The organism is Niallia sp. FSL M8-0099, assembly GCF_038006945.1.
Classification (GTDB): domain Bacteria; phylum Bacillota; class Bacilli; order Bacillales; family Cytobacillaceae; genus Niallia; species Niallia circulans.
Genome location: NZ_JBBOWF010000002.1, coordinates 1 through 57,671 on the forward strand (window position 1 = coordinate 1; position 57,671 = coordinate 57,671).

General features: G+C 35.7%; 52 protein-coding genes, 1 riboswitch and 3 other annotated features (1 of these 56 running past the window's edge). Of the genes, 7 read left to right on the top strand and 45 right to left on the bottom strand.

The genetic code is table 11. The features are described 5' to 3' along the window. Nucleotides 1-128 precede the first annotated feature (128 nt). Nucleotides 129-638 (bottom strand): metallophosphoesterase family protein, encoded by a 510-nt coding sequence (locus tag NSQ92_RS14945; RefSeq protein WP_047943551.1) that lies wholly within the window; start codon nt 636-638, stop codon nt 129-131. A 6-nt stretch (nt 639-644) separates the two neighbouring features. Next, entirely contained in the window at nt 645-1,250 is a 606-nt protein-coding gene (locus NSQ92_RS14950) for an XTP/dITP diphosphatase (protein ID WP_047943550.1), read from the bottom strand. 337 nt (nt 1,251-1,587) lie between these two features. Between NSQ92_RS14950 and NSQ92_RS14955 the strand changes: the two genes are divergently transcribed. Further along, nucleotides 1,588-2,367, top strand: coding sequence for an alpha/beta fold hydrolase (locus NSQ92_RS14955; protein WP_047943549.1), 780 nt, complete (start codon nt 1,588-1,590; stop codon nt 2,365-2,367). A 103-nt stretch (nt 2,368-2,470) separates the two neighbouring features. Here NSQ92_RS14955 and NSQ92_RS14960 read toward each other — a convergent pair whose 3' ends face one another. The 4 genes from NSQ92_RS14960 to gerE form a co-directional block, all read right to left on the bottom strand. After that, complete coding sequence (locus NSQ92_RS14960; RefSeq protein WP_047943548.1) at nt 2,471-3,538, bottom strand: GerMN domain-containing protein; 1,068 nt, start codon at nt 3,536-3,538, stop codon at nt 2,471-2,473. A 174-nt stretch (nt 3,539-3,712) separates the two neighbouring features. Next, on the bottom strand, nt 3,713-4,510 hold the full coding sequence (gene racE / locus NSQ92_RS14965) for a glutamate racemase (protein ID WP_047943547.1): 798 nt from the start codon (nt 4,508-4,510) through the stop codon (nt 3,713-3,715). A gap of 9 nt (nt 4,511-4,519) precedes the next feature. After that, the gene (locus NSQ92_RS14970) at nt 4,520-4,978 is read right to left on the bottom strand and encodes a MarR family winged helix-turn-helix transcriptional regulator (protein WP_047943546.1); all 459 of its coding nucleotides are present in this window, start codon (nt 4,976-4,978) and stop codon (nt 4,520-4,522) included. A 248-nt stretch (nt 4,979-5,226) separates the two neighbouring features. Continuing rightward, a complete protein-coding gene (gene gerE / locus NSQ92_RS14975) occupies nt 5,227-5,451 on the bottom strand; it encodes a spore germination transcription factor GerE (RefSeq protein ID WP_016201768.1) in 225 nt (74 codons plus the stop codon). A gap of 345 nt (nt 5,452-5,796) precedes the next feature. Between gerE and NSQ92_RS14980 the strand changes: the two genes are divergently transcribed. Beyond that, entirely contained in the window at nt 5,797-6,945 is a 1,149-nt protein-coding gene (locus tag NSQ92_RS14980; protein ID WP_341152925.1) for a hypothetical protein, read from the top strand. 35 nt (nt 6,946-6,980) lie between these two features. Here the strand turns inward: NSQ92_RS14980 and sdhB are convergent, their stop codons facing one another. From sdhB to NSQ92_RS14995, 3 genes are read right to left on the bottom strand one after another with little or no spacing between them, the layout of a single operon-like run. Further along, the gene (gene sdhB / locus NSQ92_RS14985; protein WP_047941933.1) at nt 6,981-7,739 is read right to left on the bottom strand and encodes a succinate dehydrogenase iron-sulfur subunit; all 759 of its coding nucleotides are present in this window, start codon (nt 7,737-7,739) and stop codon (nt 6,981-6,983) included. A 1-nt stretch (nt 7,740) separates the two neighbouring features. Further along, nucleotides 7,741-9,504, bottom strand: coding sequence for a succinate dehydrogenase flavoprotein subunit (gene sdhA / locus NSQ92_RS14990; RefSeq protein ID WP_047941932.1), 1,764 nt, complete (start codon nt 9,502-9,504; stop codon nt 7,741-7,743). A 47-nt stretch (nt 9,505-9,551) separates the two neighbouring features. Then, a complete protein-coding gene (locus NSQ92_RS14995; RefSeq protein WP_047941930.1) occupies nt 9,552-10,160 on the bottom strand; it encodes a succinate dehydrogenase cytochrome b558 subunit in 609 nt (202 codons plus the stop codon). Nucleotides 10,161-10,747: 587 nt separating this feature from the next. Between NSQ92_RS14995 and NSQ92_RS15000 the strand changes: the two genes are divergently transcribed. Continuing rightward, on the top strand, nt 10,748-11,209 hold the full coding sequence (locus NSQ92_RS15000) for a YslB family protein (RefSeq protein WP_047941929.1): 462 nt from the start codon (nt 10,748-10,750) through the stop codon (nt 11,207-11,209). A gap of 76 nt (nt 11,210-11,285) precedes the next feature. Here NSQ92_RS15000 and NSQ92_RS15005 read toward each other — a convergent pair whose 3' ends face one another. From NSQ92_RS15005 to NSQ92_RS15095, 19 genes are all read right to left on the bottom strand, one after another. Continuing rightward, entirely contained in the window at nt 11,286-12,515 is a 1,230-nt protein-coding gene (locus NSQ92_RS15005; RefSeq protein ID WP_095323190.1) for an aspartate kinase, read from the bottom strand. 169 nt (nt 12,516-12,684) lie between these two features. Continuing rightward, a riboswitch (Lysine riboswitch) is annotated at nt 12,685-12,867 on the bottom strand. 60 nt (nt 12,868-12,927) lie between these two features. Next, on the bottom strand, nt 12,928-14,700 hold the full coding sequence (gene uvrC, locus NSQ92_RS15010) for an excinuclease ABC subunit UvrC (RefSeq protein WP_095323189.1): 1,773 nt from the start codon (nt 14,698-14,700) through the stop codon (nt 12,928-12,930). Between the two features lie 302 nt (nt 14,701-15,002). Then, complete coding sequence (gene trxA, locus NSQ92_RS15015) at nt 15,003-15,317, bottom strand: thioredoxin (protein ID WP_047941926.1); 315 nt, start codon at nt 15,315-15,317, stop codon at nt 15,003-15,005. Between the two features lie 131 nt (nt 15,318-15,448). Further along, on the bottom strand, nt 15,449-16,408 hold the full coding sequence (locus NSQ92_RS15020; protein WP_047941924.1) for an electron transfer flavoprotein subunit alpha/FixB family protein: 960 nt from the start codon (nt 16,406-16,408) through the stop codon (nt 15,449-15,451). 13 nt (nt 16,409-16,421) lie between these two features. Then, nucleotides 16,422-17,180, bottom strand: a complete 759-nt coding sequence (locus tag NSQ92_RS15025) for an electron transfer flavoprotein subunit beta/FixA family protein (RefSeq protein WP_141232338.1) — start codon at nt 17,178-17,180, stop codon at nt 16,422-16,424. After that, nucleotides 17,161-18,843: a long-chain-fatty-acid--CoA ligase gene (locus NSQ92_RS15030; protein WP_047941923.1), complete on the bottom strand. Its 1,683-nt coding sequence runs from the start codon at nt 18,841-18,843 to the stop codon at nt 17,161-17,163. The genes NSQ92_RS15025 and NSQ92_RS15030 overlap by 20 nt, the downstream gene beginning before the upstream one ends. A gap of 224 nt (nt 18,844-19,067) precedes the next feature. Then, the gene (locus tag NSQ92_RS15035) at nt 19,068-19,475 is read right to left on the bottom strand and encodes a DUF350 domain-containing protein (RefSeq protein WP_047941922.1); all 408 of its coding nucleotides are present in this window, start codon (nt 19,473-19,475) and stop codon (nt 19,068-19,070) included. Nucleotides 19,476-19,513: 38 nt separating this feature from the next. After that, complete coding sequence (locus NSQ92_RS15040; protein ID WP_047941921.1) at nt 19,514-21,865, bottom strand: endonuclease MutS2; 2,352 nt, start codon at nt 21,863-21,865, stop codon at nt 19,514-19,516. Nucleotides 21,866-22,053: 188 nt separating this feature from the next. Continuing rightward, the gene (gene polX, locus NSQ92_RS15045; RefSeq protein WP_047941919.1) at nt 22,054-23,769 is read right to left on the bottom strand and encodes a DNA polymerase/3'-5' exonuclease PolX; all 1,716 of its coding nucleotides are present in this window, start codon (nt 23,767-23,769) and stop codon (nt 22,054-22,056) included. Between the two features lie 148 nt (nt 23,770-23,917). Then, nucleotides 23,918-24,460 (bottom strand): CvpA family protein, encoded by a 543-nt coding sequence (locus NSQ92_RS15050; protein WP_047942150.1) that lies wholly within the window; start codon nt 24,458-24,460, stop codon nt 23,918-23,920. 8 nt (nt 24,461-24,468) lie between these two features. Then, the gene (gene zapA / locus NSQ92_RS15055; protein WP_047941918.1) at nt 24,469-24,732 is read right to left on the bottom strand and encodes a cell division protein ZapA; all 264 of its coding nucleotides are present in this window, start codon (nt 24,730-24,732) and stop codon (nt 24,469-24,471) included. A 463-nt stretch (nt 24,733-25,195) separates the two neighbouring features. Further along, entirely contained in the window at nt 25,196-26,155 is a 960-nt protein-coding gene (locus NSQ92_RS15060; RefSeq protein WP_095258059.1) for an ROK family protein, read from the bottom strand. Between the two features lie 69 nt (nt 26,156-26,224). After that, nucleotides 26,225-27,241, bottom strand: coding sequence for a LacI family DNA-binding transcriptional regulator (locus NSQ92_RS15065; RefSeq protein WP_047941916.1), 1,017 nt, complete (start codon nt 27,239-27,241; stop codon nt 26,225-26,227). A gap of 93 nt (nt 27,242-27,334) precedes the next feature. Continuing rightward, a complete protein-coding gene (locus NSQ92_RS15070) occupies nt 27,335-28,183 on the bottom strand; it encodes a carbohydrate ABC transporter permease (protein WP_047941915.1) in 849 nt (282 codons plus the stop codon). Beyond that, nucleotides 28,180-29,163, bottom strand: a complete 984-nt coding sequence (locus tag NSQ92_RS15075; protein WP_217275553.1) for a carbohydrate ABC transporter permease — start codon at nt 29,161-29,163, stop codon at nt 28,180-28,182. Before NSQ92_RS15075 ends, NSQ92_RS15070 begins: the two co-directional genes overlap by 4 nt. 234 nt (nt 29,164-29,397) lie before the next feature. Next, the gene (locus NSQ92_RS15080) at nt 29,398-30,678 is read right to left on the bottom strand and encodes an ABC transporter substrate-binding protein (protein ID WP_095258095.1); all 1,281 of its coding nucleotides are present in this window, start codon (nt 30,676-30,678) and stop codon (nt 29,398-29,400) included. Nucleotides 30,679-31,365: 687 nt separating this feature from the next. After that, nucleotides 31,366-33,780, bottom strand: coding sequence for a phenylalanine--tRNA ligase subunit beta (pheT, locus tag NSQ92_RS15085; RefSeq protein ID WP_341152926.1), 2,415 nt, complete (start codon nt 33,778-33,780; stop codon nt 31,366-31,368). A gap of 16 nt (nt 33,781-33,796) precedes the next feature. Beyond that, nucleotides 33,797-34,837: a phenylalanine--tRNA ligase subunit alpha gene (pheS, locus tag NSQ92_RS15090; protein WP_061798697.1), complete on the bottom strand. Its 1,041-nt coding sequence runs from the start codon at nt 34,835-34,837 to the stop codon at nt 33,797-33,799. A 65-nt stretch (nt 34,838-34,902) separates the two neighbouring features. Continuing rightward, nucleotides 34,903-35,154, bottom strand: a binding site (T-box leader). 80 nt (nt 35,155-35,234) lie between these two features. Further along, nucleotides 35,235-35,981 (bottom strand): TrmH family RNA methyltransferase, encoded by a 747-nt coding sequence (locus NSQ92_RS15095; protein ID WP_095258057.1) that lies wholly within the window; start codon nt 35,979-35,981, stop codon nt 35,235-35,237. Between the two features lie 185 nt (nt 35,982-36,166). Between NSQ92_RS15095 and sspI the strand changes: the two genes are divergently transcribed. Continuing rightward, nucleotides 36,167-36,373, top strand: a complete 207-nt coding sequence (sspI, locus tag NSQ92_RS15100) for a small acid-soluble spore protein SspI (RefSeq protein ID WP_047941909.1) — start codon at nt 36,167-36,169, stop codon at nt 36,371-36,373. A 224-nt stretch (nt 36,374-36,597) separates the two neighbouring features. On the opposite strand, the gene xylB is transcribed toward sspI, so the two are convergent. Further along, the gene (xylB, locus tag NSQ92_RS15105) at nt 36,598-38,097 is read right to left on the bottom strand and encodes a xylulokinase (RefSeq protein ID WP_047941908.1); all 1,500 of its coding nucleotides are present in this window, start codon (nt 38,095-38,097) and stop codon (nt 36,598-36,600) included. 182 nt (nt 38,098-38,279) lie between these two features. After that, on the bottom strand, nt 38,280-39,587 hold the full coding sequence (gene xylA / locus NSQ92_RS15110; RefSeq protein ID WP_047941906.1) for a xylose isomerase: 1,308 nt from the start codon (nt 39,585-39,587) through the stop codon (nt 38,280-38,282). A 275-nt stretch (nt 39,588-39,862) separates the two neighbouring features. Between xylA and NSQ92_RS15115 the strand changes: the two genes are divergently transcribed. Then, nucleotides 39,863-41,023 (top strand): ROK family protein, encoded by a 1,161-nt coding sequence (locus tag NSQ92_RS15115; RefSeq protein WP_095258056.1) that lies wholly within the window; start codon nt 39,863-39,865, stop codon nt 41,021-41,023. A gap of 276 nt (nt 41,024-41,299) precedes the next feature. Then, nucleotides 41,300-42,412, top strand: coding sequence for an AI-2E family transporter (locus NSQ92_RS15120; protein ID WP_047941903.1), 1,113 nt, complete (start codon nt 41,300-41,302; stop codon nt 42,410-42,412). Nucleotides 42,413-42,503: 91 nt separating this feature from the next. Here NSQ92_RS15120 and NSQ92_RS15125 read toward each other — a convergent pair whose 3' ends face one another. Further along, complete coding sequence (locus NSQ92_RS15125) at nt 42,504-43,589, bottom strand: M42 family metallopeptidase (RefSeq protein ID WP_047941902.1); 1,086 nt, start codon at nt 43,587-43,589, stop codon at nt 42,504-42,506. A 281-nt stretch (nt 43,590-43,870) separates the two neighbouring features. On the opposite strand from NSQ92_RS15125, the gene NSQ92_RS15130 reads away from it, so the two are divergent. Then, entirely contained in the window at nt 43,871-44,224 is a 354-nt protein-coding gene (locus NSQ92_RS15130) for a hypothetical protein (RefSeq protein ID WP_047941901.1), read from the top strand. 130 nt (nt 44,225-44,354) lie between these two features. Here NSQ92_RS15130 and NSQ92_RS15135 read toward each other — a convergent pair whose 3' ends face one another. The 14 genes from NSQ92_RS15135 to polA form a co-directional block, all read right to left on the bottom strand. After that, the gene (locus NSQ92_RS15135) at nt 44,355-44,930 is read right to left on the bottom strand and encodes a TVP38/TMEM64 family protein (protein WP_047941900.1); all 576 of its coding nucleotides are present in this window, start codon (nt 44,928-44,930) and stop codon (nt 44,355-44,357) included. Between the two features lie 68 nt (nt 44,931-44,998). Further along, on the bottom strand, nt 44,999-45,265 hold the full coding sequence (locus NSQ92_RS15140; protein WP_082138309.1) for a DUF1294 domain-containing protein: 267 nt from the start codon (nt 45,263-45,265) through the stop codon (nt 44,999-45,001). A 67-nt stretch (nt 45,266-45,332) separates the two neighbouring features. Next, complete coding sequence (gene rplT / locus NSQ92_RS15145) at nt 45,333-45,689, bottom strand: 50S ribosomal protein L20 (protein WP_031534824.1); 357 nt, start codon at nt 45,687-45,689, stop codon at nt 45,333-45,335. A 26-nt stretch (nt 45,690-45,715) separates the two neighbouring features. After that, on the bottom strand, nt 45,716-45,916 hold the full coding sequence (rpmI, locus tag NSQ92_RS15150) for a 50S ribosomal protein L35 (protein ID WP_016201803.1): 201 nt from the start codon (nt 45,914-45,916) through the stop codon (nt 45,716-45,718). A 15-nt stretch (nt 45,917-45,931) separates the two neighbouring features. Then, on the bottom strand, nt 45,932-46,435 hold the full coding sequence (infC, locus tag NSQ92_RS15155; RefSeq protein ID WP_016201804.1) for a translation initiation factor IF-3: 504 nt from the start codon (nt 46,433-46,435) through the stop codon (nt 45,932-45,934). Between the two features lie 150 nt (nt 46,436-46,585). Next, nucleotides 46,586-46,723: a sequence feature (ribosomal protein L20 leader region), on the bottom strand. 187 nt (nt 46,724-46,910) lie between these two features. Further along, entirely contained in the window at nt 46,911-48,848 is a 1,938-nt protein-coding gene (thrS, locus tag NSQ92_RS15160; RefSeq protein ID WP_047941898.1) for a threonine--tRNA ligase, read from the bottom strand. An 82-nt stretch (nt 48,849-48,930) separates the two neighbouring features. Next, nucleotides 48,931-49,171, bottom strand: a binding site (T-box leader). Between the two features lie 71 nt (nt 49,172-49,242). Then, nucleotides 49,243-50,088 (bottom strand): sporulation protein YtxC, encoded by an 846-nt coding sequence (ytxC, locus tag NSQ92_RS15165; RefSeq protein ID WP_047941897.1) that lies wholly within the window; start codon nt 50,086-50,088, stop codon nt 49,243-49,245. A gap of 516 nt (nt 50,089-50,604) precedes the next feature. Next, on the bottom strand, nt 50,605-51,534 hold the full coding sequence (dnaI, locus tag NSQ92_RS15170; protein WP_047941895.1) for a primosomal protein DnaI: 930 nt from the start codon (nt 51,532-51,534) through the stop codon (nt 50,605-50,607). Nucleotides 51,535-51,555: 21 nt separating this feature from the next. Then, nucleotides 51,556-52,962, bottom strand: coding sequence for a replication initiation and membrane attachment family protein (locus tag NSQ92_RS15175; RefSeq protein WP_047941893.1), 1,407 nt, complete (start codon nt 52,960-52,962; stop codon nt 51,556-51,558). A gap of 105 nt (nt 52,963-53,067) precedes the next feature. Continuing rightward, nucleotides 53,068-53,523 (bottom strand): transcriptional regulator NrdR, encoded by a 456-nt coding sequence (gene nrdR / locus NSQ92_RS15180; protein WP_047941891.1) that lies wholly within the window; start codon nt 53,521-53,523, stop codon nt 53,068-53,070. Between the two features lie 112 nt (nt 53,524-53,635). Next, nucleotides 53,636-54,241: a dephospho-CoA kinase gene (gene coaE / locus NSQ92_RS15185; protein ID WP_047941890.1), complete on the bottom strand. Its 606-nt coding sequence runs from the start codon at nt 54,239-54,241 to the stop codon at nt 53,636-53,638. A gap of 146 nt (nt 54,242-54,387) precedes the next feature. Further along, complete coding sequence (ytaF, locus tag NSQ92_RS15190) at nt 54,388-55,023, bottom strand: sporulation membrane protein YtaF (RefSeq protein ID WP_047941889.1); 636 nt, start codon at nt 55,021-55,023, stop codon at nt 54,388-54,390. 78 nt (nt 55,024-55,101) lie between these two features. After that, nucleotides 55,102-55,929, bottom strand: coding sequence for a DNA-formamidopyrimidine glycosylase (gene mutM, locus NSQ92_RS15195; RefSeq protein WP_047941888.1), 828 nt, complete (start codon nt 55,927-55,929; stop codon nt 55,102-55,104). Nucleotides 55,930-56,055: 126 nt separating this feature from the next. Next, on the bottom strand, nt 56,056-57,671 hold the 3' portion of the coding sequence (polA, locus tag NSQ92_RS15200; protein WP_053215650.1) for a DNA polymerase I. 1,009 nt of this gene lie beyond the right edge of the window; only the last 1,616 of its 2,625 coding nucleotides appear in the window; the start codon falls outside the window, past its right edge — the gene reads right to left on this strand; the stop codon is at nt 56,056-56,058.

The window sequence follows — 57,671 nt, forward strand, 5'->3', positions numbered from 1 at the left end:
CTATGTATTTATTCGGTCCTTATGAGGACAATAGTTATTATATGATTATAGCAACATAAAGTCAATAGTTTAGTGAAGCTTTTTTTCCTAATGAGGAATTTTTTTCTTCCTCATTAGGAAAAAGCCGACTAAAAAGGAAATTCACTTGTTAATTCTGGTAGCAATCCACTATAAAAATCATAAACTTCCGTTACAAATCGGTCCATTTCAATAGTTAAAATAACATATGTTTGTTCTTTTCTTCCTCTAGGCAGTCTTAAACTACCGGGATTAATGAAAAGAACATCATCAACTACTTCCATCCCCAAGAAATGAGAATGGCCGAAACAGGCAATATTTGCTCCCACTTCCTTTGCCTTATACAGCAAGTTATTAAGGGAGGATTTGACGCCATATAGATGTCCATGTGTTAAAAAAATCTTTTTGTCTGCAATTTCTTGAGTGGTCTCTGTTGGAAATTTGTCTTCATAATCACAGTTACCTTGAACAGTAATATATCCCTTCATCACTTCTTCACTTGCTGATAGTTCAGAATCTCCACAATGCAGAAATAACTCGACATCTTCTTCATGTCTTTTTTTTAAAGTACCTAACTCGGATACCAATCCATGACTGTCACTTACAATCAAAATTTTCATCCAGTTCTATTTCCCTTCTTTAAAAACAGTCGGAAGCTGTTCTTTTAGTTTTTTCAATGCGTTTGCACGATGACTAATTTTATTTTTCTTCTCAGGCGGCAATTCCGCCATTGCCTTTTCTTCTGCTTCTACATAAAAGATTGGATCATAGCCAAATCCATATTCTCCTCTTCTTTCCTCCAGAATAACCCCTTCACAAGTTCCAGTAAATGTTAAGGAGTCTTCATTTGGAATCGCAACTGCTAATGTACAACAAAAACGAGCAGTTCGTTTTTCTAATGGTACACCCTCTAATTCATGCAAAACCTTGTCCATATTATCTTGATCATTCTTTTGTTCTCCTGCGTAACGTGCGGAGTATACTCCTGGTCTCCCGTTTAATGCATCAATAACAAGACCAGAATCATCTGAAATAACGACACGATTTAGCAGCTTAGAAATCGTTTCTGCTTTAAGGAGAGCATTTTCTTCAAATGTTGTTCCTGTCTCTTCTACATCTTGGACATCTGGGAAATCTAATAGTGTTTTTACTTCATAGCCAAGTGGTGAAAACATTTGTACAAATTCTTTTGCTTTGCCTGTATTCTTAGTTGCAATAATAATTTCTTTCATTGTAAAACTCCTTTAGTCTCTATTTGTTATTTTCTTATGTTGAACTATGTAAATTATGTACTTTCTTATAGTTTACTACGCTTAAAATCATCCGTCTAATATCAGTATATACCCTTTCTTTCTTATTTCCAAAGGCAGTTTTGTGAAGTTTATGCGATGATATCCATTCGCTCACCTACAGAAAGCAAACCATTATTCCTAGAATCACTTATCACTAAATAAAAATAACACCTTCAAATAAAATTGTTATTTCATTTGAACGAAACAATTTCACCCTTAGAACGTATTTATTATAACAAGCCAATTTATACCACTAATCAAAGAAAAGAGGTAAAACATGTCTTTACACTATCAGGAATATGGTGATAAAAGTGCTCCACTGATGCTATTTATACATGGTGGTGGAGTAAGTGATTGGATGTGGGATAAGCAAATTCAATACTTCACTCATTATCACTGTGTTGTTCCCCTCTTACCTGAACATGGATTGAATAATGATAAAGTTAAATTTACTATAAAAGGGAGTGCAGAAGCATTAATTAAATTAGTGGAAGATAAAGCCAGAGGAAAGAAAGTAATCTTAATTGGATTTTCTTTAGGTTCTCAAGTCATTGTGGAAATGATCAGTATGAAACCAGATATAATGAATCTTGCCATAATCAATAGCGCTTCAGTTAGACCGATTTTATGGGCAAAGAAAATAATAAAACCTACTATTGCATTAACCTACCCATTAATTCAAAATAAAACCTTTTCCAAACTGCAAGCCAGTACACTATATATCAGCGATGACTATTTTGAAAAATATTATGAAGAAAGTTGTCAAATAAGTTCTGATACCCTTGTTCGAGTATTGGAAGAAAATATGTCCTTTCAACTCCCTAAAAATTTTGCAGAGGCCACTGGAAAAATATTGGTTACGGTTGGTGAAAAGGAAAAAGCCATGATGAAAAAATCCGCAAAAGATATTGTGGAGGCAAATTCGAATGGAATCGGCGTGATTATCCCTAATATTGGCCATGGAGTATCTTTCGCTATGCCTGATTTTTTTAATCATATGGTCGAAACGTGGATTCAAAAAGGTGTTTTACCAAATGAATGTAAAGTGATAAGGTAATATTTATTATTTGCTAAGGAAAGTTTTTGTCTCCTAAAAAATAACGCTCATACGAAGAAGGGGATAAGAATATAACCATTCTCATCCCCTTTACCCATTAATATTAGAAGCTACCAGTATTTACATTTTCTGGACGAGTCACTGGTTTAGTTAAGCTTTCCCCTTCTGCGTTCACTAAATCTGCTTCTCCATTCACAGTAACAGCAACACTTTCAATGCCTTCTTGCTCTGTTAAGGATAATACTAATGAATTTAATACTTCATCAGCCAGTACCTTTTCTTCTCCATTTAAGCCACTAGAATATATATTCTCGTTAAAGTTTAACGTAACCTTGCCATCTTCTACAATTGGATCATCCAACAGCTTTACGTCATTAGGTAATAAACTTGTTAGTGCTGCTGCTCCGCCCATACCAGGTCCTTCTATTAGCTCTCCTACTGCAGCAGCGACATTATTTTCTTCGCCATTGCTAATACGCTTCGTTACTGGCACATAATAATAGGAGTCCAACTCTCCGCCAATATAATAAACAGTCAATGGTCTTGTGTTTGTAATGTCTGTGACATCATCTGTATTAATGTTGATGCCATCAGCTCTTGTTAATGCACCTTGAATTGGCGTTTTATTTACAGGCATCTCTGTCAGCTCATGACCATTTAACGAAAGTTTCACACTATCGATGGAATCAAATTGTGTCAATGTCCATGTAATGGATTGCAGGATTTTCTCTTCATCTTTAGCCTCGTATTCTTTGAATTCCTTAGAAAAATCTACAGTAGCCACTTTATCTTTATCTACATTAATACTTATTTTTGTATCTTGAGGAATTACTGCTTGGAAATCATTTGGCAGCAATTCAGAAACTTTCCCACCCTTAACTAAATATTCTAGGCTTTCTTTTGCAATCGAATTCGTTTTTGGCAGGTTTAAAGTTTGAGGAACAACATACCCGTTTTTATCCATTAAGTATAATTCAACTGGCATTGAATCCTCTTTCGCAACTTCACCTGTCGTTTCCTTGTCCGCCTCCTTTTTAACTGCATCCTCTTCATACGAAGTAGTTTGCGGTGGATCGACTTTTTCTTTATCTCCTAACAAGCTACAACCAGAGATCAACACAGATGATATGATAACCGCTGAAACAATGGTCAATTTGTTATTCTTAGACATCTTCATCACTCCTAAGACAGTTTGTACTAATATATATACGAGCCTATATTTTTTTTAGACCGTCTTTAGGATATTTTTTTCAAAAAAAGACTGTCTCCCTATTTTCATTGCAAAATGTCTAGATAGAAAATCGTCTAAACATGATGTAATGGAGACAGAAGGCAGTCTTCCTTATTATGTTAATTTAACTGTTTCAACAGCATGTATTTCTTGATTCAGCCAATTGGACGCGATGCGGGCAAACATCTCTTTTGATCCAGTTGTATAAAAATAATGTTCTACTTGATTCTCTTCAGAAGCAAGTTCATCATGATGGTTGAGAATAGTACTAACTTCGCGGGCAGTTTCTGCTCCAGAACTAATTACCTTAACCTTTTTTCCCATCTCTTCCTGTATAACTTTTGCTAACAAAGGATAATGGGTACAGCCAAGAATTAGAGTATCTATCTCTTTATTCTTTAATGGCCACAGCGTTTCTTTCACAATTTTCCTTGCGACTGGTCCATCATATTCGCCGCTCTCCACTAAAGGGACAAATTTCGGGCATGCTAAACTAACTGTTCTAACTCGATTATTAATCTTCTTTAGTGCTGTTTCATATGCCCGACTTCGAACAGTACCTATTGTTCCAATCATGCCTATATAATTATTTTTCGTTACCTTTATTGCTGTCCGTGCACCTGGAACGATTACGCCAATCACCGGAATAGATAGCTGTTCGCGTATCTCCTCTAGTGCGACCGCAGTAGCTGTATTACAGGCAATCACAAGCATCTTTATATTTTTCTTCAACAGGAACCTAGTCATTTCCCAAGTAAATTTCTTCACTTCTTCTCCCGTTCTTGGGCCATATGGACATCTTGCCGTATCCCCTAAGTAAACGATATTTTCAAAAGGAAGCTGGCGCATTATCTCCTTTGCAACTGTTAATCCACCAACCCCAGAATCTATAACCCCTATTGCTCTTTCCAAAAAACCGCCTCATTTTTCTCGCATTACTTGATGTAACCGCATAAAATTTTTCTTTAATTCTTCAATATCTTTCGTTGAGTACTCATTTAATACCTCTTGAAGATAGCCCTGACGCTTCTTGATAACTTCGTCAATTAATCTTTTTCCTTCTTCTAGCATATGAATACGAACCACACGTCGATCATTGGGATCCTTCACTCTTTGGACTAACTGATTTTTTTCCATTCGATCAACTAAATCTGTCGTAGTACTAAACGCAAGGAACATTTTATTAGATAATTCCCCAATCGTCATATCTCCTTCTTCAAATAGCCATTGTAAGGCCACAAATTGAGGAGGAGTCATCGTATAATTACTTAAAATCTCTCTCCCCTTTTGTTTGATAATACCAGATATGTAGCGCATATCCTTTTCGATTGTAGCTATATTCTCTAAGTATTCCTTTACATCTTTCTCTTCAGTCATCATGATTACAACTCCCATATATAAATATACAAATATAATGAATATCCGACAATTTTCTATAAATCAGTACCTTTAATTATAATCTACAATTCTCCCCTCGTAAATGTATAAGGTGAAAAGTTAATGTCCATGTAAAAATTGCCGAATAAAGCCATGATTCCACTACTTATTCACATTAAAAAGAAGATGACCCATATAAGCGGGGTAAGGAGTGGAATTTCCTGCCTGCTTATACATGATCATCTTCTTTATTATAGTTCTAGTTCTCCCATTCTAAGGAGTTCTACAACAGCCTGTGAACGCCCCTTCACGCCCAGCTTCTGCATAGCATTAGAAATATGATTTCGAACTGTTTTTTCGCTTATGAATAAATCACTCGCGATTTCCTTAGTCGTTTTATCTTGGACTAACAGCTCAAATACTTCTCTTTCTCTTTTGGTTAATAATGGCTTGTGAGTAAATTCATTCTCCTTCAAGTAGTGTAACCCTCCTTGCCTTTGCCAGCTATGAACTTTGGGATGGGTATAGTTATAGTCTGAATATATTATGTAAGATGACACCTTGGAGTGACTGGATTTAAGCAAATTAGGAAAGGTTTTTTCGGTTTTTCATCATTAGTACTCCATTTCCATCATTTGACTATAATTTTACGTACTTATGAACTTTCAACACACGAATTTTCAGGATGAAATAGTCAAAATGTAGTACGTGCAATTATAATCACTTTTTCCAAACTTTCTAAAAAACCGTGTTATAATTTAAACAATGAACCTTGGTGTCGTAGTAAATTTCTGTTATCAAAGAAAGTTTTGGTGATATAGATGGACTTTAACATTGAATTATTGACAAATTTACATAAAAAAATTCTTCAGGATATGTATTTTGATTATGAAGAGAACAGAACTCCATATATTGATATGGTAACGATTATGGGGAGTCTATTTTACTTTGAACAACAAACGAAAAAGGCGCGAAAAAATAATCGCTTAATTGTACCTGTTTTCAATTTAAGTCTCTGGGAAAAAAATAAAGATGTCTTAAAAGAGCTAATAGATTGGATAATGGATGCACCAGTTTATCTGAATTTCCAGCAAAATGAAGCAGCGCTGTTGGCTCCATCATTTTTCCTTCCAAATAATCAGGAAGTAACATTGTTTTTGGATGATATGGCATCACTTGTGGGTGTTGCGAAAAATAAATTCCCAGATCTGCCCATCGCTTCAGACTACATTCGACTTAAAAACATGAACAATGAACAGAGTAAACAAGAAAAACTAGCTGCTTTTTTGCGCAGTAATGTTTCAGATTCTGGAGAGATCATTCATTTAGGTTCGGCGATTTGCAAGAAGGTCAGAAGAAAACGATCAGCCGCAAGCATATGCTTGCTTGTATCGATTGCAGCAGCAAAAACATATTTTAACGGGAAAGGCAATGTATATGTCTATCAAAATAGCAAAATTAATAAGGACATTTCTATCGATGGGAATGTACTGCTTAAAGCTACTCATCCAAAAACATTTAATTTATTAAATGCTCTTTATTCCGGTTTGGAGCTTGATTTGACTATCCAAACGCCTATCTTACATCGCCCCTTCTATCGTGTGATCAATGAGATGCCTAAAGAATATAAGCTACAAATAAAAAACACGGCAGAGTGTCTCCGGATGAGAGGAGATGGGTATATATCAGCGAAAGTACCATGCGGAATTTGTCTGCCATGCTTGCAAAGAAAAATGGCCTTAGCGGCCAGTAATAATGAAGTATATGATACATTATACCAGTATGATTACGGGCAAAAGACTGCTGATATAAAAAATGAGGAAGATAAACGTATCTTAACAGAGAATCTGCAAGCCCTGGAAGATGCCATTGAATATCTAGAGACAAATGTTAGTAGACTAGCTAGCGAGGAACAAACAATAGCAGAGGAATTCATGTTCACTTATCACCAATTTAAGGAAAAATATTAACACAAGAAAGACCACCTTAACTGGTGGTCTTTTGTTTAATGATCACTTCCAAAGAACTCTTTAAATGCTTGGAACGTTGTTTCTCGGTTTAAGGCTGCAATCGACGTTGTCAGTGGAATGCCTTTTGGACAGGACTGCACACAGTTTTGAGAGTTACCGCAGTTAGCTAGTCCGCCATCTCCCATTATCTCATGAAGTCTTTCCTCTTTATTCATCTCTCCTGTTGGATGTGAATTAAAGAGACGAACTTGAGAAAGCGGTGCTGGTCCAATGAAATTAGATTTACTATTTACATTCGGGCAAGCTTCTAAGCAGACTCCACATGTCATACATTTCGATAGCTCATATGCCCACTGGCGTTTTTTCTCTGGCATTCTTGGTCCAGGTCCTAAATCATATGTGCCATCAATTGGTATCCATGCTTTAACTTTCTTTAAGCTGTCAAACATGCGGCTTCGATCGACTTGCAGATCGCGCACCACAGGGAATGTTCTCATTGGCTCTAGACGAATCGGCTGTTCTAATTGATCAATAAGCGCTGTACAGGATTGGCGTGGTTTACCATTGATGACCATAGAACAGGCTCCGCAAACTTCTTCCAAACAGTTCATATCCCAAGCAACTGGAGAGGTTTTTTTTCCGTCGCTTGTAACTGGATTTCTGCGAATCTCCATTAATGCAGAAATAATGTTCATATTAGGACGATAAGGCAAAGTAAATTCTTCTACATAAGATGGTGAATTAGGGTCATCTTGTCTTTCAATTTGTAATGTTACTGTTTTTTGCTCCCCCATTTTATTTCACTCCCTCTTTTTGCTTTGAATAATCTCTTTTTCTCGGTTTAATTAAGGAGGTATCTACTTCTTGGTAATGGAAATCTGGTGCCTCATTTGCGCCCACAAATTTAGCCATTGTTGTTTTTAAGAAATCTTCATCATTTCTTTCTGGAAATTCTGGTTTATAATGTGCTCCACGGCTTTCATTTCGGTTATATGCACCGAGGGTAATCACACGTGCTAGCTGAAGCATATTTTCTAATTGACGCGTAAATACGCCTCCTTGGTTAGACCATTTTGCTGTATCATTGATATTAATATTTTTATAACGCTCTAACAGCTCTTGAATCTTGTCATCTGTTGCCAGCAGCTTATCGTTGTAACGAACTACTGTAACGTTATCTGTCATCCATTCCCCTAATTCTTTATGAAGCACATAGGCATTTTCTGTTCCATCCATTTTCAAAATACCCTGCCATTTAGCTTCTTCTGCTTTAATAGCGGAATCATATATGGATGATGATAAATCTTCTGCGCTTTTGCTTAATCCGCTTATATATTTAACCGCATTCGGACCAACTACCATGCCGCCATAAATTGCTGAAAGCAAGCTATTGGCACCTAAGCGGTTTGCTCCATGCTGTGAATAATCACATTCACCAGCAGCAAATAAGCCTGGAATATTTGTCATTTGATCGTAATCTACCCACAATCCACCCATGGAGTAATGAACAGCAGGGAAAATTTTCATCGGAAGTTTACGAGGATCTTCACCAGTGAATTTTTCGTAAATCTCGATAATGCCGCCCAGTTTAATATCAAGCTCTTTTGGATTTTTATGGGATAAATCTAAATACACCATGTTTTCTCCATTGATGCCGAGCTTTTGATCGACACATACATGGAAAATCTCGCGTGTGGCAATATCCCTTGGTACAAGGTTTCCATAAGCTGGGTACTTTTCTTCTAAGAAATACCATGGCTTTCCATCTTTATACGTCCAGATACGACCGCCTTCTCCACGAGCTGATTCACTCATTAAACGTAATTTATCATCACCAGGTATTGCAGTTGGATGGATTTGAATAAATTCACCATTTGCATAATAAGCTCCTTGCTGATAAACAACAGATGCTGCTGAACCAGTATTTATAATGGAATTTGTGGATTTCCCAAAGATAATTCCAGGGCCGCCAGTTGCCATAATAACAGCGTCTGCAGGGAAGGACTTAATCTCCATTGTTTTTAAATCCTGTGCCTTAATTCCTCTGCATACCCCTTCATCATCTGTGATAATTCCAAGGAACTCCCAGCCTTCATATTTCACGACAAGCCCGTCGACTTCGTATCTTCTTACTTGCTCATCCAATGCGTATAGAAGCTGTTGTCCTGTAGTTGCACCTGCAAAAGCGGTTCTGTGATACTGTGTTCCTCCAAAACGGCGGAAGTCCAGTAATCCTTCCGGTGTACGATTAAACATAACTCCCATTCGGTCCATCAAGTGGATAATGCCCGGGGCTGCCTCCGCCATTGCTTTAACCGGTGGCTGGTTTGCTAAGAAGTCACCGCCATAAACCGTATCATCAAAATGCTCCCATGGAGAATCTCCTTCTCCCTTTGTATTCACCGCTCCATTGATCCCGCCTTGAGCACAAACAGAATGTGATCTTTTTACAGGCACAAGGGAAAATAATTCTAAAGGAGTCCCTGTCTCTGCTACTTTGATTGCTGCCATTAATCCTGCTAAACCACCGCCAACGATGATCACTTTCCCTTTCTTCATAACAAACGTTCACTCCTTCATCTATTGCTCTACTAATCTAGTATTTATTAAACAAACGCGAAGATTGCTCGTACACCTACAATTGATAATGCAACAAATATTCCTAGCGTTACATATGTATTAATTCGTTGAGACTTTGGCGAAACAGTAATTCCCCAGCTTACACAGAATGACCATAAACCATTTGAGAAGTGGAAAATCGTGGAGATTACACCCACTAAATAAAATGCAAGCATCCAAGGATTTGCTAAATTTTCACTCATCATGTCATAATTTACTTCTTGGCCTAATTGAGCTGCTACTCTTGTTTCCCAAACATGCCAAACGATAAAAATTAACGTAATGATCCCTGTCACTCTTTGGATATAGAACATCCAATTTCGAAAGAAACTATAATTTTTTGTATTATTTTTGGCTGTAAACGCAATATAAATTCCATAAATTGCATGATACAAAATCGGTAAAAATATTACAAAAATTTCAAGAAAATACCGAAAAGGTAAATGCTCCATAAAGCCAGCTGCCTTGTTAAAAGCTTCTGGACCTCTAGTTGCAAAGTGATTGACAACTAAATGTTGGATTAAAAATACACCTACTGGGATCACTCCTAATAACGAGTGAAGCCTTCTGAATAAAAACTCTCGATTTGCTGCCATAAAATTCCCCCCTAATTGATGACATACTCCCATTGCCCATAAAGCGATAACATAACCAAAAATTCTTACAATTTAGTGACAATTTAATTGTACTCTTAAAAAAAAATGCGGTCAAGAAAACGGATACATTAAATAAATTTTCTTTCGCTTTTTTTCTATCTATATGTCCAAAAAAAGGATAAATTTCCTCTTTTCTCTTCTTCGCATAAATTTAACATACAAATCAAATAATAGAATCAATGCAAAGGACATGAACAAATATTGATTTTATCGTTATGAAAGCAAAACTTTTTCCTTTAAAAGGAAAAGATATTTTAAAACATAATTTAAAAAATCGCTTATTTTCAAATAGATTTTTCCCGTTTTTTAGTCACCCTAATTCAAAAATCGTTCCCTTTTCTTATGATTTTTTTCCGTTTTTACAGTATACTATTTAGACAATATATTTTATTCTATTTTATTTGGATTCCGTACTTTTGGCATAACCAATGTATGGAAATATCGCAAATGCCAAAATGATTACTTTTATGAAGAGACTATCTTGTAATTATGTAAATATAATAGAATCATAGAAAGAGGAGAGCATATTGAGTGATTTAACATCCTTAGAAGAAAAAACACAGGTGGAGTCAGATCCCCTTACTGTTCCCGCATATGGATATGAATTAATTCGAGAGATACTTATCCCCGAATTATTAGGCCGGGATACGCCTGATCTGTTATATTGGGCCGGTAAACGTATTGCCCGATTATTTCCTTTAAATGCTGTAGAAGAAGCGTACGCCTTTTTTCAAAAAGTCGGATGGGGAAATTTAGAAGTAGTTAAGCAAACAAAAAACGAAATTATCTATCAATTATCCAGCGAGCTGATTGAAAAAAGATTAAAGGAAAAAGGGAAATGCACCTTTCAATTAGAAGCAGGTTATTTAGCTCAACAATATGAACAGACAAAAAAGGTTATTGCTGAAGCCTTTGAAGATCCAAAAAGAAAAGAAAAAAAAGTAACCATAACGGTTCGCTGGGATAGTAAAGATCCTATAGAAGAGTAAAAAGAACTCTAAAGGAGAGAAGAATTTTAATAGTCTTCCTTCCTTTGGAGTCTTTTTTGCTTCTACTAATCATTTCTTATGCATGCACAGGCAATTTGCTTAATTCAAATGCATCGTGAAGAATTTCTACAGCTTTCACCATCTTCTCTTTCTCAATTACTGTTGATACTTTAATTTCGGATGTGCTTACCATTTTAATAATAATTTTTTCTTGTGATAATACTTTAAACATATCTGCTGCAACACCAGGATTTGAAATCATTCCAGAACCGACTATCGATACTTTTGCCAATCCTTGTTCAGAAGTTACTTTATCGTATCCTAATTCCGCTTTATTTTCTTCTAGCACATTCAATGTTTCTTCTAAGTCACTATCTTTTATCGAAAAAGATAAGTTTGTCAGCTGGTCATTTGTTAAGCTTTGAATAATAATATCGACATTTATATGATGGGACGCAAGGGTGGTGAAAATAGTAGAGAGACTTGTTAAGGGATTTCTTAAGCCAAATACCGTCACACTCGTAATATTGTCCTCAAATGCCACTCCGCGTACAACTAAATTTTGTTCCATGGAAACTTCCTCCTCGATGATTGTTCCTTCTTCTTGTTCCATACTTGAGCGAACCACTAATGGTACTTGATAGTTTTTTGCATATTCTACTGCTCTTGGATGTAGGACTCCTGCCCCTAAATTAGCTAATTCCAACATTTCATCATAAGAAATCGCTAATAGTTTTCGTGCACTTTTCACAAAACGAGGGTCGGTTGTAAAAACGCCTGTTACATCTGTGTAAATATCACATTTATCTGCTTTTAAAGCTGCTGCAATCGCAACCGCCGTTGTATCAGATCCACCACGTCCAAGTGTTGTTATATCCCCTGTATCAGTCACTCCCTGAAATCCAGCAACTACTACTACTTTTCCTTGTTGTAGCTGTTCTTGTACTTTTTCTGTTTGTATCTTTACTATTCGCGCATTCCCATGAACATCCTCTGTTTCTATTCCTGCTTGCCAGCCAGTATAGGAAATGGCGTCTACTCCTTGTGCCTGTAAAGCCATAGATAGTAAGCTGATGGTAATTTGCTCTCCTGTGGATAGTAAGACATCCATTTCTCTTTTAGATGGCTTTGGATTTATTTCACTTGCAAGCGTTACAAGCGAATCGGTTGTTTTCCCCATAGCGGATACGACGACGACTACATCATTGCCACGATTTCTTTCTTCGATTACTCTTTCTGCTACATGAAGAATTCTTTCTGCACTGCCTACGGAAGTACCACCAAACTTTTGTACAACTAATCCCACTTCATTCCCTACCTTCTTGTAATCTTAGAGGTTTCTTTTTATTTCTCATTACTTTTCTTTATGTACTTTTTATTTCTCTTTGGCTATCTTAATGAATAAAAGACAAATAAAAAAAGCAATGAGAATATCTCATTGCCGTGCAGTTGAATATAATATATTTATGCACAAACAGTGAGATAGCTCTCCAAAACAGTTCCTTGTTTTGACAGTCTTACATTTATTCAATGCAAAACCAGCAAAGAAAGTCATGAGAACTTTCCTTACTTCGGCGATCTATCCCTTTCATAATTCTTCCCTGAAGCTCATTCTTCTCCGAATTATTACTCTTGAAGTTCGCACCTCTACCTTCACTTATTAAGTTATAAGTTGCCATCATTATAGCACAGTGGATTCATTCCGACAAATAAATTTTTTATTCCTTTAATTTAGCAAGTAATTGTTCAGCCACATTTGCGGGAATACCTGCTTCCACAAATTCTTCGATCGTAGCTTCTTTCATTTTCTTCACAGATCCAAAGGTTTTTAAAAGTAATTTTCTGCGCTTTTCTCCAATTCCAGGAATGTCATCCAATAAAGACTGAAAAGCATTCTTCCCTCTTAATTGACGATGAAACGTAATTGCAAAGCGGTGAACTTCGTCTTGGATTCTTTGTAATAAATAGAATTCCTGACTATTTCGTTCAAGCGGGATAATCTCCAATGGATTTCCGAATAGTAGTTGAGAAGTGCGGTGCTTATCATCCTTTACTAAGCCAGCAACTGGAATATCTAAGCTTAATTCATCGAGTAGAACTTCTCTAACTGCTTCAAGATGCCCTTTTCCACCATCAATTAATAGTAAATCTGGAAGTGGCAGCCCTTCTTTTAAAACGCGCTGATATCTTCTTCGAACTACTTCCCGCATGGATTCATAATCATCTGGTCCTTTTACCGATTTGATTTTATACTTGCGGTATTCTCGTTTCGCTGGTTTTCCATCGATAAAGACAATCATCGCTGAAACCGGATTCGTCCCTTGAATATTACTGTTATCAAATGCTTCAATCCGCAGAGGTGTGTAAATCCCCATTTGTCTGCCTAGGTTTTCCACTGCTTTTATCGTACGCTCCTCATCACGTTCGATTAATGCAAACTTCTCTGTTAAAGCATTCTTCGCATTTTTATTAGCTAATAATACAAGTTCCTTTTTTTGCCCTCTCTGTGGCTTTATCACTTTTACTTTTAATAATTCTTCGACAATATCTCCTTGGATCTCGTCTGGAAGATAAATTTCCTTTGGTTTAAAATGATTGGCTTTCTCATAAAACTGACCTAGATATGTTAGCATTTCCTCTTCAGGCTCTTGATAAATTGGAAACGTACTTACGTCGCGTTCAATTAACTTTCCTTGACGAACAAAAAATACTTGAACACACATCCAGCCTTTATCATAGGAATAGCCAAAAATATCTCTGTCTACTAAATCCGTCATCATCATTTTTTGCTTTTCCATTGTTGCTTCGATATGAGCGATTTGGTCGCGGTATTCCTTGGCGCGCTCAAAGTCTAATTCTTCTGATGCTGCCATCATTTTTTCAGATAGTTCTTTTTTAATATCTTTATATCCACCATTTAAGAACTTGGTGATATCATCTGTCATCTTCTTATATTCTTGTTCGGTAACCTCATTTACACAAGGAGCTAAACATTGTCCTAAATGATAATATAAACAAACTCTATCTGGCAGCACATTGCACTTACGTAAAGGGTAAATACGATCAAGAAGTTTTTTCGTTTCATTTGCTGCTTGGACGTTTGGATATGGGCCAAAGTACTTGCCCTTATCTTTCTTTACATTTCGAGTTGTAATCAGCCTTGGATGCCTTTCAGCCGTCAATTTAATAAATGGATAGCTTTTATCATCCTTCAGCATAATATTATATTTTGGATCATGCTTCTTAATTAAATTTATTTCTAATATTAATGCTTCAATATTGGAAGAGGTTATGATGTATTCAAAATCTTCAATTTCATTGACTAGTCTTAATGTCTTACCATCATGAGAGCCTGTAAAGTAGGAGCGAACTCGATTTTTTAATACCTTTGCTTTTCCTACATAAATAATGGTACCTTGTCGGTCCTTCATCAAATAACATCCAGGCTGATCAGGTAAGATCATTAATTTATTTTTAATGATGTCGTTCACAATTTTCCCTCCCAGCTCACAAACCTTATAAACGAACATATATACTATCTTCTCTAATTATAGAGAATTTCATCGATTCATCAAGGAAAAAGTATGGAATGGGAATATTTTAGGGAAAACGGTTTATGCTTACATGAAGGAATTAGGATTTTATTGCGATGTAATGTTGATAACTTGATCTGCTTTTATCGGATTATTCTTATGCTTCACTTTTATACCACAAGTTTATTTTCTCCATCAAAAAACCTGTAGACACTAGGAGTGTCTACAGGTCTTTCTCTTTCAAAAAAAGAAAGAGTTCATTAAACATGTTTAGCTAATAGTTCAGAAAGAGCTTCTTTTGGTTGGAATCCAACTACTTTATCTACTACTTCACCGTCTTTAAGAACAAGTAAAGTTGGGATGCTCATTACGCCAAATTTAGATGCTGATCCTTGGTTTTCGTCTACATCTACTTTAACGATTTTTACGCTATCTCCCATTTCGCCGTCAAGTTCTTCAAGAACTGGAGCGATCATTTTACAAGGTCCGCACCATGGTGCCCAGAAATCTACTAATACTACACCTGAACCTGTTTCTTCTTGGAATGTTTGATCTGTTGCATGTGTAATGGCCATTTATAATTTGCCTCCTTATTTGATAAACTAACAATATCGAAAGTATACCATGGTTTCTTTGATGATACTAATAATATGTTTCAAATATCATTTTCCCCTACTATCAGCTAATACATTCACCTATAATTAGATCATTCCCATTCTTTTAATAAAGAAGGTATTATTTCAAAAATATCTCCCACAATCCCATAATCAGCTACTTCAAAAATTGGAGCATTTGGATCTTTATTAATAGCAATAATGGTTTTGGCAGACGTAACGCCAACAAGATGTTGAATAGCCCCTGAAATTCCGCAGGCGATGTATATATCTGGAGCCACGGTTTTTCCTGTCTGTCCAAGCTGAATGGAAGCATCACATACTCCTAATTCTACTGCACCTCTGGAAACACCGACTGTTCCTCCAAGAGTGTCAGCTAATTTCTTCACTAGTGCAAATCCCTCTTCATTTTGAATACCTCTTCCAGCGCCCACGATAATTTTTGCATCCACTAAGCCAGCTGCCTTTTCTCTTTTTTGTTCGAGTCCAATTAAAGTAGCTACTGGCTTATCGATATTTACTTTCAAAGAATGGACAGCTGGTTTTGTTTTCTCCTTCTTTGGGAGAGGCTTCCATTTTTTAGGCTTTATTGTTATAAGAAAAGAAGAACCTTCCACTTCTGTTCGTTCCGTTAATTTACCAGAATAAGCAGACCGAGTTATAGACAGTTTGTTATCATGAAGGACAAAACTCTCTATATTTGAAAGTAAGGGTAGATTCCATTTCTCACTTAAATACGGGAAGATGGATCTGCCGATATCATTGTGTCCACATAAAAGAATAGAGGGTTCAAGTTGTTCCCAAACAGATAAGAGGGCTTTTATATATGATTCATTCGAAAATCTAGCTAACAAAGGGTGTTCCACGATAATGATTTGATCGACATCCGTTTCATTCCATTCAGATGCGTTCGTTCTCATATCCTCTCCCATTAGCAAGAGAATTGTTTCTGCCTCCGTTTTTAATTCCTTTGCTGCTGAAATACACTCAAGGGTAATGGAGGCAATTTTTCCTTCTTGATGTTCTCCCACCACAACGATTTTTCCCTTCATATTAACTCCTCCATTACAATGACTTTAATAATTTGGATAAGGAAGCAACTTGATCTTTTATTTCCCCTTGCAACATCATTTTTTTACGATTTAATTGTGGATATGAATAGTGGCTGAGCGTTTTTGCGTGGTTTTCCTTTACCTGGATAAATCGAAAAGGCTTCTTTTTTGCTTTCATGATCCCAGCAAGTGATGGCAATCTTGGAACGTGTAAACTTTGTGGAATGGTAGCTAAAAAAGGAAACGGAACTTGATATGTTTCGATGTCTCCATCTGCATTTCTTTTAATTTTTGCATGTTTTTCCTCTTGTTCGATTCGAATTGCTTTCACAAAGTAGGGAATATCTAATAAAGCAGCAACCCTAGGACCTACTTGACTTGTTGCTCCATCTGTAGAAAAATCTCCTGCTAATAGAACATCGTAGTCTATATTTTGCAAATATTCTTGTATCTTTTTAGCTATATGAGCTGGATGATCTTCATCAGGATTAGATTCTATTAAAACAGCTTGATCTGCTCCCATAGCTAAAGCTGTTCTCAATTGCTTTTCTCCTTCTTTTTTACTTACCATCAGCACCGTTATATGCCCACCATATTTTTCTTTTAATTGTAGGGCTTCTTCTAAACTTATCGCATCTGGTGGATTGATGATAAACTCTTTTTCCTCTACCAGTACTTGTTCTTCTTCAAGTACGAGGGTAGCCTCAGGAGAAACGGTTCTCGATAATAAAACCACAATCTGCAATGATTCATTACTCATTTTCTTCTTCACTTTCTTTCTTCAATTGTCTTCTTAATACTTTTCCTACTGCTGTTTTCGGAAGTTCTTCTCTAAATTCATAAATACGAGGTACTTTAAAAGATGCCAATTTCCTACGCATAAACTGATTCAGTTCTTCTTCTGTAACCGTCATTCCTTCGCGCAATACAATAAATGCTTTCACTGTCTCTCCCCTATAAGGATCCTTCACTCCCACAACTGATGCTTCCATGACAGCTGGGTGCTCATACAAAACTTCTTCAATTTCACGAGGATAGATATTAAAGCCGCCTGCAATGATAATGTCCTTTTTCCGATCGACGATATAAAAATACCCTTTCTCATCCATATATGCGATATCACCAGTTAGTAACCAGCCATCTTTTAAAACCTTATTGGTTTCTTCATCATTGTTCCAATATCCTTTCATCACTTGCGGCCCCTTAATTGCAAGCTCCCCAACTTCTCCCACTGGCAATATTTCACCTGACTCTAATGAAAAAATAGCTGCATCAGTCCCTGGCCAAGGAACACCAATACTTCCTTTTACAATTTCATTGTCCCAAAGAAAATTCACGTGGGTAACAGGAGATGTTTCCGTTAATCCATAGCCCTCTACTATTTTCCCGCCTGTCTTTTCCTCAAATTTCTCAATAACCTCAACTGGTAATGGAGCAGAACCACTAATCGCTCCTTTAATCGAGGAAAGATCGTATTGGCTTATGTCTGGATGATTCATTAAACCAATGTAGATAGTAGGTGCTCCTGGAAAGACAGTTGGCTTTTGTTTATGGATTGTTTTTAACAAACCACTCGCATCAAATTTCGGAACAAGAATCATTTTATATACTTCCATTACTGATAATACAAGAACTGTCATAAGTCCATACACATGAAATAATGGCATGACGGCAAGCATTTTTTCTTTTCCCTTTTCCATCTTATATAGCCATTGTCTGCACATAGAAGTATTGGCTACTAAATTTTGATGGGTGAGAATAACTCCCTTTGGAAAACCTGTCGTTCCGCCAGTGTATTGTAGAATCGCTATATCTTCTTCAAAATTTATCGGTACTTCCTTTAGGACTGATTCTTTGGACTTTAATGTTTGGGTATATAGATGAGTAGAGTTTGATGATGTAATTGTTGGAGGTTTTCCTTGCTCTTTCGCTTGAATGAATGGATAGACAATATTTTTGGGAAATGGGAGATAATCTTTAATAGATGTAACAATAATATGTTCAAGATCTGTTTGCTTCATTACTCTTTCCACTCTGTTGTAGAGCATATCTAATGTTATAATTACTTTCGCCCCTGAATCTTTCATAATAAATTCTATTTCTCGCTCTTGATAAAGCGGATTTACTGGTACAGCAATAGCTCCCGCCTGCAAGATTGCATAGAAACTAATAACTGTTTGTGGAATATTCGGTAGCATTACTGCAACCCTGTCCCCTTTTTTTACACCTAAGTGCTGCAAATATGCTGCAAATTGCAATGTTTTCTTATAAAGTGTTTTAAACGTCATTTCTTTTCCCATAAAATGAATAGCTTTATGTTTTGGATACTCATTTGCCGCGTATTTTAATAATTGTGGGAGAGTATCTGCACGATAATAAACATTTTTGGCAATTTGATCAGGATAAAGTTTTAACCATCTTTTCTCTGTTTCCAACACAATTCCTCCATTTAATTCTATTGTTGTACTAGCTTATTATATGGAGGAACATATTCATTGGATTATGTATAAGCCTACTTTCCCCTTAATTGACACAATTCCGCATAAAAAACAGCCTTTTTAAATGTAACTAAAAAAGCCAAACAATCATGCGAATGTGATTTGTTTGGCTTTTTAGCTGGAATTTTTATGTCCTAGCTCCCTTTAAAATACTATATTTATTAAGAGATACCTGCCCCAATTACAAAAGATAAACCAACAGAAATAATCATAGAAATAAAGCCGACTGCTCGATTATCATTTTTTATTTCATCGTCAATATTAAATTTAGGGGTTAAAAATTCAAAGATGAAATAACCAATTAACAATAGGACAAAACCATATACACCCCAGATAATCATTTTCAGTAAAGAATCATTTTGCATAATCGAATGGCTGAAAACATTCGCTATTCCAAAGATTTTCCCGCCTGTCGCCATCGCAACTGCTAGATTCCCATTTTTTATTTCATCCCAATTATTATATTTTGTTACAAGTTCAAATATAGCTAAAAATACAACAAGGCTTAAAATAACAACACTATAATCGCCGGCCGTTTTTACATATTCATTTTCCCAAAATTGTGCCATAAGGTTTCTCCTCTACCTTTATTCTCCCAAAAGAAAGTTTATTTAAATTCGACAACCGTTACACCACTGCCGCCTTCTCCTGCTTCTCCAAAACGAATCCTTTTTACAGCCCGATGATTTTTCAAATACTCTTGAACACCTGAACGAAGGGCTCCTGTTCCTTTTCCATGAATAATGGAGACTCGTGGATAGCCAGCAAGCAGACTATCATCTATATACTTTTCTACTCGAGCAAGAGCATTTTCGAATCTCTCGCCACGTAAATCTAACTCCAAGCTAACGTGATAATCCTTTCCTTTTATCGTGGTTAGTGGTTTTGTTTCTACCACCTTTGGTGCTTTGATGAATTCAAGATCTTTTTCTTTGACCTTCATTTTCATAATACCAATTTGGACTTGCCATTCTTTATCGGAAACTTTTTCTAGTAATTGTCCTTTTTGATTAAAGGTTAGAACCTTTACTTCATCGCCAGGCTGATAAACATGGTTCGTCTTCGACGCAGCTGGTTGTTTTTGTCTTTCTATTTGTGGTGTTGCATCCTCTAAACGTTTTCTTGCATCAATTAGTTCATGTTCTTTTACTTCTGCTCGTTTTTCGAGCTGCATTTTTCGTAAATCGCCAATAACAGCTTCGGCCTCTTTTTTAGCATTTTCGATAATTTCTTTCGCTTCTCTTTTTGCTTTTTCTTGCAGTGTTTCTTTCTTCTCGTAATATTCCATTACTTGTTTCTGTAAATCACGATGTAGCATTTCCGCTTGTTTTAATAAATCTTTCGCTTCTTCATGCTCTCTTTCCGCTTGCTTACGACTATTCTCCAGGGAGGCAATCATATTCTCGATTTTATTGCTATCCTCGCTTACATGTGACCGAGCTGTATTAATCACATCTTCCTTTAAGCCCAACCGCTTACTAATTTCAAAGGCATTACTTCTTCCCGGTACTCCAATAAGTAATCGATATGTCGGGCTTAATGTTTCAATATCAAATTCCACACTTGCATTTACAACGCCTTCGCGATTATATCCATAAGCCTTTAACTCTGGATAATGAGTAGTCGCAATAACTCTTGCTCCGCGTTTGTTTACTTCATCGAGAATCGAAATAGCTAGAGCTGCTCCTTCTTGAGGATCTGTTCCAGCTCCTAACTCATCAAATAAAACAAGACTTTCATGATCTACTTTTTCAAGAATACTAACAATATTAACCATATGGGAAGAGAACGTACTTAAAGACTGTTCAATGGATTGTTCATCCCCTATATCTGCGTATACAGATTTAAAAACGCCCATTTCCGAACCGTCTAATACTGGAATCTGCAGGCCTGCTTGTGCCATTAAAGTACATAGACCTACTGTTTTTAAAGTTACTGTTTTACCGCCCGTATTTGGTCCGGTAATAACGATAGATGTATAGGAATCCCCAAGAATAATATCATTCGCCACCACAACCTCTGGCGGTATAAGTGGATGCTTCGCTTTAAGCAGAACAATCTTTCCTTCATTATTAATTTTTGGTTTGGATGCTTTTAACCGATGAGCATATTTTGCTTTTGTAAACATAAAATCAATTTCTGCTAATACAGTGACAATATGCAATAGCTCTTCTTCATATTGTGCTACGAGTGCCGTTAATTGCGTTAAGATACGATCAATTTCTTGTTGTTCTTTGACCCGAATAGCTTGAAGTTCATTATTTAGTGTCACTACAGACTGTGGTTCAATAAAGAGGGTTTGCCCAGAGGCACTTTGATCATGAACAATCCCCCCATAATTGCCTCGATATTCTTGCTTAACCGGGATAACATACCGATCATTTCTGATTGTAATAATACTGTCAGACAGCATTTTTTGGGCACTTGAAGAACGAATCATACTTTCTAGTTTCTCTCGTACTTTTGATTCATTTCTACGCAGCTGATTTCTTAATGTTCTAAGGGCATCACTTGCACTATCCATCACTGCACCTTGTTCATCAATAGCCATCTTGATTTCTTCTTCTACTTCGACAAGCACCATGATACTGTCTGTTAAAGTAAACAGTATCGGAATAGGCTCTTCTTCATGAAATTCTTCAATAAATCGTTTCATTTGTCTACTAGCATGAACGGTACTGGCAATCTGATTTAATTCAGCTGGACTAAGCATACCGCCAATAGAGGATCTTTTCACATGGGCGCGGATATCATAGATTCCATCAAGAGGGATGGATCCACGCATGCGATATACCTTAGCAGCTTCATCTGTTTCTTCTTGCCAGCTTACAACTTCATTATAATCAGTAGATGGAACTAATTCCTCCACTTTATTTCTTCCCAATGAAGAAGATGCATGCTCGATTAATTGATCTTTAATTTTATCAAATTCTAACGTTTTAAATACTCTTTCCTGCATGGAGTAATCTCCTTTGCTATCCCCATTTCGGGTTTAATCATATTTTTTATTGGTTCTTCTGACTTTTAGAGCGTTCTTTTCCATTAAGCTATCCCTTTTCAACAGAGAGAATGCTTTTCACGTCATGACTTGGACGGAGGCGAAAACAGCTATACCTTGCAGATTCCCCCATTCTCATCCAAGCATACTTAATTACCTTTATATAAGAAGGCTAATAATTCCTCTTTGGACATAGCATTCAATACAGTAGATTTTTTTATCCAGCCCTTTTTCGCGGTGGATACTCCGATGGCCATATTATTAAGCTCATGCTTATAATGAGCATCTGTATTTATGACAATCTTTACGCCAGCATCCTGTGCCATTTTGACATGTGCTGCATTTAAATCTAAGCGGTTAGGATTACTATTCAATTCCAAGACAGTATTCGTTTCTTTCGCTAATTGAATGAGCATTTCCATGTCAACATCATAACCATCTCTTTTGCCAATTTTCCTACCAGTTGGGTGTGCAATGATATCAACATATTTGTTTTCCATGGCAGCTTTTAATCTATTCATTATCTTATCTTTCGATTGTGAAAAAGCAGAATGGATAGAGGCAATCACAATATCTAATTCTTTCAATAATTCATCATCATAATCTAGTGTGCCATCTGGTAATATATCCATCTCAGCACCAGCTAAAATAGTTATATCTTCATATTTAGCATTTAACCTTTTAATTTCTTTTATTTGCTTTCTCACTCTATCTGGTGTTAATCCATTGGCAACCTTTAAATATTGAGAATGGTCTGTAATAGCCATGTATTGATAGCCTAATTTTCGATTTGCTTCTATCATTTCTTCTAATGTATGTGCACCATCGCTTGCAGTGGTATGCATATGCAAATCTCCTTTAATATCTTCCAAGGAAATAAGCTCACTATCATCTGAATAATTTTCTACCTCTTTTCCATCTTCTCTTATTTCAGGAGGAATAAAGGGCAGTTCGAAATAATGATAAAACGCTTCTTCTGTCTTAAAGGTTTTTATTTCGCCTGTTTCATTATTTTCAACGCCATACTCGCTTATTTTTTCTCCGCGTTCCTTAGCTAGCTGTCTCATTCGCACATTATGTTCTTTTGAACCTGTGAAATGATGTAAGGTTGTTGCAAATTCCTCTGGTTTCACTAACCGAAAGTCGATAGAAACGTCATAATCCAGCCCTAGTATTACACTAACTTTTGTCAATCCTGCTCCTATTACTTCTTTTATAGACGGAAGCTGAAGCAATTGCTCTTTCACCTGATCAGGAGCATTTGTGGCGACAATAAAATCTAAATCTTTAATCGTCTCCCTAACTCTTCTTAAACTTCCGGCTCTAGAGTATTGCACAACCCCTTCCATCTTAGCTAGTTGTTCCTCAATGGAGACTGCTATCGGAATCATAAATGCAATTGGCAGTCGCTCTGGGCGAGATCCGGCATTTTGAAGGGCTTCCATAATTTTTTCTTCTGTCTTTTTGCCAAAACCTTTTAATGCTTGCACTTCTCCTTTTAAGCATGCATTTTTTAAATCCTCTGCATTTTCGACAGACAACTCTTTATATAATTTTGCGATTTTTTTCCCACCGAGACCTGGCAGCTGCAGCAATGGTATTAATCCTTTTGGAACTTCGTCTTTTAACTCTTGTAAAACAGACGACTTGCCTTCTTTTAGATATTCTTCTATAACAGCAGCTGTTCCCTTTCCTATTCCCGGCAGTTCCGTTAGATCGGTTATGTCGGTTAAGTTCAATTCACTTGTTTCAATCGTATTGGCCGCTTTTCGAAAGGCAGAGATTTTAAATGGATTTTCTCCTTTCAGCTCCATATATATCGCAATTTGCTCTAATAATCGAATAATATCTTTATTTGTAATCATCCTTTATCACCCACATATGTAAAATAACTCTTCTTCTCATCTACCTATCATACCATGAACTCTATAAATTCAATAATTATGTAGTACCTGTTTAAACTAAACAAAAAAACTCTCTAGCTACATATAAAGCTAGAAGAGTTTCCTCTTTCTATGAAGCCATATAATCAAACCATAAATCTTTTATTTTCTCTGAAAAATATGGAGTGTTTTCTATCATCCATGCGGCAACCGAGGATTCATTTAATTGAGCTTGAATAAAATCAACCGGGATTAAAATAGAAATAAATAATAGAAGGAATAATAGCAAATACGTTTCGACAAATCCTAGGACCGCTCCAGCCCATGTATTTAACTGTTTTAAGATTGGAATACTAGCAACAAAATCTATCATACTTCCAATAATTTGCCAAACGATTTTCACCACAAAAAATATCACAACAAAGGAGAACCCTCTGTAAAAGACGTCTTCTATATTTGCCGTTTGAATAAAAGATTGCAGCAAACTACTTTCTCCTATATTTGGATATGGAATCCATAGTGTTAATTTTTGCGATAGCGGGATGTAATATTTATTAGCAACAATAAACGCAACAATAAATCCTGTTAAGTGTATAATTTGCATAATAAATCCTCTTTTTAGTCCTCTAAGAAGACCAAAAAGCAGCAATATAACCAAAATAATATCTAACATGAACATTGTCAGTCCTTTTCTCTTCTTTTTAATTCTTCCTCTAATTCTTTCACTCGATCTTCTAGCTTTACATAGTCGTTTACTATATTTACTGCGGTAAGTACTGCAAGTTTATTGGTATCAAGTGAGGGATTCAAAACATGAATTTCACGCATTTTTTCATCAACTATGGAGGCAACCAGTCTAACATGGTTAGAAGGTTCTTTCCCTATTATTGTATATTGTGTTCCATATATATCAACATTTGTACGATTTTTAGGGGTATTTGACACGCCCATGCCTCCATTCTAAAGAATCCTAGTTTCTATCATATCATGAATTATTCTTGCTAGGGAAGTCATTCGAATAGATTCTATCTTAAGACTTTTAATAAAGGGCAGGAATTATAATTCACTTGATAAAATAAGAGGCTGGAACAAAACTAGCTTCAAATAGTAAGAAGGGGGGCTGTCCAAAATGTGAGTGAAAGCTAATTTTTTGGACTCCCTTTCATATATATTTCTGAATAAACGCACAAAAAAATCATCCTTTTTTAGTAAAATGAAGTTACCACACAACATTAAAAGAAAGGATGATTTTATGTGCAATCAAATAATTTATACTGGAACTTATAACACGTAAATGACATTCCTTCCAGCTCTAGAAGTGAATGAGAATGAGAAAAAATACTAAAAAGCAATTATCCCCTATGTTTAAACCTTACAACAGAATCCATAATCCAATTTCTATTCGTGCTTAACTAGAAATAGTTTTTAAAGAAGATGTATTCATTTCCCCTTCAGTTACACCACTTAACGGACTAGATGTTCTTTGTAAGAAATGGTATAGAGCTCCAATTAAGTTCGAGTCATTTCCAAATCGGCATGGCTGAACTTGGATGTTTAAACACTCTTCAGTTGGTTTCATAATTTTTAGCTTTTCGTTAATCTGTTCAATAAGCCCTTCGCGTTTACTGATTGCTCCTCCGATTAGAATTTTTGCCGGATCAATAATGTATTGTAAATTATAAATTCCTACAGCTAAGCGCTTAATAAATTTCTCTATTTCTTCCTGTACTTCCCAGTCACCTTCGTCTGCCATCTTAAATACAATTTGCCCGTCCAGAGTAATCGGATCCAAATTTTTCCGTTTCGCAACTTGCTTAATTAAACCTCCAGTTGCTGCAAGAGAACTCCATGATTCCCCTAGCGGCTGATTCAGATAATCCTCTAAAATCATGTAACCAAATTCTGCTCCAAAAAGATGGCTGCCATGACGAATTTTCTTATCTAGAAAAATAGAACCACCAATACCAGTCCCAATTACAATACATATATAATCATCGACTTCTTTTGCAGCACCCATCCATCCCTCCGCTAACCCTGCACAATTAGCATCATTTTCAAGCTCAACAAGTAATTTTGTCCGTTCTTGGATGACATTCCTTATATTTGGCCCATGAATATAAGGAAGAGCTGAGGTTCCTTTAATAAATCCTGTTTCTACATCTACTGCTCCTGGCATACTTAAGGCGATGCCGATTATCTCATTCTTTTCTTGAAAATTCTTCACCACAGTTTCGATTGTATCCACGAAAGAATCAATTCCGTCTTTGGGAGTTGGAACAGAAGACTTTTCTATAAAGTTTCCCAATTCATCCATAAGCGAAAATTTTATTGCGGAGCCTCCCACATCAAATACTGCATAATAGTTCACCAAAAAACCTCCTAACATCCATCCAAGTCTTATTATTCATGTAAGAAAGCTCCTAAATCAGTCCTGAACTCACCTAAAGGCTTTGTTCGTCCCACACGTTTCCCTTACAATAATTTCAGAGTCGGTATACACTGGCTTTAATTTTGATTTTCCTTCTATCAAGTCATTTAGCATAAAAGCAGATAATTTACCGATTTTCTCCTTATCCTGTTTGACCGTGGTCAATTTAGGATCGCTATAGCGGGAAGCAGCAATATCATCACATCCTACAATTCGGATATTTCTAGGTGTATGAAGTCCAGCTTCCTTAATAGCACTTAGTGCACCTAAAGCCATTAAGTCGGATGCAGCAAAAATAGCTTCTGGATAATCTTTCAACTCAAGTATTCTCTTCATTGCGATATAACCACTTTCTTCATGGTAATCTCCATATTGAATCCAATCTTCCCTGATTTCAAGGCCAAACTGATTCATCGCATCCTTGAACCCCTTTAACCTTAGATTAGAAATGACGGATTCACTCATCCCGCCGATATAACCAATTTTTCTAAGAGAATTCAAATAAAAATGTTCTACTACCTTCCTTGATAAATTTACATTGTCCGTCATGACGTAGCTCGCTTTTGGACCAACTAATTCAATATCAATTCCAATACAAGGAAAACCGCTCTCAGCAAGTTCAAATGTAGCATCCTCCACTTCTTCACCTGCAATTATCAAACAACCATCCAAATTAAAGTGCTTGCATCTTGCTAAATAACTTCCTTGAAATTGTTCATTAGAAAACATTAAGATATCGTATCCAAGCAATCCAATATTTTTCTTAAAAGTCGAAATAACTTCATTAAAATATGGATGAGTCATGTCTACATTGATTTTACCTGCATAGATAAGTCCAATGAGACTTGATTTTTTCGTTGCCAGTGACCGAGCCGAAAAATTTGGTGCGTAGCCCATTTCATTAATAACTGTCATGACCTTTTTTCTAGTCATCTCACTTATTTCGCCATAATTATTTAATACTTTCGAAACGGTTGATGGTGATACCCCTGCCAATTGTGCAATGTCCTTTATTGTTAAACTCATCGTTTTATCCCTTCTATTTCCGTCTAAATTCATTCCTAATATTAGATTAATAAAAGTTGGAGAATGAAACAATAGCACGGCAGGAAATAGTCTTTATTTCACAGACCCTTCCGTAATACTTGATATAAATAATCGGTTAAATAATAAGAAAATGACTAATAATGGAACAGTTGCCCAGAACACACCAGATAAAATCATACCGAAATCAATATTATGAGTATTGCCCAACTGTGCCAATGCAACTTGAATAGTATACATTTCCGGATCTCTTAAAACCGTAAACTGCCATAAGAACTCTCCCCAAACAGCAGTAAATACAATAATCCCAAGAGTAGCAAACGCTGGTAAGATAATCGGTAATACAATTCCCCAATAGATACGGAAATTCGAACACCCATCTAATTTCGCTGCTTCTATTAATTCATCAGGAACACCCTCGGATATATATTGGCGCATTAGAAATATCCCTAAAGGATTTAAAAAGGATACAATCATAACTCCTTGTAAGGTATCTAGAAGTCCTATTTTAGAAATTAAGAAGTATTGTGGGATTAACCCTAATTGCGGTGGAATAATCATGGTTACCAAAATCGCAATAAAAAATATGTTTCTTCCCGGGAATCTAAATTTAGCAAAAGCAAAGCCTGCTAATGAACTAATGAGTAGTACTATGATTGTTACAACCAAACACAGTATAAATGAATTCCACATCCCACCAAAAAAATCAATTTGACTTAATACCTTTTTAAAGTTTTCAACCAGCATATTTCCTGGTGTTAAAGTTGGCGGGATTGAATTGTAGGCAGCACTCGGTCTTGTTGCCATGACAAACATCCAGTAAAATGGAAACAACGAAACGATAGCAGCAATAAATAAAAATAAGTAAATGGATAATCTGCCTATGGAAAACTTTTTCCGTTTTCTTTTGTCATGTTTACTCATTTATCCACACCTCTCTTTTTTCTTCCAAATCCTTGCGTTAAACTTAAGTTTATGACAGCAAATAATGAAATGATAACCAATAGAATGATTGCAGTTGCGGATGCTGTTCCAAATGACTGCAATTTAAATGCATCTCTATACAAGTACATAACAATTGTCATAGCTTCGTCCCTTGTGAAAGCATCAGTTCCTAAAAATACAGTCGGTTCAGAGAATAACTGCATGGCACCAACTGTTGAAGTGAATACCGTTAGGATAATAAATGGTTTCATCATTGGGATGGTAATGTAAAAAAGCTGATGAAATTTATTGGCACCATCAATGGTAGCTGCCTCGTATAAATCATTTGGTATACCTTGAATTCCAGCTAGATAGATAATCGTGTTATATCCTACCCACCGCCAGAACACCATAATGGATATCGCAATTTTCGTTCCCCATTCAGAGGCTGCCCAATGGATTGGGTCAAGTCCAAAGAAATGAGTTAATACATAATTGGCTAAAGAAGATTCATGATTACTGAATAACACACTAAAGATAAGGGCTACAGCAACCATGGAAGTTAAATAGGGCATAAAAATTGTTACACGAAAGAAACTTTTAAACTTAAGAAAAGCCATATTCAACAAATAAGCTAAAATAAGGCCGACGACTAACTGTGGAGCTGTTCCCATAATTCCTATAATTATCGTATTATAAACTGATTTCCAAAATAGAGGATCTGTTAGTACAGTCTCAAAATTAGCCAGTCCGTTAAATGTCATCGGGCTTAAGCCATTCCATTTTTGAAAGGCTAGGTAAATACTAAAAAGCATAGGATATAGGCCGATAACTGCAAAAATTATGAAGAAAGGCGCTATATATAAATATCCTGACAGCATATCCTTTTTTTGCTCAGACCTAAATTTTTTCTGCTTTTTATGAATAGGCTGCTTCTTACTGATAGTGTTCACAGTTTCCTTATTACTGATAGGATTCATTTCCCCACCTCTTTTCATATTCAAGGGAGCATGGTACATATAAACGTCCAAACTTCCCTATCTATCAATCACTATTCTTTTTCCTCACAAAAAAACCAATATGTGAAGAATCGCCGGCCTACCACAAACCTTTTTCTCGCTAGAGGCTCGTATGTGTAAGCCGACCGATTTTTTCGTATTATTTAAAAGTAAGTAGATTTTAGTGACCCTGTTTTTTATAGAACAAATATTAGATTAACGGCTTAATAAATCTTCTGCGCGCTTCACTGCAGCTTTCCATTCTTTTTCTGGATCTGCTCCTTTATTTTGGACATTCTTAAGCGCATTCAATACTTCGCTGTGGATGGAAGCATATTTTTCACCTTTATATCCTATGCCACTAATGTCCTTTGCAGCTTCTGCAAATACTGGAGCTGTTGCTTGACCACCAAAGAATTCATCTGCATTCGTCTTAAATTCTTCCATATCATATACAGATTGGGCAGATGGGAATAATCCATGGCTTTGGAATGATTTTAATTGATTTTCTGGTGATACAAGCCATTCAATAAAATCATAAGCTTCTTGGGAATGTTTTGTTTCAGATGGTACAGCAATGTATGAACCACCCCAGTTTGCAGCAAACTCAGTTGGTAATGTAGCAACTCTCCATTTTCCTACAGCATCAGGAGCATTTCCTTCCATCCATCCTTTTAACCATCCTGCTCCTAACTCTGCCGCAAATTCACCTTTGTTAACGGCATTTGCCCACTCTGGAGTCCACATATCATATTTACCTATGATTCCAAGTTCATTTAAGCGAATAGCATAGTCATATGCTTTTTTCACGTCACTGTCTGCTCCTAAATTTAATTTATTATCAGTAGTCAAGTAAGCTGTTTCGGCAGAATCTAGATAAGCTCTATATGCCATTTCAATACTATCAACAAATGGCAATTTTGTTTTCTCTTTAACTTGTAATCCAGCTTTTTCAAATGCTTCAGGTGAATTAATCAGATTGGCTACTTCCTGTGGATCAGTTGGAAGTCCCGCTTTTTCAAATACGTCTGTTCGGTAGTACAACCCTTTAGGTCCAATATCTGTAGGAAGACCAAATAAGAAATCTCCGTCCTGGTTTTCCCCACTCTTCCATTTCCAATCCAAGTACTGGTCTTTCACATCTTTCGCACCAAGATCATATAAATTTTCGAAACGATCTTGAGCCACTTTAAAACGGTCAAATTGGTCAATCTCTAACATTGTAATATCAGGTGCACCGCTACCAGCAGATAATGCGGTAAAAAGCGCATCATGATGATCAGCTGTTTCAGATGCTTTTACTTTAATTTTAATATTTGGGTTTTCTTTCTCGTATTCTTTTGCTAAATCCTCATAACCAGTCGAGCCAAATGTCCAAAAATCCAACGTGATTTTTTCATCTTTACCACTCGTTTTACTTGATGTATCATTCCCACTACAAGCAGCTAAAGACAGTGCAAGCAATGACGATAAACCTAAGGCAGCAAACTTTTTCATTCTTTTCAAAATCATAACCCCCCAAATTATTTAATATTTTAATAGTTTTTCACAAATATGAGATTTCTATAAAGAAATGAACACCCCCAAAAATGATAGATTTCAATTTCAACGAAATCGGTTTCGTAAACAATCAAAGAAATCGCTTACAAAACATATAATAATATCATTACTTCCAAAAATCAACATAAAAATAACCAATTTACAGAATTTTTTTTAAAAAATATGTGGTTTTAATTTATTTATTCAATATTCCCGCCATAAATAGTGACTTCACAAGAATTACTATTCGAAACCGTTTTCGCAATAATATACTGTTATCTCTTACATCCGCTACGAAAATGCAAATAAAGTAACAAATTTTAATAACGCAAAAGAAGCTAGGACAAATGGATAAAAACGAACGATCTCTAATTGAGTGTCGAAGCAATTTCGTTCCCATACACTACAGACACACGATACGCCGAGAAGGTTGGGCGCTCGCCCCTTGTAAAGCGAAGTTTATTAGTCTTGCGGGTGATAACCCAAATTTTCTTTAATAAAATAAATATAAATCCCTAAACAATTATCGAATATTTTTTAATGTGTACGTATTATTGTTCGGGGTTATTTAGTTGAAAATACTTATGTCCCAGCTTCAATTAAAAAACATCCCAGAATTGAACTCTGGGATGTTTTTTATCCGCCTCAGCCTCTTAGCGAAGCACCAGCTTTTTCTTCTACTGCAGCAAGTACTTTATCATGAGTCTTGCTAATCATTTCATCTGTTAATGTTTGTTCTGGATCAAAATATGTTAAGGAGAATGCAATCGATTTTTTGCCTGCTTCCATTTTTTCACCCTCATATAAATCAAACACTTGAACATCTTTTAGTAACTTTCCACCAGCTTCAATAATAATTTCTTGAAGACTACCAGCTAACACGTCCTTCTCTACAACAAGTGCTATATCTCTTGTTACATACGGGAAACGAGGGATGGACGTATAATGTAATGCTTCTACTTCTACAGCAAATAACTTACTTAGGTCTAGTTCGAAACAATACGTTTCTTTTAAATCTAAATCATTTTGCATTTGCGGATGCACTTGGCCGACAAATCCAATGATCTCCCCATTAAGGACGATTTCAGCTGTTCTTCCTGGATGCATTCCATCCAATTCCGCTCTAGCAAATGTAATTTGCTCATGAACACCTAACTTTTGGAATAACCCTTCTAATACCCCTTTTACAACAAAGAAATCAACAGTTTTCTTCTCTCCTTGCCATGGATGCATACTCCAAATGCCTGTAACTGCACCAGCTAAATGTTCTTTTTCCTCGGGAAGCTCCTGTTCTCCATTCGCTAAGAAGACAACCCCTGTTTCATAAACAGCTATGTTTTCATTTTGTCTTGCTGCATTGTATTTAAGCACCTCTAACAGCTGCGGCACGATGCTTTGACGTAATAATGCACGTTCTTCACTCATTGGCATTGCAAGTTTGATTGGGTTTCTTTTCTCTATAGCAAAGCTATGCACTTTCGCTTCATTTGTTAATGAATAGGTAATTGCTTGATATAATCCAGCTGACTCTAAATATCTGCGTGCCATACGACGTTTTTTCTGATAAGCAGTTAAAGAACCTGGTGTAGCCGCACCTATTGGCAATGTTTTCGGCAGGTTATCATAGCCATAAAGACGGGCAACCTCTTCGATTAAATCTGCCTCGATAACAATATCATTTCTTCTTGTTGGCACAGTTACCGTGAATGTGTCACCTTCCATTTGTGTTGCAAATTGAAGACTATCAAAAATAGCCGTTACTGCATCCGTCTTTAATGTTGTTCCTAATGTTTGATTGATTTTTCCGAGCGTAATCGAAACTACTTTTGGCTCAGCAGTGAGTGTATCAACTGCGACTTCCCCTTCAAGCACTTCTCCGCCAGCATATAATTGTAATAATTGACAAGCTCTATCTGCAGCTTTACGTACTCGATTTGGATCAATTCCTTTTTCATATCTTGCGCTTGCTTCACTTCTTAAACCAATTACTTTAGAAGATCTGCGAATTACTTTACTGTCAAAATAAGCAGATTCTAATAAAACAGTAGTAGTGTCAGCTTGAACTTCAGAATTCGCACCACCCATTACACCAGCAACAGCTATTCCTTCTTTTCCGTTCGTAATAAGCAGATTATCTTCTGATAATGTTCTATCCGTTTCATCAAGTGTCGTAATTTTTTCGCCACTTTGTGCTCTTCTTACAAGAATTTCCTTTGAGCCAATTTTATCATAATCAAAGGCATGCAGCGGTTGACCATATTCTAGTAAAATATAGTTCGTAATATCGACCACATTGTTATGTGGGCGGATTCCTGCAGCCATTAATTTTCCTTGCATCCATAATGGAGATGGAGAGATTTTGATATTCTTAATTACTCTTGCTGTATATAATGGTACATCTGCATTCTCTTCTACTGAAACTTTAATATAATCAGATGCTTTTTCGTTAATTGTTGGATATTCTGTATTAGGTAATTTTACTTCTTTTTCTAAAATGGCAGCTACTTCATACGCTACTCCAAGCATGCTTAAGCAATCAGCACGGTTTGGAGTTAACCCCAGTTCTAGTACGGCATCATTTCGTTGCAAATATTCTAATGCATTTTTTCCGACCTCTACATCACTTGGAAAAACAAAAATGCCTTGTGCATAGTCTTTTGCGACAATTTTCCCTTCGATACCAAGCTCTTGCAGGGAACAAATCATCCCGTTTGATTCTTCCCCACGCAGCTTCGCTTTTTTAATTTTGAAGTTACCTGGAAGAACTGCGCCAACCTTTGCTACAGCTACCTTTTGGCCTTTATCTACATTAGGAGCGCCACAGATAATTTGGATTGGGTCTCCCTCGCCAACATCGACTAAACATTTATTTAATTTGTCTGCATTCGGATGTTGTTCACGCTCGACAACATAACCGATTACTACATTTTTAATTCCTTCATCAAGAACCTCGACGCCTTCTACCTCGATACCACTCTTTGTAATTTTTTCTGCTAATTCATTAGGACTTATGCCATTTAAATCTACATATTCATTTAACCAATTATAGGATACTAACATTTTTTCTCCTCCACCCTTAATATTCCGGTACTGAAAATTGTTTTAAGAAACGTACATCGTTTGTATAGAAATGACGAATATCATCAATTCCATATTTCAACATCGCAATTCGCTCTGGCCCCATTCCAAAGGCAAACCCAGAATATTTCTTAGAGTCAAAACCGGACATTTCCAATACATTTGGATGAACCATTCCAGCTCCTAAAATTTCAATCCAGCCTGTTTTTTTACACACACTGCAGCCAGCACCTTTACAGATAAAACAAGAAATGTCCACTTCAACAGAAGGCTCTGTGAATGGGAAAAAGCTTGGACGTAAACGGATTTCTCTATCTTCTCCAAACATTTTCTTCGCAAAAACTTCAAGCGTACCAATTAAATCACTCATACGAATGTTTTCATCAACCACAAGTCCTTCAATCTGCATAAATTGATGGGAGTGTGTCGCGTCATCATTATCACGACGATATACTTTACCAGGACAAATAATCTTCACTGGTCCTTTCCCTTTATGTTTCTCTAATGTTCTTGCTTGCATTGGTGATGTTTGCGTTCGAAGTAACGTTTCTTCTGTAATATAGAATGAATCTTGCATATCCCTTGCTGGGTGATCCTTAGGCAGATTCAATGCTTCGAAATTATAGTAATCATTTTCCACTTCTGGACCCTCTTCAATGGTATAGCCCATTCCAATAAATAAATCTTCAATTTCTTCTACGACTCTTGTTAGAGGATGGTGATTACCTGTAGAAACAGGACGACCAGGTAGAGTTATATCAATTGTTTCAGAAGCAATTTTTTCTTGAACGAGCGCTTCTTCTAACGCCTTTTGTTTAGCCTCAATGCGGCTAGTAATTTCGTCACGAACAACGTTGACTAACGCCCCCATCTTTGGTCTTTCTTCAGCAGATAGTTTGCCCATTCCTTTTAATACTTCTGTAATTGGGCCTTTTTTTCCTAAATATGCGATACGAATTTCATTTAATTCTTTCATATCGTTACTGCTTTCAATGCGTGTTAGTGCTTCAGCTTGCAATTCTTTTAATTTATCTTCCATTACATTTCCTCCTTATATATGGTTTGTTCTCGCATGAAAATTGGCATAAAAAAACCCCATCCCCAAAAAGGGACGAGGTTATTGTCGCGGTACCACCCTAATTAACTTGTATGTATAATAAAAACAAGTTCACTTCATTTGGATAACGGTAGTCTATACCGGTACATCTTTACATCTTTCTAAAACAAGAAAAATGGTCCCGATGCCGACTCAGGAGGTGAACTTCATTCATGTTTTTAATAAAAATGCTTACAGTCTGCGGCATTTTCTCCCTTAATTAAAAATCATCAATTACTTTTCTCCATCAATGTCTTTATTCATGTAATTTGATTTTAATTATAATATATATCTAATTAGTTTTCAAATGCCTTTTTTGCTTTTGGTTGTAACTAACACATTATTTAAAATAATACATTAAAATACCTGCTGCCACTGCCACATTTAATGATTCACTTTTCCCGTAAATTGGTATATACAAGTTTGTATCAGTCTTACTTAATACTTCTTTCCTTACACCATTGCCTTCATTCCCAACAATTAAACAAAATGAGGCTGTTTTTTCTATCTCCCGATAATCCCTGCCATTTTCAAGGGCAGTCCCATAAATGGGAATATTCCTTTCTTTTAATTCATCCATAAACGATGCTAAATTTGTTTTTATAATTGGCAAGTGAAAATGACTTCCTTGGCCTGATCGAACTACCTTTGGATTATATATATCAACCGTTCCTTCTCCGATAATGACTGCATCGATCCCTGCTGCATCAGCTGTTCGGATAATCGTTCCCAAATTACCGGGATCTTGAACTTGATCAATCGCAATAAAGGTTTGAGCAGTAGACAAAGTTTCTGAATGGCTTTGCTGCTTACATAAGGCCAGAATACCTTGGGGTGTTTCTGTATCTGAAAGTTCTTTAATAATCTCTTTTGTAACGATCGTTATCGGAGTATCTCCATAATCCCAAGCAGGTACATCTATCTCCTCTGAAACGATTAAATCAATAATAGAATTTGCTTTGAATGCTTCTTCCACAAGATGAAAGCCTTCCACCAAAAACGTTTCCGTCTTATCTCTTTCCTTTTTTGTTAATCGTTTTTTCCATTCTTTAATTTGTGGATTTTTTACCGAAAGTATGTGTTTCACTTGCTATTCTCCTTCACAATCACCAATTATTCTCTATTGCTTTTATTATAGCGTAAATAAAATACATAATAAACGCCATTAGTGAAATGCTAAAAATAGATATGTTTTACAAAAACTCTATTCCATATTATTCAATAAGGTGAATGGATATGGATAGGTAACAATGAGAAAGAAGGGTGCTTATTATGAATTTAAATTTACGTAATGCAATAATCCATAATGTTTCTGGCAATTCTCAAGATGAATTAAAAGATACAATCGTGGATGCTATCCAAAACGGAGAAGAAAAAATGCTGCCTGGTTTAGGCGTTTTATTCGAAGTAATTTGGAAAAATTCTTCTGAAGAAGATAAAGTAGAAATGCTGCAGACATTAGAAAATGGACTAAAGTAAAAACAACTATTCCAATTATAAACCCGAACGATTATTGGGAAATGCCAATATAATAGGATTTTCTCATAATTATTCGGGTTTTTTTTCATTAGAATAGAAGGTTAGACTGAATACACTTCACTTTCATCTGGCGAGCACTGAGCCTCCCATAGGAGGAGGCTACGTGTTTTTTCCTAATAAAGATTTTTCTTTTAGAAATGTCAGCTTAGCCTTTTAACAAAAAACTATTCCATTAACGCTTGTAGTCTATGCGAAGTTTCTTTCGTCGCTGCATAAACTTCTTTATAAATATTATATACTTGTTCGTATTTTTTCACATTTTCTGGAATAGGCTGAAATTCTTCTTTATATTGAACGAACTTTTCTACACACTCATTCATCGTTGCAAACCACCCTAATCCAACTGCAGCAACCATCGCCGCACCTAAACCTGGTCCTTGTTCCACTGTTAAATTAACAACTGGCGTATTAAAAATATCTGCTTGAATTTGTAGCCACTTGCTGTTTTTTGCTCCTCCGCCTACGGAAACAATGCGTGCAAACTGCTTATTCGCATTTTCCTCCATCAAAATCTTACTATCATTCAATGAAAAAGTAATACCTTCAACAACAGCGCGTGCAAAGTTATCTAGTGTATGCCTTGCATCCATGCCAATAAAACTGCCTCTTATTTGGCTATCTGTATAGGGTGTTCTTTCTCCCATTATATAAGGAGTAAACACTAATCCATCTGAACCGATTGGAATATTATCAATATTTCCAAGTAATTCATCATAACTTTTCTCTGCTGCAAACGTATTTTTAAACCAATTTAAACTATAACCAGCAGATAATGTTACCCCCATGGAATAAAAACTGTTTTTTATTGCATGATTGAAATAATGAACTTTCCCTGCATAATCTTCTTTACCATCTTGTTCATAGGAAAGAAATACACCTGATGTTCCGATACTAGCTAATCCCATACCTTCTTTAACAATGCCTGCGCCAACTGCTGCACAGGCATTATCTGCTCCCCCAGAAAATACAGCAATATCATTTGTAAAGCCATACTTTTTTGCAAGCTCTTCTTTCATTATGCCTATTTTGTCAGAGGACTCAACAAGCTTAGGAAAAATACCTAAAGGAAGATCAAATAATTCAGCAATTGATTCACTCCACATCTTTTCTTCTACATTCAGCATTAATGTTCCAGCAGCATCTGAATACTCCATTTGCTTATTACCGGTTAAATAAAATCCTAAAAAATCTTTAGGCAATAGAAAGTGCTTTGCTTGTTCCCATATAGTCGGTTCATTTTCTTTTACCCATAACAGCTTAGGCAAGGTAAATCCTTCTAGTGCTTTGTTCTTTGTGATGCTAATAACTTCTTGTCCTGCCTTATCCATTATCTCCTGACATTGCTTACTTGTTCTTACATCATTCCATAAGATAGCATTTCTGAGGGGAGTTCCATTTGCATCTAATAAAACTAAGCTATGCATTTGTCCAGAAAAACTAATTCCTTCTGTTTTGGATGCTGCTTCTGGAAATGCTTCAATAATTTCTTTTAGCACAATGTCTAATGCTTCTATCCAAACATTTGGATTTTGCTCACTATACTTCGGCTGTGGAGTTAAAAGCTCATACTCAGAGCTCTTTGTGATAAGAACCTTCCCTTCTTTATCCACTAACAATCCCTTTAAGGAACTTGTTCCTAAATCAATCCCTATTACATATGACATTTATAAACGCTCCCTCCTGAAGACCAATGCAAAGGGATGTCTCATTCATAGAAATTTCGACCTTCACAAGTATTTCTAGTAGATTTTTTCAATGAGCTACTACTAATAAACTTGTGATGCCAACTCCTTCTATTTGAGACACCCCTTTTATTGATGTTATTCTACTTGTTTTTCTATTTGTATTATACTAAATAATCATTCAAACGAGATTTTAAGAATTCTAGATGATTTGGCTCATTTTCAATTTGATCATGCTGTAATGCATATTCAGTTAATGTTTTCAGATTTTCTTTTCCGTCTACAATAGATTTACCAATTCCAGTTGTATAGCTCTTATATCTGCGTTCAATTTCTTTATCGAAGAAACCATCTTCTTTTAGTTTTGCAGCTGATTTAAGTCCGCGTGCAAATGTATCCATACCAGCAATATGTGCAAGCACTAAATCTTCCATAGAGAATGAAGAACGGCGAACTTTCGCATCAAAGTTAATACCCCCTGGAGCAATTCCTCCATTTTCAAGTACTTGATACATTGCCAGAGTTGTATCATAGATATTAGTTGGGAACTCATCTGTATCCCATCCAAGCATTACATCTCCTTGGTTCGCATCTAAGGATCCAAGTGCATTGTAGCTTCTCGCAACGGCCATTTCATGTTCAAAAGTATGTCCTGCTAATGTAGCATGGTTTGCTTCTAGGTTTAGTTTAAAGTGTTTATCAAGATTGTATTTTTGCAAGAAGGCCATTGCCGTAGCAGCGTCAAAATCGTATTGGTGTTTGGATGGCTCCATTGGTTTTGGTTCAATTAAAAACTGAACTTCATGGTTTAATTCTTTGGCATAATCAACTGCCATATGGAAGAAGCGAGCCATATTATCTTGTTCTAATTGTAAATCTGTGTTTAATAAAGACTCATATCCTTCACGTCCACCCCAGAATACATAGTTTTTGCCGCCAAGCTTCTTACTGATTTCTAAGCCTTTTTTCACCTGTGCTGCAGCATACGCAAAAACTTCTGCATTGGATGAAGAAGCAGCCCCGTGTACAAAGCGAGGGTTTGTAAACATATTAGCTGTATTCCACAGTAATTTAATCCCTGTTTGATCCATTTTTTCTTTAATTAAATCTGTGATTACATCTAAATTATCGAAGAACTCTTGAAGCGTATCGCCCTCTGGAGCAATATCCACATCATGAAAGCAGAAGAATTCAAAACCCATTTTTTCCATTAATTCAAATCCAGCTTCTACACGATTTTTTGCTGTTTCCATTGGTGTTTCGCCAAACCAGTTACGAACATTTGTAGCAGCACCAAATGGATCAGAACCATCCTGCGTTAATGTATGCCACCATGCCATACTGAAACGCAAATGTTCTTTCATCGTTTTTCCTAATACAACTTCTTCTGGATTATAATGACGGTATGCATAAATATTCTCTGTTTTTGGTCCTTCATATTTTACTTTTTTAATCATTGGAAAAAATTCCATTCTAATTCCCTCCTATTTGTTATAAAAATCATGATCATCTTTAACTTACTTTTTCTTTTCTCAACTATTTTCTACAAATCTATTTAATTTACTTTCTATTTGTTAGTTCAATATACTAACTGAATTCATCATAAATCTAACTTCGTTTTTTGTCAAGCGCTTACAATATCAAATTTGTTAATTTATTAACAAATTTGATAGAAGAATTATAATTAGTATGGTAACCTAACAATACATACATCGTTACTAGGTGATAAACTGTTTGGAGGAAAATAATGGTCACAGACAAATATGTAATTAGAGAACAAAATGCTTCTCTTGTTATGGAGCAAATTGTTCAGCATGCCCCTATCTCTCGGGCAACCCTTTCGGCTAATATTGGGTTAAATAAAGCAACTGTTTCTGATATAACAAAGAAGTTACTTGAAGAGAAAATAATAGAAGAAATCGGAATTGGCGAAAGTAGTCACTCTGGGGGAAGAAAGCCAATTCTTTTACAACTAAATAAGAAAGCTGGTCTTTCGATTGCCATAGAGCTTGGCTATGACTTTATTTCTACAATGGTTACTTATTTAGATGGAGAGGTGGTTTTTTATAATAAAGAAAGGGGTACGTTTATTAAGAAAGAAAATGTTCTTTCCCATATTTCTGATATTATTGAAAAATATGAAAAAATAAGTAATCTGACAACCTATGGTATCGTTGGGATTGGGATTGCTATACATGGTATTGTTAATAAAAATAATATTTTATTTACTCCTTATTATGATTTAGAGAAAATAGAACTTTATGAAGAGTTAACGAAACTGTATCAGTATCCTATTCATATTGAAAACGAAGCTAATTTAACTGCCATTGGAGAGTCTACTTTTTCAACAGAATTTAATAACTTAATTAGTTTAAGTATCCATAGTGGTATTGGTGCTGGAATTATTATTGATGGGCAATTGTTTACAGGTTTAGACGGAAGAGCTGGTGAAGTTGGTCATTCTATTCTTTATCCAGATGGCAGAACTTGCCCTTGTGGAAATAAAGGCTGCTTAGAGCAATATTGTTCCGATAAGGTTCTTCTTGAGCAGTTTAAAGAGTTAAAACAATTATCCGATGTTACGCCAGATTTATTAGCTGAGCATTACTATGCTAATGATTTAGCAGTACAAGAACTGATTCAGCAACATTGCTATAATCTTTCAAAAGGGTTAAATAATATAATGACTTCTTTTGCTCCAAAGATTATATACATGAATAGTTCTGTCATTCGAAGAGTCCCTGATATACTTTCATTCATTCGTGATAACCTAGAAAGTTCTTTTAATAAAGATATTGTCATTGAAAATTCACGTCTTGGTTCTAAGGCATCTTTATTCGGCGCTACCGCTTTAAACATTCGTAATTTCTTAAATATTTCCCATTTAAAAATTATCAATGTAGAGTAACACGGCTTTTTTGCTTAAGTTAAAGGATGATACAATCCTTTGCTCCTTTCAACAAATTGGAGTGGATTGTATCATTTCTTTTTGTTTCTACCTATATCCTTCCCAAAATACCATTATTTTTTATATTTTTTTGAAACTTTTTTCCCAGCTATTTCGTTAATATCATGATGGATTTATAGGGTGCTATAATCGTTTTAATAATGCATAACTATCATTACAAGAAATAGAGCGAATATGCTATACTTGCTATACAAAATATGAAAAAGGTGAAAAATTTTGACAAAAAAGAAGTTTCATTATTGGTTATTACAAGTTCTTATCATTGTTGCGATTGTTTATCTATGCACAAAAATTTCATTTTTATTTAAACCAGTGGCAGTGTTATTTTCAACTCTTTTTGTTCCCATTATCATTACTGGTTTCTTATACTTTTTACTTAATCCAATCGTTAAGTTTTTGCAAAAAAATAAAATTCCAAAGACACTTGCCATTATTATTCTATATGTTGGTGTTATCGGAATTTTGATTTTGGTTATTGGCAGTATCGTACCTATGATCAGCAAAGAATTTAGTGAGTTATTTAAAAATATACCTAAATATGCTGATGAAGCAGTGCAATATTTCCAATACTTAAATGATACAAAACAGTACAAATGGATTATGAATCAAGAATATGTAAAAATTGAAGATATAACAGAAAACCTAAAGGCCTATGCTCAAACAATTCCAAGCAATATAACAAATGGAATCGGTAAAATCATTAGTACTATGACTAATATCACCATTACAATTGTTACAGTTCCATTTTTACTTTTCTATTGTTTAAAAGATGGCAGCAAATTTCCGGAGGCACTCTCTAAATTTTTCCCTGCGTCTTATCGTAAAGAAGGATTACATATTATCAAAGATACAAGCGAAACAATTGCTGCCTACATACAAGGACAAGTTATTGTAGCTCTATTTGTAGGAACCTTGGCTTTGATTGGTTATTTAATAATCGGTCTTGATTATGCGCTTGTAATGGCTTTACTTGTGGCTGTAACAAACATGATTCCATATGTTGGACCATTAATCGGTGGTGCGCCTGCTGTTATTATCGCTATTTTCACATCACCAACACAAGCCTTACTAGTTATTATCGTCATTACCATTGCTCAACAGATTGAAGGAAATATTCTATCTCCTTTAATTCTTGGAAAAAGATTGGATACACATCCAGCAACCATTATTATTCTGTTATTAGTAGCCGGAAATTTAGCAGGTATTTTAGGAATGATTCTTGCAGTACCAACTTACGCTGCTGTTAAAACGATTGTAATCAATATTAACCGTCTGCTCAAAGCAAGGAAGGCAGCGATCTTGAATACTAAGATACCTCCACTAGAATAAAAATCATGTGGTTATTAGGATAAGATATATGACTTGTTGATAAAGCTTCTTAAAAAAGGGAATTTGATTAAAAAATCAAATTCCCTTTTAATTATGCAAATGTTAATGAATTTACTGTTTCACGATCTAATTTTTTAATTACCTCAACGATTAACTTAACAGCATTTTCATAATCATCACGGTGCAGCATTGCAGCGTGTGAATGAATATAGCGAGTTGCAATCGTGATAGATAAAGCCGGCACTCCCTTATGCGTTAAATGAATGGAGCCTGAGTCTGTTCCACCTGCTGGCACACTGTCAAATTGATAAGGAATATTTAACTCATCAGCAGTATCTGTAACTAAGTCACGTAGTCCTTTATGAGACACCATGGAAGCATCATATAAAATAATCTGAGGACCTTTGCCCATTTTACTTAATGCTTCTTTTTCTGTTACTCCTGGTGTATCACCAGCAATACCAACATCTACGCCAAAACCAATGTCCGGCTCAATAAAGTTTGCAGCTGTTTTCGCTCCACGAAGGCCAACCTCTTCCTGAACTGTGCCCACACCATAGACTATATTAGGGTGATTGCTGTCTTTTAAATTCTTTAATACATCTATCGCAATAGCACAGCCAATACGATTATCCCATGCTTTTGCAAGCAGCATTTTTTCATTATTCATAACCGTAAACTCAAAATATGGAACGACCATATCGCCCGGTTTTACGCCCCACTCCATTGCTTCCTCTTTAGAAGATGCGCCAATATCAATAAAGATATCTTTTAGGTCGATTGGTTTCTTTCTTGCTTCTGGACTTATTACATGAGGTGGTTTTGATCCTGTAATACCAGTGATCTCTCCTTTGCTTGTCACAATTGTTACTCGTTGGGCTAACATTACTTGTGACCACCAGCCGCCTACTGTTTGAAAATAGAGAAAACCTTTATCATCAATACGGGTTATCATAAAACCAATTTCATCAAGATGACCTGCAACCATTATTTTCGGTCCATTTGCTTGTCCAACTTTCTTAGCAATTAAGCTTCCTAAATTATCTGTTGTTACCTCGTCTGCATATTCTGCTATGTACTTTTTCATGACCTCTCTGGGTTCTTTTTCATTTCCTGGAATCCCTTTTGCATCAGTAAGGTCTTTAAGCATTGTTAATGTTTCATCTAATTTCGCCATTATTTCGACTCCCTCAATATAATATATTCTTCATCATTATACTAGAAAATAATTATAGTACAAAGTATAAGATACTTCTTAAGTATAGCTTTATTCAAAAGAGGTTACTCCTTCGTCTTACGGGTATAGAAAAGAACACTTGCTTATATTATGTATCAATTCTTTGTTTCTATTTATTTTTATTTCTTTTTTAAAATATTTTTCTAAAAATGAAACCTTTTATGTTCTCTTTCGTATTCTATTAGTTAATCCTGAAAATTTAAGTTACTGGAGGCTCTTTTATGAAATGGCTTTTGTTAATCGTTCTTCTCTCATTTCTTATTTATGGGTTATTTCGACTCACTTCTTTCTTAACGAATCCGCAGCGAAGATTAACATTCGCGCAAAAGCGTGGAACATTTTATTTGTTTGATAAAAAAGATAATATAAGAATGAATCTCTTACTAACATATAAAGGTCATTTGCTTGAGGGGGAAAAATACGCTGCTGCTGAAGAAGTGGATCACATTTTACTCTTTCCTACAAATCCTTATAATACAAAGTTGTCCACTCAAGATAAAGCCGATATAGAACAGTCACTATTGTCTATCTATCCAAAGGCAAAAATCGAATGGACACGGTTTAAAAAGTCGTAAATAACGGAAGCTCGAACTTCCGTAATCAACCAAATAAACCCCTGAACCATTATACATGCATACAAGAAAGCTTCGTATAATGGTTCAGGGGTTATATTCATTTAAGAAAGAAGGTCTTAAATTCTCCTTTTTATTCATGGGCCTCTTTAAAAAATTCTCTCCATTTTATTACCGTAATTTTTTCCCGTAAGATATAAACAAGTATCGCTAACGCAAACAAAATGATCACAACCATTGTCAACGAGAATTGACTGATAAATTGGCCAAAAATAGTATAGAAAAATGCTAAAGGAATATTGCTTATAAAAGAAGTTTTACTATATTCCTTTAAACTTTTTCTTTTTTCCAACAAGCAGAAATTTAATAAATGATAATGAAACACAGGGATCAATCTTAAAACGGAGATTTGTCCGAGTGTTAAATTACGATATTCACCAAACCATCTTTTTTTTAGATGAGATAGTTTGTTATGAGTTTTTGGCAAGCGGTGAATGACCGCATAGAATAAGAGACAATTAATGGTTAAGCCGATAATAGAATAGATGGTACCAAGCGTCACTCCAAATAAAACTCCTCCCGCAATACAGACTAGAATAGGAGGAATAAACAAAAATTGCCGAAGTGTATGGAATAAAATAAAAATAATCGGTGCTAATATCCCACTAACTTCTACCATTACAAATAGGACTGATAACTGCTCTTCCATCTTATCACCTTCTGCTCTAAAGAATCATGTTGTTATTACAGTGTATAAGAAAAGAGATGAGAATATGCCTAAACATTTAGTACATAAAGTACAATCCCAGCTTCTAGTAATGTCAAGAGAGGTAAACCATATTTGAAAGAAACATGCTTTGTTTTATGACGAAACTTTTTCATTCCAATAAATAAACCCAGCGCTCCAAATAGAATAGCCGTAATCCACAATGTTTTTTCACTTATCCGATACTGATGCTTAATTGCTCTTTTTTTATCTATCCCCATTAGAGAGTAAGCGAATATATTCACGACTGCCAAATAGATTAATACATATGTAATCACATGTTCTCCCCTTTCGCAAAAAAGTATAGAAAAAAAGAAGGTATAAGGTACCTTCTTTTTAAAAAACTTATTTTAAGTTTTGTTTTGCAACTGTTGCTAATTCAGCAAATGCTTTTTCATCACTTACAGCAAGTTCAGCAAGCATTTTGCGGTTTACTTCGATACCAGCTAATTTTAATCCGTGCATTAAACGGCTATAAGAAAGACCGTTAATACGAGCAGCTGCATTGATACGAGTAATCCATAATTTACGGAAATCACGTTTCTTTTGACGACGATCTCTGTATGCATACATTAATGATTTCATTACTTGTTGGTTTGCAACTTTGTATAATGTATGTTTTGAACCATAATAACCTTTAGCTAATTTAAGAACTTTTTTACGACGTTTGCGTGTAACTGTACCGCCTTTAACACGTGGCATATTATTTCCCTCCTATATTGAAAAAATTACTTAATGTTGTCTAATAAATGACGAATGCGTTTGAAATCGCCTTTGGATACTAATCCAGCTTTGCGAAGTTTACGTTTTTGCTTAGTAGATTTGTTAGCAAATAAGTGACTAGTATAAGCTTTTGAGCGTTTTAATTTACCAGAGCCTGTCTTTTTGAAACGTTTAGCAGCTCCGCGGTGAGTTTTCATTTTTGGCATTTGGTATTCCTCCTCTTACTTGTCGTTTTTAGGCGCTAAAGTCATGAACATGCTTCGACCGTCCATTTTCGGATGTGATTCCACAGTGGCAACTTCTGCACAAGCTTCTGCAAAACGAACAAGTACACGTTGACCGATTTCCTTATGTGTAATAGCACGTCCCTTAAAACGGATGGATGCTTTTACTTTATCGCCTTTTTCTAGGAACTTAATAGCATTACGAAGCTTTGTATTAAAGTCATGCTCATCTATAGTTGGACTAAGGCGAACCTCTTTAATATTAATGATTTTTTGATTTTTACGTGCTTCTTTTTCTTTCTTTTGCTGTTCAAACTTGTATTTACCGTAGTCCATGATTCGAGCTACTGGCGGCTTTGCGTTTGGAGCAACAAGAACCACATCAAGATTAACACGTGTTGCAATTTCAAGAGCTTCAAATTTCGTTTTAATCCCAAGCTGTTCTCCATTTTGGTCAATAAGACGAACTTCTCTAGCACGAATGCCTTCATTTAAAATCATATCTTTGCTAATAGTTAAACACCTCCAAGGTTAATGACGAATACAACGTTCGGGTCAAGAATAATCTATTCTAGGTCACCTTCTCTAGATTAGATACTAATTGACACTTGACTCCCAAGTTGACATCGTAGGCTTTGTAATCTTTATCATCCAAATAAAAAAGTGTGGATGATCAATTCACCCACACTTACGAAACAAAAGTAATACCTAAAATGTTTTACGTAATACCTGTTAACTACTTGGAATCTGTGTCAATCAGGTGAGAAGCGGGTGCTTCTTCTTTTCCTCAAACTCGTATTCAATTTACCTTAGTAACTATATCACAATTGATATCTATAAGTCAACGAAAGAAATATCACAACGAGAAAAATTTTATCAAAATAATGGATTCAATGCAATACTTTTTATACATAAATTCAGAAAAGCTCGGAATAAGGTTGAAAATCAGAAATTCCGGCTTGGAAATACAACTCATTTAATTGGATAATTTCACTTCTTGTGTTAAATTTTCTAAGAAATCTACATAAGAAACTGTTTCTGATTTTTGTTCTCCGTATTTGCGGACATTTACGGCTTTGTCTTCTACTTCATTGTCTCCCACTACTAGCATGTATGGAATTTTTTTCATTTGTGCTTCACGAATTTTATAGCCGATTTTTTCGTCGCGCTCATCCAGCTCAACGCGGAAACCGTGTCTTTGTAAGTTTTCTTGCACCTTTTTTGCATATTCAAAATGTACAGAAGGTGATACTGGAATAACTTGTACTTGTACTGGTGATAACCAAGTAGGGAATGCTCCTTTGTATTCTTCAATCAAGAATGCAATGAAACGCTCCATTGTTGACACTACACCTCTATGGATAACTACTGGACGATGCTGCTTTCCATCTTCTCCAACATATGTTAAGTCAAAGCGTTCTGGTAATAAAAAGTCCAATTGGACAGTAGAAAGTGTTTCATCCTTTCCTAAGGCAGTCTTCACTTGCACATCTAATTTCGGACCGTAGAATGCTGCTTCTCCTTCTGCTTCAAAGTAATCTAGACCTAGATCGTCCATTGCTTCTTTCAGCATGCTTTGTGCTTTATTCCACATCGCATCGTCATCAAAGTATTTCTCTGTATCTGCAGGATCACGATAAGATAAACGGAACGAGTAATCTGTAATATTAAAGTCTTTATATACTTCTAGCACTAAGTTTACAACACGCTTAAATTCATCTTTAATTTGGTCTGGTCTTACAAAAATATGGGCATCATTTAGAGTCATTCCACGAACACGCTGTAATCCAGATAAAGCACCAGACATTTCGTAACGATGCATTGTGCCAAGCTCTGCGATACGGATTGGTAACTCGCGGTAGCTGTGAATATCATTTTTGTATACAACCATATGATGCGGACAATTCATCGGACGAAGAACTAGCTGCTCATTATCCATTTCCATCACAGGGAACATATCTTCTTGATAGTGATCCCAGTGTCCAGATGTTTTATATAAATCAACACTTCCCATGATTGGTGTATACACATGGTTATACCCTAATCGCTCTTCTTTATCTACAATATAACGTTCTACAATGCGTCTGATTGTTGCGCCTTTTGGCAGCCATAGCGGCAAGCCTTGTCCGACTTTTTGAGAAGTCATAAATAAATCTAATTCTTTTCCGATTTTGCGATGATCTCTTTCTTTTGCCTCTTCTAAAAAGCGTAAGTGCTCTTCTAACTCATTCTTCTTAAAAAAGGCAGTTCCATAAATACGTTGAAGCATTTTATTATCGCTGTTCCCTCTCCAGTATGCACCTGCAATGTTCAGCAATTTAAACTCTTTTAGTTTTCCAGTAGATGGTACGTGAACACCGCGACAAAGATCAATAAATTCTCCTTGTTGGTATAATGTTACTGTCTCGTCTTCAGGAATTGCATCGATTAACTCTAGTTTATATTCATCATCCATTTCTTTAAAAAGCTCAATCGCTTCTGCGCGACTTACTTCTTTGCGGACAATCTCCAGATTTTCGTTAATAATTTTTTTCATTTCTTTTTCAATAGCCGGTAAATCTTCAGGTGTTAACGATTGCTCTAAATCAATATCATAGTAAAATCCATTTTCGATAACTGGCCCTACACCGAGCTTAACATTTCCATAAATTCGTTTAATAGCTTGTGCCATTAAGTGCGCAGAACTATGGCGTAAGATTTCTAAAGCATCTGGGCTATCCGGTGTAATGATTTCAAAAGAAGCATCCTCTAGTATAGGTCTTTTCAAATCATATAAAGAGCCATTAATTTTCCCTGCTAGTGCTTTTTTTCTTAAGCCTGGGCTAATGGAACCCGCAATATCTTCTGTTGTAGTCCCTTCTGGAAACTCCTTTACCGCTCCGTCTGGAAATGTAATCTTAATTAATTCTGACATGAAACTTCCTCCTTTATTTTTGCCATTAAGCTTTTCTTGTACGATAAGAACCGATTAAAACGCAAAAAAACCCATCCCTATGCGAAGGGACGAGTTTTATAGTAAAAACACGTGGTTCCACCCTAATTCCCAAACAATGAAAATGTCTGGCTTTAGTTTAAACAGATAACGGCTGCTGAAACCGCCAGTCATTACTGAGGATAATCCCGTTCCTGACTGAAGTTTAAAGGTGGTAAGCAATCTTATCGTGTTAGGAAGTTCCCAGCATCCTTCCCTCTCTTGAAACCGTACAAGAAAACTATTGTCCTTATCATTACATGTATAAGTTATAGTTAATTTATGTACGTTATTATATGCTTTTCTAGACATAAAATCAAGGGAATTAAAGGGAAACTTACTTCATTTCTGTCTGTGTGCTTATTCTTAGAAAAAACTGTTCTTTATCTAAAAGTTGTACTCGTTCTTCAAAAATATTTAAAATAGTTCGCACAATAGGTAATTCTCTATCCTCTGTATACAAAAAGATAGTTTTCGGTGCGATCGCAAGCAATGGTCCTAGAGAATAGGGATCGATATAATGGGTAGAAGAAACAACATTTTTTTGATCATACAGCATCATTAGCTCTTGCTGGGGAATTTCCCGGTATTCTGTATCAAAAAATTGTATTTCTAGATCAATTAACACATGAATATGATTCACTTTTGCAGCCTTTTTGGAAAGGGAATTTCGCAAAGTATGAATAAACACCTGATATTCTTGTTCCATTTTGTACTCATCAATCGATAATTCTATGTATTTTATCAACTTTCCAATAAAAGACTTTAATCGAAAGGTCACAAAGGAATCAAAGGAAAATTCTTTATGTTGTTCTATTATGAAGTTATTCATACACTCTGAAAGACAACTCTTTATGTTTATCTCTTTTATTAAAGTGGTAAGTCCTTCCCGCTCTTCCTCCACTAAACTGTGAAGTATTTCTAATATACTCCGCTGTTCTAGTTCATCCATATAGAAATAACGATTTTTTAATATTTCTCTCGCCCAATCATCTGTTTTTATATGCAAGATAAAAGCGGTTAAGCATTTCTTTATCTCCTGACTGCTTCCATCTGTTTTAACGACTATACACTTATTGTCGTCGTCCACTCTGTCAAACGACTCCACATATTTTACCTGTTTCTTCAGTATGCGCAAAAATCTCAAAGCATCTTTTTGATCATGAAATTGAATTTCAATCAACCGTATCCCCCCTTTATAAAGAAGTCCTCGATTTCATATATATGGGGGGGAGGTAGAAAATAGACTTAAAATATGTATGCAGATTAATGGACGATTATAAAAAATAGTTAAAAAACAAAAAAGACAGACTATCCACTTAGTCTGTCCTCACCACTTTATAAACCAATCATAAAAAAAATAGGATAGCTCCTAATACGAGAGCATACAAAATAATATATCCTATATACAATTTTTGAAACGAAATAGAACGCTTTTCGCATCGAGTTCTAATATATGCAAGTAATCTTCTATTCTTTGTTATATACGTATAGGTTAAACCAAATACTAATAACGCTAGGATTATCTTATAGATTCCCGGGCTGTAAAAAGATAGAAAAAAGGGAATTAACAATAACAATATCGTTATTGATACAAAGAAAAGAAACTGATTATATCGCTTTATTGCTAATTTTTCCGCATTTGAAATTTCCGTCAACACACATTTCTCCTTCATAGAAATTGAAACTTTTTAACTTATTATAGTCGCTTATTTTTCCCTTTGACGCGAATAGGTGTAGATAAATAACGAATTCTCTCCATTACTCTCATCGCTTTCATCTTTTCCTCTTCTCCTCTTTGCGAATAAGTAAGATGATGCTCTAAGCCACTAAAGTCAAAATTGGACGTAAATAACGTTGGTAAATTCTCTAACATTCTGAACTGCAAAATCGGCCCAAGCACCTCATCTCGAATCCAACTAGACATTGTTTCTGCTCCGATATCGTCCAGCATTAAAATAGGCTCACGTTTTATACTTTCGATTTTATCATTTAATGTACTATCAGCAATGGAGCTCTTCATTTCTCTAAATAATTCAGGAACATATACAATCATAGAGGAAATTTGCTTTTGTGAAAGCTTATTAGCAATTGCTCCTAAAATATACGATTTTCCTACACCAAACTCTCCATAAAAATAGATCCCTTTATGTCTTTCACCAGGTTTATAATCTTCTACAAATCGGATAGCCGCTTCCACTGCCTCCATTCTCTCTCCGTCAAGATCAATGGTATTAAAGGAAGCCTCTAGAATATCCTTTGGTACATATAAGCTTTTAATCAGCTTCTCTTTTTTCTTCTGATTATCTTCCGTCAACTTACGGGGACAACGGTCATACTGAATCTCTATATTCCCTCTGACTATTACTAGACTAGGATGGTATCCCTGCATCATATTTACACATTCCTGAAGACTAGGGCATTTATTACAAGCTTTGCTTTGATTGGCATATTCATATAGCTTTATCATGCCAACATCAACCGCATTGGAAGTAAGCTCATCCTCATGCTCTCGTAGAAAGGCTCTTACATCAGGATGTGCAAGCACTTCCTGCTTCATAGCACGGTATCGTTCCTGAAAATTATTACCCGCACCAAATTTCTTTAAGGTATCGTTAATTCTTTCCACCGTTTACTCCACCACCTGATATTATAATTTTTTTATGCGTTCTTCCAGCTCACGCTTTTTTTGTTCCAAATCTTGATCGTTTGCTTCCTTAGAAGAAGTATTTCCCTCCGTTTTCTTCGTTCCTTCGTTATCCTGATTTTGCCCAAACCATTCGGGAATTTTTTCTGTCCGAATAACTTTTCGGGTTGACTTCGACTGTGGATTTTTTTTACCTTGAGCCCATTCCATATATTGCTTATGCTCTTTTTTGGCTAGAGCCATTGCCTCTTTTACTGTACGGATATTCTTTCTAACCCATTGGCCAGCAATCTTCTCCATATATCCCTTTGTCAATTTCATATCTGTTTTTAGCATAACATATTGAATTAGTACATTGATTACACCTGGAAGCAGCTTCTGCGAAAACATTATTTCTTCGATTATTTGCAAATCTGTTTTGGAAGGTTCTGCCCCTCCTGAAACGTCCTTCAACACTTGACGCGGGGAGGTATGATCTAAATAATAGATTAATTCTTCCTCTTGTGATTTTGGCGCATCAGTTGATGAATAATCCTTTTGCGGCTGTTTCCGATCCACTAACATCGGCAGCAAGTCATTATGTTGAAATTGATACCAATCACGAGCAGCTATTCTCAGTTCTTCAATATCAATCTCATCCTGTTGGTTAATCGCACTAATGACAATATTCTTCATTTGAATCGGATCAATTCCATAAATAAAGGCAAGATTATGGATTGCTTCCTTCACCTTTTTCGTAAATGCCTTTTTCGATAATAAAGAATCGTGTATTCCTGCATATAACAATTCAAAGTCAAAATCGCTCTTAGTAATTTGTATTCCAACTTGTTCTTCTCTTCCCATATAGGTTTGATCAGCAGTCTCTTCTTCCTCTAATTCATGCATTGCTCGAACAGCTCCACTATGATCAGACACAAACACCTCTTGGAAGGCTTTCGTTATGGGCTGAAAACTAGGATCCACGATTTTTTCATCCGAAAAGAATTTTTTCAATCTGCTATACTGTGCTTTTCCAATTTTTCTATATAAATAAACATTTAACATTCCATCAAGAAAATACTGAGCTGGTGATAAAGGCGGCTGTAGTTCATAGATAAACGACCGATTGCCATCTTCTTTCTTTAAATATGTTTTTAAAAGACCTATTCCTTCTAACTTTAATCTTGCTTCATATATATCATTTAAACCACAACTCATAAAATTCATTAAGCTATGATGTGTATTTGTCAGAGACCACAAGCGATTTTCTTCCACTTCTGCCCATAAGGTCATGTATAAAGCTAAACACTTTGTCCCAATTAATGGTTGATATAAGAAGGTGATTGTCTTTCGATCATAATCACTCAACAGTCCATTCACCGCTACTCGATATCTATCGACGGGAAGCAGGTCTTGCCAATGCTGAGACATACTCATCCTTCCTTTCTATTTCAATCCTTTCCGCCACAGGGAGGAAAGGCAAAAAAGAGCCAAAGAAATCTTTAGCTCCCTTAGTAATCTTTTCCATGTAACTTTTTAATCTTTTTTAATTAATTCTTTCAATTCATCAATAAACACATTAATATCTTTAAATTGGCGATATACAGATGCAAAACGTACATACGCTACTTCATCGATTTTCGCCAGTCGATCCATTACCATCTCACCGATTGCTTCACTTTTTATTTCGGAAGCAGCATTACTGCGAAGTTCTTTCTCTACTTCTGCTGTTATTTCCTCTAATTGTTTTAAAGCTACCGGTCTCTTCTCACAAGCTCTTATTAAGCCGCGCAATATTTTATCCCTGCTAAATTCTTCACGCGTCCCTTCCTTCTTCACTACAATCAAAGGAATTTCTTCTACCTTTTCAAAAGTAGTAAATCGATTCCCACAAGCTTCACATTCTCTTCTTCTTCGAATCGATTTATACTCATCAACTGGTCGTGAATCAAGAACGCGGGTGTTATTATGTTGACAGGTAGGACATCTCATCTCTATTATCAGCTCCGAATTCTTTGTTCCATGTATATACTTATCTTCATATTATATAAAATTACAAGCTTGTACAAGTAATTATCTAAAATTCTCTATTAAAAGATGAAATTCAGCGAGGGGAAACTCCCCATTTTTTTAAAATTCTATTTGCTTGGTGGATTGACTCTTCCATCGATCCATTATTATTAATTACTTCATCAGCAAGTGCAAGTTTCTCCTGTAACGGCATTTGAGCGTTTATTCTTTTAAGCGCTTGCTCATAACTTAAATCGTTTCTTTTCATTAATCGCGCAATTTGAGTATCCTGATCTACATATACTAAGATTGTTCGATCAACTGTATGATTTAATTTATTTTCAAACAGCAAGGGAATATCTAAAATCACCACTTTTTCGCCAGCTTCCACTGCTTGTCTCTGCTTCTCCTCCATCCTTCTTCTAACATCAGGATGCACAATACTATTAAGCACACGCCGTTCCTCTTCATTTGAAAAAATAATTTCTCCCAGCTTTTGGCGATTTAGCGTTCCATCTGAATGTAAAACTTCCTTACCAAAATGAGCCGCTATTTTTATATATGCTGGTTCTCCTTTTTCCACAGCGAGTCTTGATTCAATGTCCGCATCGATAATCGGAATATTTAGTGATTGATAATAAGAGGAAATTGTTGATTTTCCACTCGCAATTCCTCCCGTTAATCCAACTATTAACGTCATAAAAATACCTACCTTATTGATTTTTAGTATGTAACAAAATCGAGAAAAAAGCCTTCTCTTTTTAAAGGAAAGAAGATAGATAATTCTAAAGGCGATTAGCCAAGGAGGTTCACCGCCTTAAAAAAACCAATTTCATAAATAAAAAATTAAAGTTTAAAGATGCCAATAATGATTAGGATAATCCCAGGAATAAAGGAGAATTTATCCATATAACTTTTCTCTGAAAGAAATCTCCCTAGATAAATCCCTAATAAAACAAAGGAAGTACTCATAAAAATCACAGCAAGCGTTAAAAGTAATGGAGGAAATCCTAGCATAGAAGCACCAATTCCAGCTCCAAATGCATCCAAAGACAAGGCGAAACCTAACACAACTGCTTCTAGCCCAGTAATTGTTCCTGATTTATCAAAATCGGCTGTTAATGGCTTCTTTAAAATATTGATGACAATCCCTAAAGATTTTATTTCAAAATTAATAATATTCTTTTCTTCTGTTAGTATTTCTTTTTCCTTGCTTGGCTTAAAATATTGATAAAGAATCCAACCACCTAATAGGATTAAAATAATCCCACCTATACTCTCTGCAAACGAAGGGGAGAATATCCTTGAGATAACATGACCAACTAACATCGCAATCAGAAGTGTCAAACCGGAACAACAGGCGATAATCAAAATAGAATTTAGGGGCATTTTCATTTTTCGAAGTCCGTACGTAAAACCAACACTAAAGCTATCGATGCTAACAGCGATTGCTAATAATAAAAGAGAAAACACCTGGACCATAAAGATAAGCTCCTTCCAAATCAATAGTAATATACTATATGGAAAGAGCCCATCCAATGTTAATTCAGGATTATTGTTTTATTTTTTTTGGCAATTAGGACAAAAAACGGTTCCTCTTCCACCGACTATAATTCTTTCTAAAGTATGGCCACATACTTTGCACTCTTGGCCTTTACGACCATATACATATAGTTCAAGCTGGAACATTCCAATTTGTCCTTGGGTGTTTACATAAGAGCGGATCGTACTACCACCTTTTTCAACCGCTTCAGATAAAGTAGCAATGATTTCTTTATATAATTTTTCTATTTCTTTCTCTTCTAGAGAACTTGCTACTCTCTCCGGATGAATGCCACTCCGGAATAAAGATTCATCTACATATATATTTCCTAACCCAACCACAATCTTTTGGTCCAACAATGCTGTTTTGATACTGCGATTCGTTTTGGATAAACGCTCTGAAAAATTCGCTATCGTAAAGTCAGCAGCAAAAGGTTCAGGTCCTAATTGGGAAAGGGGCATGGCGTTTAATTCTTCCCCTTTTTTAAATAAATGCATAGTACCGAATTTCCGGACATCTTTATATCTTAGCTCTGAACCATCTTCAAAAAAGAAAATAACATGTGTGTGCTTATCAACTGGCTCTTGCGCTTGAAAAACTCCATATTTACCTTCCATTCGCAAATGGGAGACGATGGTAAAATCATTTGTTTCAATTAATATAAATTTCCCACGTCTTTTAACATCTAAAATGGTTTGACCAACCAATGCATCTGAAAATTCTTCCACATTTTCTGGTTTTTTAATCATTTTTGCCCATGATACAACCACTTCTTTTATTATTTTATTTTGCGTCAGCTGTTTCAGCGTTTTACGTACCGTTTCAACTTCTGGTAATTCTGGCACTTCTATCTCCTCCTTTCTTGTAAAAAATTTCTTTTGTATTTTATGGTTCGTAAAATTTGTTACTTTAAACCATCGCCTAATTATTACCATTGAAAAAATAGTAATCTTTTGGAAAACAAGACTTTATTATTTCGCATCATACCAAGTTGGGCCGTAAGAATAGTCCACTTTTAAAGGCACACTTAATTCAACTGCATGTTCCATTACATCTGGAACAATTTCTTTTAGCTTGTCTATTTCGTCTTTAGGAGCTTCAAAAATCAATTCATCGTGAACCTGCAGCAATAGTTTTGCTTTCAAACCTTCTACTTCCAAGCGCTTTGCCATATCAATCATCGCCTTTTTGATGATATCAGCTGCACTTCCTTGGATTGGTGTATTCATCGCCGTTCTCTCTGCAAAACTGCGAAGATTAAAGTTTCTGCTCGTGATATCAGCTAAATATCTTCTTCTCTGAAGCAAAGTGGAGACATAGCCTTTTTGCTTTGCATCTGCTACTATTTCTTCCATATAATTTCTTACTCCTGGATAACTTTCTAAGTAACGCTCAATAAATTTCGCCGCTTCTTTTCTTGTAATATGCAGACTTTGGGAAAGACCATAATCACTAATACCATATACAATACCAAAGTTAACTGCTTTAGCGTGTCTCCGCATATTGGAGGTTACTTCGTCAGCTTCTACATGGAAAACAGACATAGCTGTTTCTGTATGAATATCATGATCTTCTCTAAATGCTTCGATTAATTTCTCATCATTAGCGATATGAGCAAGTACCCGTAACTCTATTTGACTATAGTCAGCCGCAAAAATAACCCAATCCTCTTCTGTCGGAACAAACGCTTGTCTTATTTTTCTTCCTTCTTCTAAACGAATCGGGATATTTTGCAAATTAGGATCAATCGAGCTTAAGCGACCTGTTTGTGTTAGTACCTGGTTAAATCTTGTATGAATTCTTCCATTATGGACCACTTTTTGCAAGCCTTCTATATAGGTTGATTGCAATTTCCCCAGCTGTCTATATTCTAATATTTCTCTAATTACTTCATGTGAACTAGCAAGTTGCTCTAATACATCAGCAGATGTGGAATAGCCTGTCTTCGTTTTCTTGACAACTGGCAATCCAAGTTTTTCAAATAAAATCACACCAAGTTGCTTCGGAGAATTAATATTAAAGGTTTCACCAGCCAGCTCATAAATTCGACCTTCAATTTCTTTCAACCTTTCGGAAAGCTCTTGCCCCATTGCTTTTAGTCGAGATACATCCACCTTTACTCCAGTTGATTCCATATCAGCAAGTACCAAGCTTAAAGGCATTTCTAAATCGTAAAATAAAGCTTCTTGATCGTTCTTTCTCAATTCATCTTCCATTTTCTCTTGAATAGCCTTCAAAGCGAATGCTTTTCTCACGAGATGGTCTGCTAATATTTCTTGTTCGGGAACCTTTCTTTTTGCTCCTTTTCCATAAAATACTTCATCTGATTGCAAATTAGTAAAATCATATTTTTTAGCAACAGAGGCAACATCTTCAATGGTTGCAGAAGGATCCGCTAAATATGCTGCGATAAGAACATCAAATGTAATTCCTTTTAAATGAATTCCTTGATGACGTAACGATACTTCCGATCTTTTAGCATCATAAACAATCTTTTCTTTCTTTTCATCTTCTGCCCAATTTTTAAAAGCAGACGACTTTAAAGCATGGTCAATTGGAAGATAGTATGCGCCGTTATCATTTAAAA

Bases quoted from the DNA above. Each gene is read 5' to 3' on its own strand.
- NSQ92_RS14945 (WP_047943551.1), bottom strand. From the start codon at position 638: ATGAAAATTTTGATTGTAAGTGACAGTCATGGATTGGTATCCGAGTTA.
- NSQ92_RS14950 (WP_047943550.1), bottom strand. From the start codon at position 1,250: ATGAAAGAAATTATTATTGCAACTAAGAATACAGGCAAAGCAAAAGAA.
- NSQ92_RS14955 (WP_047943549.1), top strand. From the start codon at position 1,588: ATGTCTTTACACTATCAGGAATATGGTGATAAAAGTGCTCCACTGATG.
- NSQ92_RS14960 (WP_047943548.1), bottom strand. From the start codon at position 3,538: ATGTCTAAGAATAACAAATTGACCATTGTTTCAGCGGTTATCATATCA.
- NSQ92_RS14970 (WP_047943546.1), bottom strand. From the start codon at position 4,978: ATGATGACTGAAGAGAAAGATGTAAAGGAATACTTAGAGAATATAGCT.
- NSQ92_RS14980 (WP_341152925.1), top strand. From the start codon at position 5,797: ATGGACTTTAACATTGAATTATTGACAAATTTACATAAAAAAATTCTT.
- sdhB (WP_047941933.1), bottom strand. From the start codon at position 7,739: ATGGGGGAGCAAAAAACAGTAACATTACAAATTGAAAGACAAGATGAC.
- sdhA (WP_047941932.1), bottom strand. From the start codon at position 9,504: ATGAAGAAAGGGAAAGTGATCATCGTTGGCGGTGGTTTAGCAGGATTA.
- NSQ92_RS14995 (WP_047941930.1), bottom strand. From the start codon at position 10,160: ATGGCAGCAAATCGAGAGTTTTTATTCAGAAGGCTTCACTCGTTATTA.
- trxA (WP_047941926.1), bottom strand. From the start codon at position 15,317: ATGGCCATTACACATGCAACAGATCAAACATTCCAAGAAGAAACAGGT.
- NSQ92_RS15020 (WP_047941924.1), bottom strand. From the start codon at position 16,408: ATGAAGGGAAAAATCGTTGTGGTGGGAGAACATCAAGAAGGAAAAATT.
- NSQ92_RS15035 (WP_047941922.1), bottom strand. From the start codon at position 19,475: ATGGCACAATTTTGGGAAAATGAATATGTAAAAACGGCCGGCGATTAT.
- NSQ92_RS15040 (WP_047941921.1), bottom strand. From the start codon at position 21,865: ATGCAGGAAAGAGTATTTAAAACGTTAGAATTTGATAAAATTAAAGAT.
- polX (WP_047941919.1), bottom strand. From the start codon at position 23,769: ATGATTACAAATAAAGATATTATTCGATTATTAGAGCAAATTGCGATA.
- NSQ92_RS15050 (WP_047942150.1), bottom strand. From the start codon at position 24,460: ATGTTAGATATTATTTTGGTTATATTGCTGCTTTTTGGTCTTCTTAGA.
- NSQ92_RS15065 (WP_047941916.1), bottom strand. From the start codon at position 27,241: ATGAGTTTAACAATAAAGGACATTGCACAATTGGCAGGGGTATCACCA.
- NSQ92_RS15070 (WP_047941915.1), bottom strand. From the start codon at position 28,183: ATGAGTAAACATGACAAAAGAAAACGGAAAAAGTTTTCCATAGGCAGA.
- NSQ92_RS15075 (WP_217275553.1), bottom strand. From the start codon at position 29,163: ATGAATCCTATCAGTAATAAGGAAACTGTGAACACTATCAGTAAGAAG.
- NSQ92_RS15080 (WP_095258095.1), bottom strand. From the start codon at position 30,678: ATGAAAAAGTTTGCTGCCTTAGGTTTATCGTCATTGCTTGCACTGTCT.
- pheT (WP_341152926.1), bottom strand. From the start codon at position 33,780: ATGTTAGTATCCTATAATTGGTTAAATGAATATGTAGATTTAAATGGC.
- pheS (WP_061798697.1), bottom strand. From the start codon at position 34,837: ATGGAAGATAAATTAAAAGAATTGCAAGCTGAAGCACTAACACGCATT.
- sspI (WP_047941909.1), top strand. From the start codon at position 36,167: ATGAATTTAAATTTACGTAATGCAATAATCCATAATGTTTCTGGCAAT.
- xylB (WP_047941908.1), bottom strand. From the start codon at position 38,097: ATGTCATATGTAATAGGGATTGATTTAGGAACAAGTTCCTTAAAGGGA.
- xylA (WP_047941906.1), bottom strand. From the start codon at position 39,587: ATGGAATTTTTTCCAATGATTAAAAAAGTAAAATATGAAGGACCAAAA.
- NSQ92_RS15115 (WP_095258056.1), top strand. From the start codon at position 39,863: ATGGTCACAGACAAATATGTAATTAGAGAACAAAATGCTTCTCTTGTT.
- NSQ92_RS15125 (WP_047941902.1), bottom strand. From the start codon at position 43,589: ATGGCGAAATTAGATGAAACATTAACAATGCTTAAAGACCTTACTGAT.
- NSQ92_RS15130 (WP_047941901.1), top strand. From the start codon at position 43,871: ATGAAATGGCTTTTGTTAATCGTTCTTCTCTCATTTCTTATTTATGGG.
- NSQ92_RS15135 (WP_047941900.1), bottom strand. From the start codon at position 44,930: ATGGAAGAGCAGTTATCAGTCCTATTTGTAATGGTAGAAGTTAGTGGG.
- rplT (WP_031534824.1), bottom strand. From the start codon at position 45,689: ATGCCACGTGTTAAAGGCGGTACAGTTACACGCAAACGTCGTAAAAAA.
- rpmI (WP_016201803.1), bottom strand. From the start codon at position 45,916: ATGCCAAAAATGAAAACTCACCGCGGAGCTGCTAAACGTTTCAAAAAG.
- infC (WP_016201804.1), bottom strand. From the start codon at position 46,435: ATGATTTTAAATGAAGGCATTCGTGCTAGAGAAGTTCGTCTTATTGAC.
- thrS (WP_047941898.1), bottom strand. From the start codon at position 48,848: ATGTCAGAATTAATTAAGATTACATTTCCAGACGGAGCGGTAAAGGAG.
- NSQ92_RS15175 (WP_047941893.1), bottom strand. From the start codon at position 52,962: ATGTCTCAGCATTGGCAAGACCTGCTTCCCGTCGATAGATATCGAGTA.
- nrdR (WP_047941891.1), bottom strand. From the start codon at position 53,523: ATGAGATGTCCTACCTGTCAACATAATAACACCCGCGTTCTTGATTCA.
- coaE (WP_047941890.1), bottom strand. From the start codon at position 54,241: ATGACGTTAATAGTTGGATTAACGGGAGGAATTGCGAGTGGAAAATCA.
- ytaF (WP_047941889.1), bottom strand. From the start codon at position 55,023: ATGGTCCAGGTGTTTTCTCTTTTATTATTAGCAATCGCTGTTAGCATC.